General features: G+C 33.0%; 44 protein-coding genes and 1 tRNA gene. 27 read left to right on the top strand and 18 right to left on the bottom strand.

The features are described 5' to 3' along the window. Nucleotides 1-360: 360 nt before the first annotated feature. Nucleotides 361-1,803: a P1 family peptidase gene (locus tag AC15TD_RS09710; RefSeq protein WP_484451947.1), complete on the bottom strand. Its 1,443-nt coding sequence runs from the start codon at nucleotides 1,801-1,803 to the stop codon at nucleotides 361-363. Nucleotides 1,804-2,323: 520 nt separating this feature from the next. On the opposite strand from AC15TD_RS09710, the gene AC15TD_RS09705 reads away from it, so the two are divergent. Then, on the top strand, nucleotides 2,324-3,685 hold the full coding sequence (locus tag AC15TD_RS09705) for a hypothetical protein (RefSeq protein WP_484451946.1): 1,362 nt from the start codon (nucleotides 2,324-2,326) through the stop codon (nucleotides 3,683-3,685). Continuing rightward, a complete protein-coding gene (locus AC15TD_RS09700; protein WP_484451945.1) occupies nucleotides 3,678-4,313 on the top strand; it encodes a lysostaphin resistance A-like protein in 636 nt (211 codons plus the stop codon). Before AC15TD_RS09705 ends, AC15TD_RS09700 begins: the two co-directional genes overlap by 8 nt. Before the next feature lie 231 nt (nucleotides 4,314-4,544). Here AC15TD_RS09700 and AC15TD_RS09695 read toward each other — a convergent pair whose 3' ends face one another. The 7 genes from AC15TD_RS09695 to purH form a co-directional block, all read right to left on the bottom strand. Beyond that, entirely contained in the window at nucleotides 4,545-4,739 is a 195-nt protein-coding gene (locus AC15TD_RS09695; protein ID WP_484451944.1) for a hypothetical protein, read from the bottom strand. Next, entirely contained in the window at nucleotides 4,729-6,006 is a 1,278-nt protein-coding gene (rodA, locus tag AC15TD_RS09690) for a rod shape-determining protein RodA (protein WP_484451943.1), read from the bottom strand. The genes AC15TD_RS09695 and rodA overlap by 11 nt, the downstream gene beginning before the upstream one ends. Further along, on the bottom strand, nucleotides 6,000-7,934 hold the full coding sequence (gene mrdA, locus AC15TD_RS09685; protein WP_484451942.1) for a penicillin-binding protein 2: 1,935 nt from the start codon (nucleotides 7,932-7,934) through the stop codon (nucleotides 6,000-6,002). Before mrdA ends, rodA begins: the two co-directional genes overlap by 7 nt. Further along, nucleotides 7,931-8,437: a rod shape-determining protein MreD gene (locus tag AC15TD_RS09680; RefSeq protein ID WP_484451941.1), complete on the bottom strand. Its 507-nt coding sequence runs from the start codon at nucleotides 8,435-8,437 to the stop codon at nucleotides 7,931-7,933. Before AC15TD_RS09680 ends, mrdA begins: the two co-directional genes overlap by 4 nt. A 2-nt stretch (nucleotides 8,438-8,439) precedes the next feature. Then, on the bottom strand, nucleotides 8,440-9,255 hold the full coding sequence (mreC, locus tag AC15TD_RS09675) for a rod shape-determining protein MreC (protein WP_484451940.1): 816 nt from the start codon (nucleotides 9,253-9,255) through the stop codon (nucleotides 8,440-8,442). Between the two features lie 15 nt (nucleotides 9,256-9,270). Continuing rightward, on the bottom strand, nucleotides 9,271-10,299 hold the full coding sequence (locus AC15TD_RS09670; RefSeq protein ID WP_484451939.1) for a rod shape-determining protein: 1,029 nt from the start codon (nucleotides 10,297-10,299) through the stop codon (nucleotides 9,271-9,273). Between the two features lie 95 nt (nucleotides 10,300-10,394). Beyond that, entirely contained in the window at nucleotides 10,395-11,927 is a 1,533-nt protein-coding gene (gene purH / locus AC15TD_RS09665; protein WP_484451938.1) for a bifunctional phosphoribosylaminoimidazolecarboxamide formyltransferase/IMP cyclohydrolase, read from the bottom strand. A 218-nt stretch (nucleotides 11,928-12,145) separates the two neighbouring features. On the opposite strand from purH, the gene AC15TD_RS09660 reads away from it, so the two are divergent. Continuing rightward, complete coding sequence (locus AC15TD_RS09660) at nucleotides 12,146-13,396, top strand: ABC transporter permease (protein ID WP_484451937.1); 1,251 nt, start codon at nucleotides 12,146-12,148, stop codon at nucleotides 13,394-13,396. 83 nt (nucleotides 13,397-13,479) lie between these two features. Here the strand turns inward: AC15TD_RS09660 and AC15TD_RS09655 are convergent, their stop codons facing one another. After that, entirely contained in the window at nucleotides 13,480-13,938 is a 459-nt protein-coding gene (locus tag AC15TD_RS09655; RefSeq protein ID WP_484451953.1) for a GAF domain-containing protein, read from the bottom strand. Nucleotides 13,939-14,029: 91 nt separating this feature from the next. Between AC15TD_RS09655 and xrtF the strand changes: the two genes are divergently transcribed. The 9 genes from xrtF to AC15TD_RS09610 all read left to right on the top strand — a co-directional run bounded on the left by xrtF (nucleotide 14,030) and on the right by AC15TD_RS09610 (nucleotide 27,442). Continuing rightward, nucleotides 14,030-14,584 (top strand): exosortase family protein XrtF, encoded by a 555-nt coding sequence (xrtF, locus tag AC15TD_RS09650; protein WP_484451936.1) that lies wholly within the window; start codon nucleotides 14,030-14,032, stop codon nucleotides 14,582-14,584. Continuing rightward, on the top strand, nucleotides 14,574-15,002 hold the full coding sequence (locus AC15TD_RS09645; protein ID WP_484451935.1) for an exosortase F system-associated membrane protein: 429 nt from the start codon (nucleotides 14,574-14,576) through the stop codon (nucleotides 15,000-15,002). The genes xrtF and AC15TD_RS09645 overlap by 11 nt, the downstream gene beginning before the upstream one ends. A gap of 60 nt (nucleotides 15,003-15,062) precedes the next feature. Beyond that, nucleotides 15,063-15,479, top strand: coding sequence for an HYC_CC_PP family protein (locus tag AC15TD_RS09640; protein WP_484451934.1), 417 nt, complete (start codon nucleotides 15,063-15,065; stop codon nucleotides 15,477-15,479). A 101-nt stretch (nucleotides 15,480-15,580) separates the two neighbouring features. Next, the gene (locus AC15TD_RS09635) at nucleotides 15,581-19,282 is read left to right on the top strand and encodes an efflux RND transporter permease subunit (RefSeq protein WP_484451933.1); all 3,702 of its coding nucleotides are present in this window, start codon (nucleotides 15,581-15,583) and stop codon (nucleotides 19,280-19,282) included. Nucleotides 19,283-19,314: 32 nt separating this feature from the next. Then, nucleotides 19,315-20,493, top strand: coding sequence for a TolC family protein (locus AC15TD_RS09630; protein ID WP_484451952.1), 1,179 nt, complete (start codon nucleotides 19,315-19,317; stop codon nucleotides 20,491-20,493). Between the two features lie 6 nt (nucleotides 20,494-20,499). Further along, on the top strand, nucleotides 20,500-22,215 hold the full coding sequence (locus AC15TD_RS09625) for an efflux RND transporter periplasmic adaptor subunit (RefSeq protein WP_484451932.1): 1,716 nt from the start codon (nucleotides 20,500-20,502) through the stop codon (nucleotides 22,213-22,215). 32 nt (nucleotides 22,216-22,247) lie between these two features. Further along, nucleotides 22,248-22,655 carry a heavy-metal-associated domain-containing protein gene (locus tag AC15TD_RS09620; RefSeq protein ID WP_484451931.1) on the top strand — a complete coding sequence of 136 codons (408 nt, stop codon included), beginning with the start codon at nucleotides 22,248-22,250 and terminating at the stop codon, nucleotides 22,653-22,655. 17 nt (nucleotides 22,656-22,672) lie between these two features. After that, a complete protein-coding gene (locus AC15TD_RS09615; RefSeq protein WP_484451930.1) occupies nucleotides 22,673-25,078 on the top strand; it encodes a heavy metal translocating P-type ATPase in 2,406 nt (801 codons plus the stop codon). A gap of 138 nt (nucleotides 25,079-25,216) precedes the next feature. After that, a complete protein-coding gene (locus AC15TD_RS09610; RefSeq protein ID WP_484451929.1) occupies nucleotides 25,217-27,442 on the top strand; it encodes a S9 family peptidase in 2,226 nt (741 codons plus the stop codon). Between the two features lie 160 nt (nucleotides 27,443-27,602). On the opposite strand, the gene AC15TD_RS09605 is transcribed toward AC15TD_RS09610, so the two are convergent. The 8 genes from AC15TD_RS09605 to miaB all read right to left on the bottom strand — a co-directional run bounded on the left by AC15TD_RS09605 (nucleotide 27,603) and on the right by miaB (nucleotide 37,003). Then, nucleotides 27,603-29,963 carry a hypothetical protein gene (locus AC15TD_RS09605; protein ID WP_484451928.1) on the bottom strand — a complete coding sequence of 787 codons (2,361 nt, stop codon included), beginning with the start codon at nucleotides 29,961-29,963 and terminating at the stop codon, nucleotides 27,603-27,605. 122 nt (nucleotides 29,964-30,085) lie between these two features. After that, entirely contained in the window at nucleotides 30,086-31,717 is a 1,632-nt protein-coding gene (gene groL, locus AC15TD_RS09600; RefSeq protein WP_484451927.1) for a chaperonin GroEL, read from the bottom strand. A 147-nt stretch (nucleotides 31,718-31,864) separates the two neighbouring features. After that, nucleotides 31,865-32,140: a co-chaperone GroES gene (locus AC15TD_RS09595; RefSeq protein ID WP_445954785.1), complete on the bottom strand. Its 276-nt coding sequence runs from the start codon at nucleotides 32,138-32,140 to the stop codon at nucleotides 31,865-31,867. 148 nt (nucleotides 32,141-32,288) lie between these two features. Further along, nucleotides 32,289-32,642 carry a preprotein translocase subunit SecG gene (gene secG / locus AC15TD_RS09590; protein ID WP_484451926.1) on the bottom strand — a complete coding sequence of 118 codons (354 nt, stop codon included), beginning with the start codon at nucleotides 32,640-32,642 and terminating at the stop codon, nucleotides 32,289-32,291. Next, nucleotides 32,642-33,583, bottom strand: a complete 942-nt coding sequence (locus AC15TD_RS09585) for a hypothetical protein (protein ID WP_484451925.1) — start codon at nucleotides 33,581-33,583, stop codon at nucleotides 32,642-32,644. The genes secG and AC15TD_RS09585 overlap by 1 nt, the downstream gene beginning before the upstream one ends. 52 nt (nucleotides 33,584-33,635) lie before the next feature. Continuing rightward, nucleotides 33,636-34,142 carry an LptE family protein gene (locus AC15TD_RS09580; RefSeq protein ID WP_484451924.1) on the bottom strand — a complete coding sequence of 169 codons (507 nt, stop codon included), beginning with the start codon at nucleotides 34,140-34,142 and terminating at the stop codon, nucleotides 33,636-33,638. A gap of 35 nt (nucleotides 34,143-34,177) precedes the next feature. Then, complete coding sequence (locus AC15TD_RS09575; protein WP_484451923.1) at nucleotides 34,178-35,443, bottom strand: sigma-54 interaction domain-containing protein; 1,266 nt, start codon at nucleotides 35,441-35,443, stop codon at nucleotides 34,178-34,180. 114 nt (nucleotides 35,444-35,557) lie between these two features. Further along, complete coding sequence (gene miaB, locus AC15TD_RS09570; protein WP_484451922.1) at nucleotides 35,558-37,003, bottom strand: tRNA (N6-isopentenyl adenosine(37)-C2)-methylthiotransferase MiaB; 1,446 nt, start codon at nucleotides 37,001-37,003, stop codon at nucleotides 35,558-35,560. Between the two features lie 222 nt (nucleotides 37,004-37,225). On the opposite strand from miaB, the gene AC15TD_RS09565 reads away from it, so the two are divergent. The 8 genes from AC15TD_RS09565 (at nucleotide 37,226) to AC15TD_RS09530 (ending at nucleotide 47,893) form a co-directional block, all read left to right on the top strand. Then, the gene (locus tag AC15TD_RS09565; RefSeq protein WP_484451921.1) at nucleotides 37,226-38,008 is read left to right on the top strand and encodes a hypothetical protein; all 783 of its coding nucleotides are present in this window, start codon (nucleotides 37,226-37,228) and stop codon (nucleotides 38,006-38,008) included. A gap of 139 nt (nucleotides 38,009-38,147) precedes the next feature. Continuing rightward, complete coding sequence (gene topA, locus AC15TD_RS09560; RefSeq protein ID WP_484451920.1) at nucleotides 38,148-40,652, top strand: type I DNA topoisomerase; 2,505 nt, start codon at nucleotides 38,148-38,150, stop codon at nucleotides 40,650-40,652. Nucleotides 40,653-40,741: 89 nt separating this feature from the next. Then, the gene (locus tag AC15TD_RS09555; RefSeq protein ID WP_484451919.1) at nucleotides 40,742-41,908 is read left to right on the top strand and encodes a formimidoylglutamase; all 1,167 of its coding nucleotides are present in this window, start codon (nucleotides 40,742-40,744) and stop codon (nucleotides 41,906-41,908) included. 162 nt (nucleotides 41,909-42,070) lie between these two features. Further along, nucleotides 42,071-43,438, top strand: a complete 1,368-nt coding sequence (gene porK, locus AC15TD_RS09550; protein ID WP_484451918.1) for a T9SS ring complex lipoprotein PorK/GldK — start codon at nucleotides 42,071-42,073, stop codon at nucleotides 43,436-43,438. 65 nt (nucleotides 43,439-43,503) lie between these two features. Next, a complete protein-coding gene (gene porL, locus AC15TD_RS09545) occupies nucleotides 43,504-44,145 on the top strand; it encodes a type IX secretion system motor protein PorL/GldL (protein ID WP_484451917.1) in 642 nt (213 codons plus the stop codon). Nucleotides 44,146-44,194: 49 nt separating this feature from the next. After that, complete coding sequence (porM, locus tag AC15TD_RS09540; protein WP_484451916.1) at nucleotides 44,195-45,754, top strand: type IX secretion system motor protein PorM/GldM; 1,560 nt, start codon at nucleotides 44,195-44,197, stop codon at nucleotides 45,752-45,754. A gap of 111 nt (nucleotides 45,755-45,865) precedes the next feature. Then, nucleotides 45,866-46,756: a type IX secretion system ring subunit PorN/GldN gene (porN, locus tag AC15TD_RS09535; protein ID WP_484451915.1), complete on the top strand. Its 891-nt coding sequence runs from the start codon at nucleotides 45,866-45,868 to the stop codon at nucleotides 46,754-46,756. Nucleotides 46,757-46,852: 96 nt separating this feature from the next. After that, a complete protein-coding gene (locus AC15TD_RS09530; protein WP_484451914.1) occupies nucleotides 46,853-47,893 on the top strand; it encodes an NAD(P)/FAD-dependent oxidoreductase in 1,041 nt (346 codons plus the stop codon). On the opposite strand, the gene AC15TD_RS09525 is transcribed toward AC15TD_RS09530, so the two are convergent. Next, nucleotides 47,894-48,277: a DUF983 domain-containing protein gene (locus tag AC15TD_RS09525; protein ID WP_484451913.1), complete on the bottom strand. Its 384-nt coding sequence runs from the start codon at nucleotides 48,275-48,277 to the stop codon at nucleotides 47,894-47,896. Between the two features lie 86 nt (nucleotides 48,278-48,363). Here AC15TD_RS09525 and AC15TD_RS09520 point away from each other — a divergent pair, with 86 nt between their 5' ends. The 7 genes from AC15TD_RS09520 to AC15TD_RS09490 all read left to right on the top strand — a co-directional run bounded on the left by AC15TD_RS09520 (nucleotide 48,364) and on the right by AC15TD_RS09490 (nucleotide 57,458). Further along, nucleotides 48,364-50,271, top strand: a complete 1,908-nt coding sequence (locus AC15TD_RS09520; protein ID WP_484451912.1) for an ABC-F family ATP-binding cassette domain-containing protein — start codon at nucleotides 48,364-48,366, stop codon at nucleotides 50,269-50,271. A gap of 75 nt (nucleotides 50,272-50,346) precedes the next feature. Further along, nucleotides 50,347-51,501: an efflux RND transporter periplasmic adaptor subunit gene (locus AC15TD_RS09515; protein WP_484451911.1), complete on the top strand. Its 1,155-nt coding sequence runs from the start codon at nucleotides 50,347-50,349 to the stop codon at nucleotides 51,499-51,501. A gap of 1 nt (nucleotide 51,502) precedes the next feature. After that, the gene (locus AC15TD_RS09510; RefSeq protein ID WP_484451910.1) at nucleotides 51,503-54,697 is read left to right on the top strand and encodes an efflux RND transporter permease subunit; all 3,195 of its coding nucleotides are present in this window, start codon (nucleotides 51,503-51,505) and stop codon (nucleotides 54,695-54,697) included. Next, complete coding sequence (locus AC15TD_RS09505) at nucleotides 54,687-56,003, top strand: TolC family protein (protein WP_484451909.1); 1,317 nt, start codon at nucleotides 54,687-54,689, stop codon at nucleotides 56,001-56,003. The genes AC15TD_RS09510 and AC15TD_RS09505 overlap by 11 nt, the downstream gene beginning before the upstream one ends. Before the next feature lie 174 nt (nucleotides 56,004-56,177). Continuing rightward, entirely contained in the window at nucleotides 56,178-57,002 is an 825-nt protein-coding gene (locus AC15TD_RS09500) for a Two component regulator three Y domain protein (RefSeq protein WP_484451908.1), read from the top strand. 83 nt (nucleotides 57,003-57,085) lie between these two features. Beyond that, nucleotides 57,086-57,268: a CPXCG motif-containing cysteine-rich protein gene (locus AC15TD_RS09495; RefSeq protein WP_484451907.1), complete on the top strand. Its 183-nt coding sequence runs from the start codon at nucleotides 57,086-57,088 to the stop codon at nucleotides 57,266-57,268. Nucleotides 57,269-57,385: 117 nt separating this feature from the next. Further along, a tRNA-Met gene (locus AC15TD_RS09490) sits at nucleotides 57,386-57,458 on the top strand. Nucleotides 57,459-57,671 lie beyond the last annotated feature (213 nt).

Here is a 57,671-nt window from a genome sequence, read left to right as displayed (position 1 = left end):
GAAATAAAGTACTAAGCAGAATGTTATTGCGTTGGATCCCTTTTTTATGTGTGATTAGAAAGAGGCCAACAAATAGAAGCTGGAAGGTGATAAGAAAAGAAAGAAAAGAAATTAAACTTAGATTCATCCTTTAAAATTAGTTGGTTCAACTATAATGGCAAAATAATTAAAAGCTAAGATAAAGAAATATAAGTGTGGGAAATAGGTTTTTCTGTATGCACTATAACGGTCTTCAAGTTAATGCCTTATTACACTTACGTGTATGTTTAGTTGCGTGGTTTAGTACTTAACTTTACAAGTATATACCAAACTGAAAATCTGCGAGAACAAGCAATTACTTATACCCTTTGTTATGTCTCTTTATTCGATTTTTTTAACTTTTCTATCACCATTTGCTAAAATTGTAAGTTCTGAAATATTTTGATTCTCATCTAAATTAAAAACAATCCGGATACCAAAATCAAATGCATCAAATGTATTCTGATTAATAGGTGTTAATTCTACTTTATTTTGATTAGTAACCTGAGCAAATATTTTTTTACCTTCCTTAAAAATGGTTAAATAGAATTCCGGTCCAAGTTCATACTTACCAAGGTATTTTTCAAGTAAGGTAGTATCCATAATTACTTTAGGTTGAAATCGATTGTATTTTTTAAGAACTTCAATAGTAGCATCATGGGGTAAACGATAGCTGGTATTCCCATTAATGCCTTCCATTGTTTCGGCAGCAACCATAGCATTGATTATTGCTTCTTCAACTCCTTGAACTGTGGCTTCAAATAATGGGTTAATCATATCATTAGCAAGACTAACTATAGATGAATTTTCTTTACGATTAAACGCATTTTCATTTGCCGTAGAAAAGGCAATAAAAATATCGCCAGAACCATTGGTTCCTCGCCCACCAACATTTCCTATTCCCAAAGGGATTCGTTGCGCTATGCGCTTTAATTGATGTGGTAATAAAGGAGCGTCTGTGGCTACTATTACAATAATGGAACCATCACCTTCTTTTCTGTTAGATAGTGGAGCACCTTTTAAGATTTCACCTTTTACATTCAAGAGCTCCATGCCAATAGGTACGCCAGCAATTGTTAGATTCTTTTTTGCACCAAAATTAGACTGGACAAGAACCCCAACGGTGTAAGTAGAATCATTAATATGTATAACTCTTGAAGAAGTTCCAGTTCCGCCTTTAAAACCTAAACACATCATTCCTGTTCCGCCACCAACATTGCCTTCAGCAATAGCTCCGCTTGATGAATTTTCTATTGCTTCAAGAACATGTTTTTCCTTGACGTGAAAGCCATAAATGTCATTTAAAAATCCATCATAAGTTTCTGCAACAACTGGGTATGTGTACCACCATTCTTCCCCATTATACCAATCTGTATTTACATAATATTTTAATACAGCCTGTCTTACAGCACCAACACTATTTGTATTGGTAATCATAATGGGAGTTTCTAGAAAACCAGACTCCGTAACCCATGTTGTACCAGTCATTTCTCCATTTCCGTTTAGGCTGTACCAATTGGCATATACAGGACTGAATTTTTTCGCCTTTCCTCTTGGAAATATTGCTGTGACTCCTGTTCTAATCGGACCTTCTCCTATAATGTTCTTTCCATTTCCTTCAATAATTGTACTATAGCCAACTTCAACACCTTTTACATCTGTAATAGCATTAAACTCACCAGTTATACCTACAAAAGGAATTCCTAAATCTCTTGCTCTAGGATTTTGGCCGTAGGATTGGAGACAAATAAGCATTACTATAAAAACTTTAAGTGTTCTTTTCATATTGATTGGTTTTTAATGAGGCACAACGTGTTCTTGTATGGTTTCGTTGCGTAAAAATCCGCGAGGATTTTCCGCCGTAAACCGAAGATAGTAAAAATGCGAGGAATTTCCGATAGGAAATTCAGAAGCATGAACTATACATAGTGTTGTACGTAGGCTTTCTTTTCTTTAAGAAATGTATCTAAATGCTTAGGAATTAATGAGGAAAAATTTTATTTACAAATTATTTTGGAAATAAACAGGGTAAGAGTCGATTTTGATCTCAACTTCTACTACTAATTTTACCTATTCAAAAGATTTGGTTAGGCAATAGTAACCTTAACTTTAAAAACAACATGTCAAATCAACTTATCTCTATAAGACGATCCACATGCAGCTAGTTCTGTTAATAGGGTCTTTCATGTTTCCAACAAGCACAAGGATGTAATATAGGATGCAAATTATTTATTCATTAAATTAAGTAAACGCTTTATTTTGTATCTTTAAGAAGACTTAAGGAAAAAATTCCTGAAAATACTTTATGTTAAGTAGGAAAAACATCAGTTCGTTTATTTTTTTCATTATCATACTCTTGCTGTGGCAATGTAAAGGCAATGAGGAAGAAGATATCCGGTTGATTACTTTTCAAGGATCAAGCGTTGCACGTTTTTTAGATTTTAGCACTGGTTTTTCTGCATTGGACAGCCTTGGATACGGTAGCCTTTTGACGCGTAAGGGAGACTTGCTTGCCATCGACAAGTTTGTTATCTCTGTCAGTAGGGATTTGGCAGACACGTTGAGTGTTCACCAGTTAGATTCATTATTGTTTATCAATGGGAATTTAACCGGGATTTCCATCGCTAAGAATAGTCCGCCACTATCCTTTTTTAATCAACTTTCAGAAGAAGAAATTTCCCATTTAAAAACCATCCAATTTGACGAGCCTATTTGGGATTCCATGAGGCCATATTTGAAAAAAATAGCGCTTCTAAATCCTGATGTCGACATAGTTTATTTTTCTGAAATGGACTCAGTAGCCCATTTAAATAGGGATTTGCTTTGGGTTTCCCAAAACTTTAACCCGAGGGCTTTATTAATTGAGAATGAAACAGATTCAATTTCCTTTTCCAGTCTTGCAAAATTTCCGTCTTTAGAAACCCTCTTTATTTCCCTTCCATTAAAAGGAGATGGCTATTTTCCTCACCTTCCTCATTTAAAAGAGATAATTCTTATTAATGAAGAAGACAGTACTTCGATTAGTTCCGATTTTTTTAAAGAAAACCCTGATTTAGAGAGTTTAACAATTATTGATTATGAAGGAGGAAATATTGACTGGACGTCTTTAAATAAGTTGAAAAAACTACAGAATCTTTATATTCAATCAGATAGCATAAATTTAAATGATATTTATAAAAATCATCCCCACCTGAAGTCTTTACATTTGGGACTCTATAAGGAGGGGATTTCTTCAGATATCTTCAAAAAAAACAAACTTAAATGGCTTTCTCTTAATCCGAATGATGATCCCTTTATGGGGCAAAATCTCAAAGTGTTTCAGGATTCATTTCCTGAATTGGAATATCTTGAATTTGAAAATAAGGATAGCTTATTGGATTACCGTAATTTCAAAAACTTTAAAAGCTTAAAATATCTTACTGTTATCGGTGAAGTGGGGTTGGATACAACGCTTCATCATTTGGATCAGCTTCGTTACCTTTCTCTTTCTGATGATTTTTTAAAGGATTCTCTGAATGTAGTCAAATTACAGAAGGAATTGCCAAACACTATCATTACTCCAAATTCGGGAGCTTGCTTGGGTTCAGGTTGGTTGTTGCTTATCATTCCCTTGACAGGTATCTGGTTTTATTTTTTAAAGCCCAAAACAAGCAGGGTCAATGATTGAAAAATCTAAAAGAATTCCATTTAAATCGCTTGCTCTTACTGGTGCTTTATGGTTTTTTTCTTTGTTTATCAATTTTGATTTTCCTATAAAAGCAGTAGCCTTAGTTGCTTTGATAATGGCAGGTTTTTGGATGAGTTCTATTCATAGAAATAACCCAGAATCCGTTTTTTCGCCCTATTTGTGGCGTTTTGAGAAGTCCCTTAACTGGATTTTGGTTGCATTCATTTTATCCTTGGCACTTGCCATTTATTCACGAATAGAAGATGGCTTACCGGTGATACCATCAAAAATCGGTGGATTTGTAATAGTTGCCGTCCTTATAGGTTTTGTTGAGGAAGTGGTCTTCAGGGGATTTGTACAGGGAGGAGCGCAGCAATGGAACCAAATAGGAGCCATCGTATTGGCGTCAGTTTCTCATGCAGGCTACAAAGCCCTGTTGTTTGTTTTTTCCTTACAGCACCTTAACAACAGCTCTTTAGAATTATTTGGATATACATTTTTGGCGGGATTAGTTTTGGGTTATTCCCGTCATATCACAGGATCTTTATGGCCTGCGATTTTGGCACATTGTTTTTTTGATTTTTGGTTATACATGGAGCAATCTTCTGCCCCTTGGTGGGTGTGGTGAATTTATTAGAATATTTGGTATTGCACTTCCTTCTGGACTATCGAGTTTTTATTCTATAGCTTTTATTCAAATTTAATCTTCAGCTTGCGCACAACATGTTTGTGCATGGTTAGTTGCGTTGGCTAGAACTAAGTTAAAAAAGCAAACTAGCAAGACGAAAATCGGCTAGGATTTTCCGAGTACATACAGAATTAGCAATTGATTATACAAGTTGTTGTGCTTTCGTTATTTTTACAATCTTGATTTCAATTCCGCATTAATCATCTCAATGGTTTTATTGACTTCTGCCTTTACTTGTAGGGCTGTTAGGATATCTATAACACCAGATAGACCTCTAACTAATTTATGATGATACATAAATGAAAATTCATTTTTAAGGTCATCTAAATTTTTAAACAAAAACTTTTTACCAGGATTACCATTCATTAATTCTATTAGAATCTAATTTAATAAAAATAAAAAGCAAAATAGTAAACCCCCAAAGTCCGGAGCCACCATAGCTAAATAAGGGCAACGGAATACCAATGGTTGGTATTAAGCCCATAACCATCCCTATATTTATCATAAAGTGCATAAATATTATACTGCCAACCCCATAGCCATAAATACGACTAAATTGTGACTTTTGTAACTCGGCTAAATGAAGAATACGAATTAATAATAATACAAAAAGAATTACTACCATAATGCTTCCGGTAAAGCCCCATTCTTCGCCAACGGTACTAAAAATATAATCGGTATGTTGTTCTGGAACGAACTTACCTGTGGTTCTTGTGCCTTCTAAAAATCCTTTTCCGGTTAAACCACCCGAGCTAATGGCTTTTTCAGATTCATTAAGGTTATAGGCAAATGTTTTTTTCATTTGTTCAAGCTTCACTGGGTCTTTTTCCAGTCTCAACCAAAGGCTTATACGGTCTTGTTGATGTGGTTGTAATACGCTTTGATAAAAGAATTTAACACCCATAGATAAAATAATACAGCTTATTACAATAAATAATGGTTTAAGTATGGGTGGTTTTTTCTTAGTAAAAAAATGATTTCCAAAAATGACAACTCCCGCAATAACAGATGTAATAATAGAACCAAATTTTAAAGAGAAGATGGAAACGAGTATAAGGGTTATTCCAATACTTAAATATATTTTAGGTAATCCTTCTCTGTATAATACAAAAAAGAATGCGCCATAAACAATGGTACTTCCGGCATCATTTTGTAGTAACACTAAAATTGCGGGTATGCCTATAAGAAAAAAGCTTTGTAGTTGATCTTTAAACTTTTTAATATCTGTATTTAAATCACTTAGATGCTTCGCGACGGCCAGTGCTGTCGCCATTTTAGCAAATTCACTAGGTTGTATGGTCATGCCACCAATAGCGTACCATGATGTTGCCCCATTTACATTTTTTCCAAACACAAAAAGGCCAACTAAAGAGAGCATAGAAATGAGGTAAATAACACTTGAGAAGCGTTCGTAAAACTTTGCGTCTATAGATAAGATAACAACGATTAACCCAAAAGTTAAAAAGATAAATATGAGTTGTTTACCATAAGGTTCAGAAAAATTAAGATAATCTATAGTTTCTCCGGTGTGTGATGCCGATAAAATATTTAGCCACCCAAAACCAACTAATAAAAAAAATATAATAATAGTAATCCAGTCGAATTTAAAATGTCTGTTAGTTTCCCTTACCATTGGCTCTGTAATTGTTCTAAGTGTTTTTTAAGTTTATTATATTCTGAGCCCTCTACCAATTGCAAGGTTGTTTCGCCGTTTATTCTAAATGGTATTCCTGAATAAGGCTTGGCATATTCATTTTCTAAACTATGCCTTAAAAGATATTCTTCTAAGTCTTTTCTGGTAATTTTTCCTTTAATATGTTTTTCTATAAGTAAGCTGGCTACTTTTCCTGCAAATCTACTTCCCCAATATCCGTTTTCAACAAAAACAGCTATGGCTATTTTTGGATTATCCTTTGGAGCAAATGCCACAAATATAGAATGGTCTGTTAATTGCGTTTTTACACTGTCAATAACCACAAAATTTTCAACAGTCCCTGTTTTGCCACAAATATCAATATCTTTTATCTGTAAAGACGCAGCAGTTCCCTGTTTATAAACCTGAAACATGCCTTCGATCACCGGATTAAAGTTATCTTTATCAATCGTAGTATATTTTGGTTCTTTGAATTGATCAGGAATTTCTTCGTCTTCGATTGATTTGAGAATATGTGGGGTATAATAATAACCTCTATTAGCAATCGCGGCAATCATGTTAGCTAATTGTATTGGAGTGGTGGCAACTTCTCCTTGTCCAATCGCATTAGAAATCGTATAGGTTGAATAAAACGTTTTTGGATAAATAGCTTTGTAATAGTCTCTATCTGGTATTCTTCCTTTTTGACCAACGTATAAATCGTTGTTTAAAAAGTTACCTAAACCAAAGCTTTTAGCGTGATTACTCCAGGCATCTATACCCTCTGAAGCATTACCGGTTTTATCTAAAATTTTTCTGTATAGTGTTGCAAAATAAGTATTACAAGATCTTTGAATTCCAGTAATCATATTGTTTCTCGTACCATAGTTACAATGGCATTTCATTATGCGATTTCCGTACCTGTAGCCAGTGTAACAAGTCACTGATTCGTCTGGTGTGATAACATTTTCTTGCAATGCAATTAAGGCATTCATTAATTTAAAAGGAGAACCAGGCTCATATACACCTTGTAAGCTTCTGTTAAAAAGAGGCTTTGCTATGGAATCATTATATAGTTTTGTAAAGTTTTTAGATCGATTTCTTCCTACCAATATATTTGGATCGTAAGTGGGCGCCGCTATCATAGCTAATATTTCTCCAGACGAAGGCTCTATAGCTATAACGCCACCACGTTTGTTTTTCATGAGTAATTCGCCATACTCCTGTAATTTGGAGTCTATCGTTATGGTGATGTCTTTTCCTGGTTCAGGCAAGGTGTCATAAACACCTTCTTTGTAAGGGCCAATATCTCTATTAAAACGGTCTTTTTGAATAAATTTCACCCCTTTAACACCGCGTAATATATCTTCGTAGGAAGCTTCAACGCCCTGTTTACCAATTAAATCTCCCATTTTGTAATAAGGCCTTCTTCTAATAATAGCATTATTAACCTCGCCAATATCTCCTAAAACGTTAGCGCCAATACTTGTTTCATAGAGTCTTAAAGATCTTTTTTGAATATAAAACCCTTCAAATTTTCTCATTTTTTCTTGTAGAACAGCGTAGTCTTCTTTTGAAAGATGAGGTATAAAAACAGAAGGAAGCCATGGGGAATAGCGATTGGCCTTATCATAAATTTCTTTAAATTGTTCTTTGCTAATTTTTAATAGTGAACAGAATTCTAAGGTATCTAAAGGTTTTACTTCTCTTGGAATAAACATCACATCGTAAGATGGTTGGTTTGCTACCAAAAGATTTTGATTTCTATCATAAACAAATCCGCGTTTAGGATAATCATATACTTTTCTTATAGCATTATCTTCAAATAAATCTAGATCACCTGATTTGTAAATTTGAAGATAAAAAAGCCTAAAGATGAATATAAATCCAACGGTGATAATTAACAAAAAAAGTAAAAATTTTCTCATTTAGTTTTTCTACTAAAAATAATGGTTATTAAAACACATAGAATAATAGTAAATATTGTTGAGAATAACGTTTTTTGAATTGTTAAAATTATATAAGATATGTTAAAGATTTCTAATGAAAAAATAATAAAATGATGAATTACGGATATTATAGCAATATAAATTAGCATCGCTGCAAAATCGACCGTATCAAATTTAATCGTTTGGTATTCGTATATAGTTCCAAAACAAAACTTTAAAATAACGGGTCTTATATAGGCAATACTTACACAAGCCGCTGCATGAATGCCCCCAGAATCAGAAAAAATATCGATGGTTAAACCCAATAAAAAGCTTAATAAAAGAAACATCAATCTGTTATTTTTTATAGGAAATAATAAAATAAATAAAATATAAACATAAGGATTGATGTATCCCAAAAAGTTGATATGGTTTAAAACCAACACCTGTAAAATAACAAGCAATATGAAGCGTGTGATATTTGTATATAATACGCTGTTCATTATTATTGGTTTTTTAAGATGTTATTTATTTCTTGAAGGTCTGTATTTTCAATAACATAAACATGGTAAACGTTGGTCATATCATTAAATAACTTGAGGTTAATTTCATAATAATTTTCAGCAACATCAAGTTCAAAATTATTAATAACGCCAATAGGAATTCCTTTAGGAAAAATAGAAGACCGTCCGGATGTTACAATAGTATCTCCAATTTTAACAGGAGCTATTTTTGGAATATCAACTAATTGTGAATAATAAGGCGATTTTCCATTCCAGGTTAACGTTCCGAAATGATTCGTTTTTTTAAGTTGTGCACTTATTTTAGTTGTTGTGTTTAGTATAGATAATACTGTGGCATAATGTTTACTAGTATTGTCAATAATACCTATAATACCTTTCGACGAAATAACTCCAAAATCTTGCTTTATGCTGTCTGAAGTTCCTTTATTGATGAGTAAAACGTTTTTTGACGAGCTATAACTATTCTTCGAAATACTTGCAGATACAAACTTATATGTTTGTTTAAAAGAAAGGCTATCTAAAAAGGTGGAATCTTTTAAACCATATGTATTGTATAAAATTGATTTTAATTTGTTGTTTTCTTCTGTTAAAAGCTCGTTTTGTGATTTTAGACTAAAATATCTGTTAATATTACTTACCGAGTTGTAAACGCCACCGGTTAGAAAATTAGCAGAATTAATAAACTTACTCTTATGGTAAGAATGCGTTTGAATAGTAAATGTTAGCGATATTGAAAAAAGCAACAAGAACAACAAAAACGTTTTGTTCCGTATTATAAAATTTATAATTTGTTGCATACTAAAGGGATATCTCTATTTGATCAATACACTTTTGTATTTAATTAAGTTTTTAAGAGTAATACCTGTTCCTCTTACTACCGCTCGTAATGGGTCTTCAGCAATATAAACAGGTAAATCGGTTTTTTGAGACAAACGTTTGTCTAATCCACGAAGCATAGAGCCACCACCAGCTAAATATATTCCTGTGTTGTAAATATCAGCTGCTAGTTCTGGAGGTGTTTGAGATAAAGTTTCCATAACGGCATCTTCAATACGTAAAATAGATTTATCTAAGGCTTTTGCAATTTCTCTAAATGAAATCTGAACCTGTTTAGGTTTTCCTGTTAATAAATCACGACCTTGAACACTCATGTCTTCTGGAGGTAATTCTAAATCTTCTGTGGCTGCACCAATTTGAATTTTTATTTTTTCGGCTGTGCGCTCACCAACGTATAAGTTGTGTTGCGTTCTCATGTAATAAACAATGTCATTTGTAAAGACATCACCCGCAATTTTTACCGATTTATCACAAACAATACCACCTAAAGCAATAACCGCAATTTCAGTAGTTCCACCACCTATGTCAACAATCATATTTCCTTTTGGCTGCATAATATCAACACCAATACCAATAGCTGCTGCCATAGGTTCATGAATTAAATAGACTTCTTTGCCATTAACACGTTCTGCACTTTCTTTTACGGCACGCATTTCAACTTCTGTAATACCTGAGGGGATACAAATAACCATTCTTAATGCAGGGGTAAAAAACTTCTTCTTTAATGCAGGAATGTTTTTAATAAACATACTTATCATTTGTTCAGAAGCATCAAAATCTGCAATTACACCATCTTTTAATGGCCTAATAGTTTTAATATTTTCATGAGTTTTACCTTGCATTAAACTAGCTTCTTGACCAACATGGGTGATTTTACCAGTTATTCTGTCTCTTGCAACAATAGATGGAGCATCAACCACAACTTTATCATTGTGGATAATCAGCGTATTTGCAGTACCTAAATCTATTGCTATTTCTTCGGTTAGGAAGTCAAAAAAGCCCATGTGCTATATGATGTTTAAAGGTTTGTAAACTAATCGTGTAAATGTACTAAAAGTTAAGGTATATAAAATAAATAATATTTTAGATATTTTTTTAATTAATGTTTAAAATGGCGTGTCCCAGTCATTACCATTGAGACGTTATTATCGTTACAATAATCGATGCTTAATTGGTCTTTTATCGATCCGCCTGGTTGAATAACGGCCGTTATACCTGCGTTTTTAGCAATCTCAACACAATCTGGAAACGGGAAAAAAGCATCACTTGCCATAACGGCACCGTTTAAATCAAACTTAAATGTTTGCGCTTTATGTATCGCCTGCTCTAACGCGTCAACGCGACTTGTTTGTCCTGTTCCCGCAGCAAGGAGTTGATTATTTTTAGTTAACACAATAGTATTAGATTTGGTATGCTTACAAATTTTTGATGCAAATATTAAATCGTTTAATTCTGTTTGAGATGGGGAATTATTAGTGATATACGTTAATCCTTCAATGCTGTCTGTAATCGAATTTCTGTCTTGTAATAAGATACCGTTTAAACAACTTCTAACATTCATCTTTGGCATTTCGATATCATGAAGTGTTAAAAGAATTCGATTCTTTTTGCCTTTTAGAATCTCTAAGGCATCAGCAGCATAAGAAGGTGCGATAACAACTTCACAAAATAATCCGTGAATTTCTTCGGCTGTTGCTTTATCAATTTCTTTATTACTTATTAGAACACCGCCAAAAGCAGAGACTGGATCCCCGGCTAGCGCATCTACATATGCTTGGTGTAAGGTGTCTCTTTGTGCTAAACCACAAGCGTTGTTATGCTTTAAAATAGCAAATGTAGGCGCCTCGTTTTTAAATTCTAATATTAAATTTACAGCAGCATCAACATCTAACAGGTTGTTGTAACTTAGCTCCTTACCGTGAAGTTTTGTGAAAATTTCATCGAAATTTCCAAAGAAAAATCCTCTTTGGTGCGGGTTCTCACCATAGCGCAATACCTTTCCTTCTGTTTCGCTAATTTTTAAAGCAGCCTCATCATGGTTTTTGTTAAAGTAGTTAAAAATAGCAGTATCATAATGTGAAGACACATTAAAAGCCTTTCCTGCAAAACGTTTTCTGTTTTCTTCAGAAATACTACCGTTATTTTCAGAGATAAGTTCTAAAAATTCTGCGTAATCATCAACAGAAGCTACACAAACAACGTCGGCATAATTTTTTGCAGCGGCGCGAATTAAAGAAATACCGCCTATATCTATTTTTTCAATAATATCTTGCTCACTAGCTTCAGAAGCAACTGTTTTTTCAAAAGGGTATAAATCTACAATCACAACATCAATCTGAGGGATATTAAATTCTGCTAATTCTGCAACATCGGTATCGTTATTTTGACGATTTAAAATACCACCAAATACTTTTGGATGTAACGTTTTTACGCGGCCACCAAGAATTGATGGATATGAGGTTATGTCCTCAACAGGAATAACGTCAATACCTAAGTCGTTAATAAATTTTTGTGTTCCTCCGGTTGAATAAATAGTCACGCCTTGCTCATTTAGTTTCTTTACAATGGGTTCTAATCCATCTTTGCTAAATACCGAGATTAGTGCAGATTTAATGGTTTTTTGGTTACTCATTTTTGTTGTGTTGTTTATGTTTCAGTGTAATGATAAAGCAATTTTTTAAATGTACGCTCTTTTAATTATTGAAGGGTAGCATCTTAAAAGATGCAAAAGTAATTATTTAAAGCAAAAATATTAACTAGAATTGTGTTTTGTTTTCATTTTTTTGTAACGAATATTTTAATAAAACGTCATACCTTTATATCTATAAGATAATTTAGAATATTCTATCTATGTTGCTTTATTTACGTCTATTTAAAGAAAGCTTTCTCTTTGCTAATAATGAGCTGAGAAACAATAAACTGCGTACTTTTTTGTCATTAATAGGCGTTACCGTTGGAATTTTTTCAATAATAGCTGTATTAGCGGCGGTTGATTCGTTAGACCAAAGTATTAAGGGTCAATTATCGGGTATAGATAAAAATACCATGTATATCACACGTTTTCCTTTTGGGCCTACTGAGGTTCCTCGATGGCAACGCGAAAATTTTCCACAAACAGGATATGATGATTTTGAATTTATAAGACGGAATGTTCCAGATATTCAAGCCGTTGCATTTGCCCTTATGGGGAGTAATCAAACTATTAGATATCAAGATAGAACACTTGAGAATATTAACACGACTCCAGTTTCAAATGAAATATATGAAATCGATAATTTAAAACTTTCAAAAGGACGGTTTTATAATGAAACTGAATCTAGTACAGGTGCTTCAGTTATTGTGATGGGGTATGATCTTGCTGAAAATTTGTTTGAAAATGAAGAGCCCATTGGTAAAGTTGTTAGAGTTTACGGTAGAAAATTAACCGTTATAGGTGTGTTAGAAAAATTTGGAGGTCTTAATATGGATTCGCCTGATGATAGGGCTTTTGTGCCAGCTAATTTTGCGAGACATTTTATGAATACCAATAAGAATGGTAGTTTAACCATGATTATCCTTAAGCCTAAAAAAGGGATTGACATCAATGGTTTTGAAGAGGTTTTAAAACAAAAATACAGACGATATAGAGGATTGAAACCTGATGAAATAGATAATTTTTTTGTTAATAAACTATCTAGTTTTACAGATTTGATTGATGGAATAATTTCAACGATGAATATGATAGGTTGGATTATTAGTGGCTTTTCACTGTTGGTGGGTGGCTTTGGAGTTGCCAACATTATGTTTGTAAGTGTAAAAGAACGTACCAACCTTATAGGAATACAAAAAGCAATGGGCGCTAAGAAGCGATTTATTTTATTCCAATTTTTATTTGAAGCCGTTATTTTAGCTGTTATCGGTGGTTTTGTAGGACTACTTTTAGTTTGGGTAGGAACCCTAATAGGGTCTTCAATGGCAGATGATTTTGAATTTGTTTTGTCTTTTAAAAATATATTATTGGGCTTTTCGGTTTCTACGGTTATCGGATTAATAGCTGGGATTTTACCAGCAAGTTCGGCAGCTAAACTCGATCCTGTGGAAGCTATAAGAACAGGATTCTAGGGTTAAAAAATTATATTAATCTTTAAAAAAAAATAAACTCCAGAAGTTTTTAGTTGATATTTATTTTGTCTAAATATTTGAATTTATACAAGAAGCATGGCTGCTTTTGAGCTTACAAATTCTAAAAAACGTTCGTCATCTTCAGTAAACGGATTTGGTGTATTTGAATCAATGTCAATCTGACCAATATTTTCTCCATTAACAAAAATAGGAACTACAATTTCAGCTTTTACAGAAATACTGCAGGCAATATAATTATCTTGGGCAGAGACATCAGGAACCACAAAGTTTTTGTTACTTACTGCTACTTGTCCGCAAATACCTTTTCCAAAGGGTATTACAGTATGATCTGTTGGAGCACCAACATAAGGACCTAAAATTAATTCCTCTTTATTACCATTTTTAAAATAAAAGCCAACCCAATTGTAATAGACTATATTTTTTTCTAGCAATTTACAAATATTTAAAAGACGTTCATTTACAGAGAGGTCTCTGTTAGAAACCAATTGCTCTACTTGGGGTTTTAAAGTTTCAAAAAGCATCATTCAAAAGTTTTGGTAAAAGTATTTAAAAAGATGTAACTTCGATATTCAAATTTAGGATTAATTATTATTTCAATATGCTCATTATTTTTTGAAAGCACTTCTTATAAAATACAAGTCAGTTTTAAAGTTTATACTTACGTTTATTGTGGTGTATATTTCGCTGTCTGTTTCCTATAAACTGTATTTAGATTACTCAAAAGACTCCATATATTATCCAGATTATGTAACCAATTTAGTGGCTCGACAATGTGAAGAATTAATTGATTTTATGAGCTATCGTGCAGAAGTCATACCGCATCCAGATGAGCCATCAATGAAATTGGTTATAAATGACACCTATTTAGCTAGAGTTATTGAAGGTTGTAATTCAGTAAGTGTCATTATTCTTTTTGTGTCTTTTATTGCGGCATTTTCGGGGAATCCAAAAGTGACTTTTATGTATATGCTGTCGGGAAGTGTATTAATTTATTCGGTTAATTTAATGCGTATTGTTTTGCTTTCTATAGCTTTATATCATTATCCATGGCGGAGTGAGATTTTACATACTGTTGTTTTTCCAGCAATTATTTATGGTTTGATCTTTTTTTTATGGATAGTATGGGTCAACAGGTTTTCAAATATGATTAGGAAAAATGAAAAATAGTACGACGTACATATGGCTATTGATACTGTTTGGATTATTAGTTTTAATCCGATTTTTTGAAAATGAGTTGTTTTATGATCCGTATTTAACCTTTTTTCAAAAAGATTATTTATACATCGATAACCCTAGGCGAGAAGTTTTTAAATTAACGGTTTTCACGGCCTTCAGGTACGCTTTAAACAGTGTTATTTCATTAGTTATTGTATATGTGGTTTTTAAAGATAAAAGTATGGTCAAATTTTCTGCTCTTATTTACATAGTTTCATTTTTTGTGCTCATTGTTATTTATCTTTATTTTGTGGTAAACCCAAAACAAGAACACTATTATTTATTTTTCAATATGAGACGATTTTTAATCCAACCTATCATTTTATTACTCTTGCTGCCAGCATTTTATTACTATAAATTAAAGCACTAAATGTTAATGTCTTGAAAAGAATTAAGTTAGCTTAGTAATTTTTTTGTATTTTTGTGTCTTATGAAAAAAGTTTTTCAAAAAATAATGGCGTTGTTAATGTCTTTGGTAGTGTTATTCTCTACCATGTCGTTTACTATTGATATGCATTATTGTGGAGATACTTTAGTTGAAACGGCTATTTTTCATAAGGTAGAAGGTTGTGGCATGGAAATGGGAAGCCCCATAACAAACTCAGGGTGTTCTATTGAAAAAAAGGGCTGTTGTGCAGAGAAACAGATTAACGTTCAAGGGCAAGATGAGTTACAGTTAACTTTTGATAAACTCACGTTTGAAAAACAACTTTTCATTTCATCATTGGTATATACCTATATTTCACTTTTTGAAACTGTTAAAAGAGAAACTAATTCACTTTTAGAATATCCACCACCACGTATTGTCAAGACTATTTATAAGCTTGACGAAACTTACCTCATTTGATTTTTAAACAATAGACGCACATCCTTAAATTCTAATTTAATGGATTCTTTGCTGTATTCGGTATTTTCTCATACTCATGTCTAACTGTTTAATAATTAACCATGCTAAATAAAAGCATCAAATTTTTAATAGAAAACAAACTCGTAGCAGTTTTAATGCTCGTCCTATTTATTGGATGGGGAACTGTGAATGCTCCTTTTAATTGGGATATGGGCTTTTTACCAAGTCACCCTGTGGCAGTAGATGCCATTCCAGATATTGGTGAAAATCAACAAATAGTTTTCACAAAATGGAACGGCCAATCACCACAAGATATTGAAGATCAGATAACCTATCCTTTAACAACGGCGTTATTAGGTATTCCAGGGGTCAAAACTATTCGCAGTTCGTCAATGTTTGGGTTTTCCAGTATTTATATCATTTTTGAAGAAGGTATTGAGTTCTATTGGAGTCGTAGTCGTATTCTTGAAAAACTCAATTCGTTACCTAATGGCTTATTACCAGATGGTGTTAAACCTGCTTTAGGTCCAGATGCCACGGGTTTGGGGCAAATTTTTTGGTACACACTTGAAGGACGCGATGAAAACGGAAACGTTACTGGTGGTTGGGATTTACAAGAGGTAAGGAGTATTCAAGACTACTATGTAAAATATGCGTTATCCTCTGCGAGTGGTGTATCTGAAGTGGCTTCTATTGGTGGTTATGTTCAGGAATATCAGGTAGATGTCAATCCGGAATTAATGCGTCAATATCAAATAGAATTGCAGCAGGTTGTACAAGCTGTAAAAGAGAGTAATAAAGATATTGGAGCGCAAACATTAGAGATTAATAAGGCTGAATACCTAGTAAGAGGTTTAGGATATATAAAATCTATTGAAGATATTGAAAATGCCGTTGTTACCTCTAATAATTTTATTCCTATAAAAATTAGTGATATCGGAAAGGTGTCTATAGGACCAGAAGCAAGACGCGGTATTCTGGATAAGGAAGGTGCTGAAGTCGTTGGTGGTGTTGTGGTTGCAAGATATGGAGCCAATCCTTTAGAGGTTATTAACAATGTTAAAGAAAAAATTAACGAATTAAGTGGCGGATTACCTTCAAAGGTTCTTAGTGACGGAAGAACCTCACAATTAACAGTAGTTCCATTTTACGATAGAACCGATTTAATACACGAAACTTTAGGTACTTTAAACGAAGCCTTAACTTTAGAAATATTGATTACCATTTTGGTAATCATTATCATGATTTATAATCTAAGAGCTTCTATTCTTATATCGGGTTTATTACCTGTAGCCGTATTAATGGTGTTTATTGCTATGAAATTTTTTGGTGTAGATGCTAATATTGTCGCATTATCAGGGATTGCCATTGCAATTGGAACTATGGTAGATGTTGGTGTAATCCTTTCAGAAAACATTATTAGGCATTTAGATGAAAACGATAATAAACTTCCAATCAATACGGTTGTTTATAATGCCACAGCCGAAGTTTCAGGAGCCATTGTAACAGCAGTAATGACTACCATTATTAGTTTTATTCCTGTATTTACTATGATTGGGGCCGAGGGAAAATTATTTAGACCTCTGGCATTTACAAAAACCTTTGCTTTAACTGCTTCCATCATCGTTGCATTGTTTTTAATTCCACCTTTTGCAGCGTTTCTTTTCAGAAAAAAAACAATTAAAAAATCAGCATCCTATGTTTTTAATGGCATTTTGTTGTTGATAGGAATTACCGTTTTAGCATATGGCTATTGGTTAGGGTTTGTTGTTATCGCTTTTGCTATAACATCTGTTTTAAAATTTCAAGAGCGACTTTCAGGAAAACAAGCGAACCTTACGAATATCATTATCTCAGTATTTACCATTGTCTATTTGCTAGCAGAATTTTGGAGACCTTTAGGAGTTGATAAAAGCATCTTTTGGAATCTCATTTTTGTCGGCATTATTTGCTTTAGTTTATTGGGTGTATTCACCTTATTCAGAAGGTATTATACGCGAATTTTACGTTGGGCTTTAAATCATAAGCTTTTGTTTTTGTCCCTTCCAACGCTTATTGTCATTGCAGGAGTCTTAATTATGAAAAATACAGGGAAAGAATTTATGCCATCATTAAATGAAGGGACCTTTCTTCTAATGCCTACCTCTATGGCACACGCTGGTGTTGAAGAAAATAAACGCGTATTGCAGCAGTTAGATATGGCTGTGGCGAGTATCCCTGAAATTGAGACGGTTGTGGGTAAAGCCGGCCGAACAGAATCGGCCTTAGATCCAGCACCTTTATCTATGTATGAAAATATTATTCAATACAAACCAGAGTATATGCTGAATGCTGACGGTGAGCGTCAACGTTATCAAGTCAATGATCAAGGTGAGTTCGTGTTGAAAAACGGAATGATATTGCGAACAGACCAACCTGAAGCACGACAGTCTTTTAATATGAAAGAACAACTGATTCCAGATGATGATGGTGAGTTTTATCGTAATTGGAGACCAGAAATACAATCACCAGATGATATTTGGAACGAAATAGTGAAAGTTACCAAATTACCAGGTGTAACGTCAGCTCCTAAATTACAACCTATTGAAACACGTTTAGTCATGTTGCAAACAGGCATGAGAGCACCTATGGGAATTAAGGTAAAAGGACAAGATTTAAAGCAAATTGAAGCGTTTGGAATTCAATTAGAAAATATACTCAAACAAGCGGAAGGTGTAAAAAAAGAAGCCGTTTTTGCCGATAGAATTGTCGGTAAACCGTATTTGCTAATTGATATTGATAGAGAGAAAATTGCACGGTATGGTATTTCTGTAGAAGATGTGCAAAATGTTTTAAGTGTAGCCGTTGGAGGTAAGGTCTTAACTACAACAGTTGAAGGTCGCGAACGTTATGGTATTCGTGTGCGCTACCCAAGAGAACTTAGAGCAAATCCTTCGGATTTAAAAAATATTTATGTTCCAGTTGAAAAAGGAAACCCCGTGCTTTTAAGTGAATTGGCTACAATTCGTTATGAGAAAGGTCCTCAAGTTATAAAAAGTGAAGATACCTTTTTAGTGGGTTATGTGTTATTTGATAAATTGGATGGTTTTGCAGAAGTTGATGTCGTTGAAAACGCGCAAGCACTTATTCAAGGAAAAATTAATTCTGGTGCGTTAATAGTTCCTAAAGGAATCAATTATCAATTTACAGGAACCTATGAAAATCAATTACGAGCTGAAAAAACCTTGTCTGTGGTGGTGCCGCTAGCATTACTTATTATTTTCTTAATTCTTTACTTCCAATTCCGATCAGTTGCTACCTCATTTATGGTGTTTACAGGAATTGCAGTAGCCTTTTCAGGAGGTTTTATTATGATTTGGTTATATGGGCAAGACTGGTTTTTAAACTTTAGTTTCTTTGGTGAAAACCTTCGCTCATTATTTCAAATGCATACTATTAATCTGAGTGTGGCTGTTTGGGTTGGGTTTATTGCTTTATTCGGAATTGCGACTGATGATGGTGTGGTAATGGCAACTTATTTAACCCAAACATTCAATAAAAACTCACCAGAAACGAAAAAAGAAATTCGAACATCCATTGTTGAAGCAGGAGAAAAACGGATTAGACCCTGTTTAATGACAACAGCTACAACCATACTGGCATTGCTACCGGTATTAACATCAACGGGAAGAGGAAGTGATATTATGATTCCTATGGCAATACCAAGTTTTGGCGGTATGCTTATTGCCTTAATAACCTTGTTTGTTGTACCTGTATTATACAGTTGGAAAGCGGAGTTGAACCTTAAAAAGTTAGTCAAATGAAACATCTAATAACATTAATAATTTGTTTTTTAATGGGTTCGGTAGTTAAATCACAAGATATGGGATCCTTAGTGAGTGAGGCATTAAGCAACAATCCGGAAATTCAAAAGTTTGAATTGCAATATGCCATAGCTTCGGAAAAAATTAATGAGGTAAACACCATTTCAAACACCGAATTTGGGGTTGGTTATTTTGTAAGCGAACCAGAGACAAGAACTGGAGCGCAGCGTTTCAAGTTGTCAGTAAAACAAATGCTGCCTTGGTTTGGATCTATTACAGCGAGAGAACATTATATAAGTTCATTAGCCGATGCTAAATATGAAGATATTGTTATAGCAAAACGAAAACTCATAGCATCGGTTTCTCAATCATATTATCAATTGTATGCTTTAAAAGCAAAGCAAAACGTTTTAGCTGAGAATATTGCCTTATTAAAAACCTATGAAACTCTGGCTTTAAATTCAGTTGAAGTTAATAAAGCTTCAGCAGTTGATGTCTTAAAATTACAGATGCGTCAAAATGAACTAGAGCAGTTAAAAGAGGTTTTAGAACAAGATTTTTTAGCAGAACAAACGCTGTTTAACAAGCTCTTAAATAGAGATGCTTCTATCGAAATTAAAATGATTCAGGATTTAATGATGCCTTCAAAAACACCTGAATTGAATTTTGATTTAGAGTTGCATCCTGAGTTAACTAAATATGATAAACTGTATGAATCTGTTGTGCAATCAGAGTTGCTTAATCAAAAAGAAAGCAGTCCAATGTTTGGTTTTGGCTTAGATTATATTAATGTATCAGAACGGCCAGATATGACATTTAGTGATAATGGAAAAGATGTTTGGATGCCCATGGTGTCTTTGTCAATTCCAATTTTCAACAAAAAATACAAGTCTCAAACTAGACAAAATGAGTTGCAACAGCAAGAAATTAATATGCAAAAACAAGACCGATTGAATACTTTAGAAACCATATTGGAAAAGGCATTAAGGAATCGAAATTCAGCGATAATTAGTTTTAATACTCAGGAGAAAAACATGAAACAGGTAATAAATGCCGAAAATATCCTTTTGAAAAATTATGAAACAGGAACGATTGATTTTAATGATATTTTAGATATTCAAGAGTTACAACTTAAATTTCAAATGAATCAAATTGATGCTGTTAAAAACTATTATATGCAAACGACTATCATTAATTATTTAAGTGAATAAAAACCCATGAAAAAATATATAATTTATATAGGAATATTAGTAGCTGGCCTCGTTTTAGGGAAGCTGTTTTTTGGTGTATCAACATCTCAAGACACAGAACATAACCATAACCAATCGGATGTTAAATCGCAAATGTGGACATGTTCTATGCACCCACAAATTATGTTGCCAGAACCGGGTGATTGCCCAATTTGCGGTATGGAATTAATTCCGACGGACGGAGGATCAGAAGCGCTTGGTAATAACGAGTTTAAACTTTCTGAAAATGCTATGGCATTGGCAAACATTCAAACGATGAAGGTTGGAACCTCAAAATCTGTAAATAACACCATCAAACTGTCTGGAAAAATTGTAGTTAACGAAGAAGCTAATACGGTTCAGGTGAGCTATTTTACAGGAAGAATAGAAACCTTAAATGTTAATTTTACTGGAGAAGAAATTAAAAAAGGACAATTATTAGCAACCATTTATTCACCAGAATTAATTGCAGCACAGCAAGAGTTAATTACGGCGTCTTCATTAAAGGAATCACAACCAGAACTGTATAAAGCAGTACGTAATAAATTAACATTTTGGAAACTTTCAAACAATCAGATTAATCAAATCGAAAGCTCTAAAACAGTTCAAGATAATTTTCCTGTTTATGCCACAGTTTCAGGAACGGTTGCAGAGAAATTGGTTGCACAGGGAGAAGCGGTTAATCAAGGGCAACCCCTATTTAAGATTGCTAACTTAAATTCAGTTTGGGCGGAGTTCGATGTATATGAAAGTAATATTTCAACCTTTAAAATAGGTCAGGATATCGTCATTACAACAAAATCAAATCCGCAAAAAGAATACAACGCTAAAGTTGCTTTTATAGATCCGGTTTTAAATTCAAATACAAGAACAGTAAAACTAAGAGTAGTCTTGAAAAACAACACAGGAGAATTTAAACCAGGTATGTTTGTGGAGGGCAACGTTTTTGTTGGTAATTCTAAAAAAGAAGAAAGGTTTGTCATTCCGTCAACCGCTGTGTTATGGACAGGTGAACGTTCGTTGGTATATGTAAAAACAAAAGCTAATCAATCTGTTTTTGAAATGAGAGAAATTACCATTGGCGATAATTTTGATACTCAGATAGAAGTTTTGGAGGGATTAAAGAATGGCGAAGAAATTGTAGTTAATGGCACCTTTACGGTTGATGCTGCAGCACAGTTAAGAGGAAAACAATCTATGATGAATGCTGTAGAATCTGAAGTTATTGACACCCTTTCTTTAAAAAGAATAAAGGTGCCTTTAGCCTTTCAGGAGCAGTTAAAAGATGTATTTAATCACTATTTAAAATTAAAAGATGGACTGGTTAAAGATGACTTTAAAACAGCAAAACAATCCTCAAAAGATCTTGTTGAAAATTTAAAGAAAGTTGATATGGAGTTAATTTCTGATAAAAATACTCATATGAAATGGATGGTTTTAGAGAATAAAATTAAATTGGAAGCAAATAATATTTTTAAGGCAAAGACCATTGAAAAACAAAGAGCATATTTTAAGCAGTTGTCATTGTATGTTACAAATGCAATTCAAATATTTGGAGTGAATCAAACCGTATATAGGCAATTTTGCCCAATGGTTAACGATAACCAGGGCGCCTATTGGTTAAGTTTAACTAAGGATATTTATAACCCTTATTTCGGTGATGCCATGTTAACGTGCGGCAGCACCAAACAAATCATAGAATAATTAAAAATCAAATAACTATTAAATTAAAAATCATGAAAAGAGTAATTTTAAATACAGCAGTAATTATAACATTAGTATTATTTAGCTGTAAGAATGAAACTAAACAAGAAAGTAATTCAGCAGTCAATAACCCAGAATTTAACGAGATGGCGATGAACAATATTAGTTTTGGTGTTCGAGGCAATTGCGGAATGTGTAAAAAGACCATCGAAAATGCGGTAAACAGTTTAGAGGGTATTTCCCAAACAACTTGGGATGTCGATAAAAAGAAAATAGAAGTTTCTTTTAATGCGTCAAAAACGAATGAAAAGGCAATTCATGAGGCGATTGCAGCATCAGGTTATGATACAGAAAAGGTTTCTGGCAATTTAGATGCCTATAATAACTTGCCAGGTTGTTGCCATTATGATCATGAGATGGCTATGAATCAAATGAAATAAATAACTAAAAAATTAAAATGAAACATACGTATTCCATTTCGGGCATGAGTTGTAATGGCTGTCGTTCTCACGTCGAGAAAACGTTAAGCACTGTTGATGGTGTTGAGGAAGTACAGGTCGATTTGCAAAAAGCAGAAGCTACTATTACCATGGGTTCTCATATATCAATAGATATTTTTAAGGGAGCCCTTGAAAAGGATAGTGATGGACGCTATGGTATTTCAGTAATAGGAGAACATAATCACAAAGTGGAACATCAACATAAATCTAAAAAGCCTCAAGGCAAAGGAACAGGAGTTTTTTATTGTCCTATGCACTGCGAAGGAGATGAAACCTATGATAAGCCAGGTGATTGTCCTGTTTGTGGCATGGATTTAGTTGAAGAAGTGTCGTCGCATACAGAAGGTTCTTCCGAAGATAAAACGTATGAAAAACTGGTACAGAAGTTCTGGTTGAGTGTAGCATTTACCTTGCCGATTTTTATAATAGCCATGTCTGAAATGATTCCGGATAATCCGATATACGAGGTTTTGCGATTAAAACATTGGAACTGGGTTCAGTTTGGATTGTCAATTCCGGTGGTGTTTTATACCACATGGGTGTTTTTTGTTCGTGCCTACCGTTCCGTAAAAACATCGCGTTTAAACATGTTTACATTAATAGGAATAGGAGCTGGCGTTGCTTGGGTTTTTAGTGTATTTGCCATGTTATTTCCGAATTTTTTTCCACCGCAATTTAAAACAGAGCTAGGAACGGTTCACGTGTATTTTGAAGCGGCCACAGTTATTTTAACACTTGTTCTTATGGGACAGGTCCTAGAAGCAAGAGCTCATAACAAAACGAATAGTGCTGTAAAGGAATTGTTGAAATTGGCACCTAATAAAGCGATTCGCATTGTTGATGGAAAAGAAGAAGAGATTAGCATTGATGACATTAATATTAATGATGTTTTACGCGTGAAACCTGGAGAAAAAATTCCTGTAGATGGTTCTGTTTTTGAAGGAGAAAGTACCATTGATGAATCTATGATAACGGGTGAGCCTGTTCCTGTTCATAAAATTTCAAACGATAAAGTAAGCGCAGGAACTATTAATGGTAATCAGTCTTTTACTATAAAGGCCGAAAAAATTGGAGCAGATACGTTACTTTCTCAAATTATTGAGATGGTTAATAATGCCAGTAGAACTCAAGCTCCTATTCAAAAAGTAGCGGATAAAATCTCTGCGTATTTTGTACCAATAGTAGTCCTTATTTCTGTTATTACTTTTATTTTGTGGGCTGTTTTTGGTCCAGAACCTAAGTATGTATTTGCTCTTGTTAATGCCATTGCCGTACTTATTATTGCTTGTCCGTGTGCATTAGGTTTGGCAACACCCATGTCGGTCATGGTTGGTGTAGGTAAAGGCGCTAAATCTGGTGTGCTAATTAAAAACGCAGAAGCTCTAGAACGATTAAATACTATTGATATTTTGGTAATTGATAAAACAGGGACCATTACAGAAGGAAAACCTTCGGTTGAAAAGATAGATTTTCAGTCGACTAAATATAATCAAAACGATGTACTTCAATTTATTATATCTCTCAATCAATTAAGTGAACATCCGTTGGCAGAAGCCACGATTAAGTTTGGTAAGGCGAAAGGGGTTGAGCCTTTGAAAGTTTCAAATTTTGAATCTATTACCGGAAGAGGCGTTATAGGGTCAGTTGAAGGCAAAAAATTAGCTTTAGGAAACGAAAAATTGATGCAAGATAATGAGGTTGTTATACCAGAAGAACTTTTAGGTGATGCTAACAAAGAGCAAAAACTGGGTAAAACAATTTCTTTTCTTTCAATTGATAATGTCGCTATTGGCTATGTCGTGATTACCGATAAGATTAAGGAAACAAGTAAAAACGCCATTTCAGAATTGCAATCTAAAGGTATTGAAATTTTGATGCTTACCGGTGATAATGAATATACTGCGAGGGCCGTTTCAGATGAGGTCGGATTAAATGATTTCCAATCAGACATGCTTCCTCAAGATAAAATGGAAGTTGTGAAACAACTTCAGGAATCAGGAAAAAGAGTTGCGGTTGCCGGCGATGGCATTAATGATGCTCCTGCATTAGCAAAAGCGGATGTTGGAATTGCTATGGGAACGGGTTCAGATGTTGCTATTGAAAGCGCTTCTATTACCTTAGTAAAAGGTGATTTACGAGGTATTGTAAAAGCACATAATTTAAGTAATAAGGTGATGCGTAATATAAAACAAAATTTATTTTTCGCCTTGATTTACAATAGCATCGGAGTCCCTATTGCTGCGGGGGTGTTGTTCCCGTTTTTTGGAATATTGTTATCTCCAATGTTGGCGGCATTGGCCATGAGTTTTAGTTCTGTTTCTGTGATTACAAATGCCTTAAGATTGAGACATTCAAACATTTAAAAAGTAATAGTATGATTTTGTATTTAGTTAGATCCTAAAAACGTAAAACCTAATTTTTAGACAAACAAAATCGAATAAAACAGTACCTTTAATGCGTTTTATTAAACTCCTGATTTTTAATACTAAAATAGTATGCTTATGTACACGTTCAAATCGTTTTTCAAGTTTAATTTTAAGCTTGAGCTCATAATACTTTATGCTTTTGTTTTTTTTGGCTCCTTTCATTCAATTGCTCAGCGTGGCGATTTCAAATGGTCAAGTGATGGCAATTCGTATTACCGAATACAAAATAATAACATTATGCAATATACATTGCCTAACAATGTGTCTAGCGTATTGATAAGCAAAGAACAGCTCACTCCAAAAAACAGTAACATACCATTAAGCGTTAGTTATTTTGTGTTGTCTGAGAATGAACAGAAGATTTTAATTTTTACTAATACAAAGCGTGTTTGGCGCATCAATACAAAAGGCGATTATTGGGTTTTAGATATCGCTAAAGGCACATTAATTCAACTTGGAGCTAGCTTGCCGGAATCGTCCTTAATGTTTGCTAAATTCTCTCCTAACGGAAAATATGTAGCTTATGTAAGTAATAATAATATTTATGTTGAAGATTTAAGTACTTTAAAAATTAAAGAATTGACATCAGACGGTTCAATAACGTTGATTAACGGGACTTTTGATTGGGCTTACGAAGAAGAGTTTGCTTGTAGAGATGGTTTTCGCTGGAGTCCAGATAGTAAGTCAATAGCCTATTGGCAGATCGATGCACGAGATATTAAGAAATTTTACATGATTAATAATACAGATGCTATTTATTCTAAACCTATTCCATTAGAGTATCCTAAGGTAGGAGAAACACCATCATCTTGTAAAGTTGGAGTGGTAAGTATTGATGATGCTGAGACCGTATGGATGGATATTCCTGGTGATTCACGTCAACATTATTTAGTACGCATGGAGTATATTCCTGCTACAGCAAAATTATTGGTACAGCAATTAAACAGAAAACAAAAAAATAGTAAGCTTTATATTGCTGAGCCAGATTCAGGAAAATCAAAAGTGATTTATGAAGAATCTGATGATGCTTGGGTCGATGTGTATGATGAAGGATTTAAGTATGATATTTATTTTACTAATAATTATAATTGGTTAAATAATGGAAGAAATGTGCTATGGGCTACAGAAAAGGATGGATGGCGTCATTTATATAACATTTCATTAGAAGGAAAAAACGAAAAGCTTATTACCAATGGGGATTATGATTTTATTGATTTAAGTTTTGTTGATACCAAAAAAGGCTATGTGTATTTTATGGCATCCCCAGAAAACGCCACACAAAGCTACCTTTATAAAACCAAATTAAATGGAAATGGGAAATTACAGTTGGTAAGCCCTAAATCTTTACAAGGAACTCATGGTTATAATGTCTCACCAACAGGTAAATATGCCATTCATACGTTTTCAAATCATAATAAGCGTCCGGCCACCGAGTACATTTGGTTTTCAAATCATAAACCAGTAAACCCAAGTGAAAGTATTGAAGCCAATTTAACTAACCTGCAAGAAGAATCAAACGTAGAATTTTTTAAAATCACTACGATTGATGGCGTAGACATGGACGGATGGATGGTAAAACCGACTAATTTTGATGCTTCAAAAAAATATCCAGTAGTGTTTTATGTGTATTCAGAACCAGCAAGAGCAACGGTAACTGATAGTTACGGTGTTGGATGGAATAGAAATTACAATGGCAGTATGGCTAATGATGGGTATATATATATATCACTTGATAATAGAGGAACACCAGTGCCAAAAGGACGCGCTTGGCGTAAAAGTATTTATAGAAAGATGGGTCAAATTAATATAAAAGATCAAGCTATGGCTGCCAAAGAAATTTTAAAATGGGATTTTGTCGATTCAGGTCGTGTAGCCGTTTGGGGCTGGAGTGGAGGTGGTTCTGCTACGTTAAACTTAATGTTTCAATATCCAGACATTTACAAAACAGGGATAGCCGTAGCAGCAGTGGCCAATCAGCTTACCTATAATAATATTTATCAAGAACGTTATATGGGTTTGCCACAAGAAAATTTAGAAGATTTTGCACATGGTTCACCAATAACGTATGCTAAAAATTTAGAAGGTAATTTATTGTATATACACGGTACAGGAGATGATAATGTGCATTATCAAAATGCTGAAATGTTAATTAATGAGTTGGTAAAATACAACAAACAGTTTCAGTTTATGCCTTACCCAAACCGCACACACGGTATTAATGAAGGTGAGGGTACCACCAAACATTTAAAAACGATGTTTACTAATTATTTAAAAACCTATTGCCCGCCAGGAGGAAAGTAATTGGTTTAAAACATACATATAAAATCAGAAGTTTTTGCTTCAGATTATTTAGATTAGTATAAAAAAGGCAATTGCTGACTTTTATTAAAGACAGTAATTTTTACGGGACACCTAAACCATGAGACTAAATAAAGAGTTTGCTCTATATTTATAAACAAAACTAATTAATTGATATGGTTTCAATTTTTGAAAATAAATATCCGTCGTTACTCATGCCTTCAATGTAAAGATTTATAGAATCGTAAAAGTAATTAGGAATTTTGAAAACAAACGTTCCATTTTCATTTTGTGTTAAATTAGGCAACCAGTTTAAAACTCCTAAGTTATTGAAACTTTCATTTTCAAATTTATTATATAAAGGGCTATAGTATTTTTTGGCGACCGAGAAACCAAAATTCATTTCAGAGCTGTTATATTTTGAGCCATAAGACCAACTGCTACTGCCGGTTTTAGTAAATATGTGAATTACCCCGGCAGCAGATACGTAAATATTTGAATTCCTGGAAGAAATAAACATTTCTTCAACATCTGCAACCACTAAGTTACTAATAATATGTAAACTATTACTGATATCAACATTGTCTAAAAACACCATTGGAGAAGAACTTCCCCTTAAATTAAATACTCTTCTTGAAGCAATCTTAACATTAGTCCCAGTGTTTACTACATCAAAACCATAGTTTCTGATTTGCTGAGTTATTAATGAGTTAAAATTTATTTCGTCCTTAAAGCTAATATGTCTAGAATTAGAAACACCGTAAGGTGTATTTTTGGGTTTAGGCTTTTTTATTGTATTTGTATTAATCTCCACACTATCTAATATTGTTGTTGCTTCATCAAAGATAAATTCTATATTATTATAGTTCTTTACATTTTTAATTTGATCATGGTTATTATTTTTTTCTACAGTTATTGAATCCTTTTTGTAATTGGGATAAATATTATAATAAATACTTGGCTTTGATAATTTTCCGTTTTTATTTTTTAAAGTAAAGTTTAATGATGATTCATTTTTTAAATACAATTCATCAAACTGGAAGAAATTGTTTTCGTCTAAATTATATTCTTCCTGAATGCCATTTATTTTTGATTGCAAAAGAAGTATGTCACCATTTTTATATTGGTAATTGTTTATTTTTCCTTTTATTAAAAAACCAGTTTCAAAATTATGAGTTATTGTAGGTGGATTATTGAAAATATTTTTCCACGAGTATTTACTCCATCCTTGCGTTAATAGCAATAAATCTAAATCGTATAGTTTTTTTCTGTCAGTTTTATCAAAATAATACCAAGGGTTTTCTATATTTCCCTTTAAGTAAGGATTAAATAAAAATTTTGAAATAATATTATGGTCTGCCGTATTTGCTATTGTGGAACTTGGTAATACAGATATACTTAAATTAGCTTCTTTTAAATTAGGATTCGTTTTTAATACAATAACAGTTGAGTCTTTTTCCTTTGTTATTTCAGAAACTTCAAGATCTTTAATTAGAGAATCTTTAAAATTAAAAATTATTCTTTCGCACAAAGGTTGGAATTTATCGTTAAATAGAGTGATAATATTAATGCCTTTGTTAAGAATATTTCGTTTAATTTTGTATAAATAGGTTAGTTTGTTTTCAGTAAAATTTACATCAATTTTCGATGCTATTCCATCTCGATGGGTTACTAAATAGTATTGTTTGTCTTTAATATTATTAAGAGTCGTGTTGTTTGTGTTTAAGCGTATAATTACATTATCTTCTCTAGTATTTTCAACATTTAAGTTTAAACCCCTATTTTCAACATTTAGAATAGGCTGAGCTAAGGCTTCGTCATTTTCTAATAAGATTTCATAAAAATAAGATTTTCCTTTTTCAGGTTTAAAAATAAATTTACCATGTCCAAAACTATTACTTTTAAACGTTACTATAATATTTTTTTCAGAATCAATAATTTTTCCTGAATCTATTTTTACTGATTTACCCATACCATTGGTAATTTTAAAACCAATAGTATTTATTACACTTTCAATGATATGACCACCTTCGGGTAGTAATTGAAAATCATAGGATTTTGTAGTGGAAATGCTGTTGTCTTTTGCATAATCACCAATTATTTCAAATTTTTGAATGTTTGAAAGATCGTCATGAAAGTTTTGCATCCAATTTGTGGTCGTTTTTAAATAGTAAATACCGGGAGCATATGTTGAATCTATTTTTATATTACCAAAGGTCATCCCAGATTCGGCTAAATACATCTTTTTATTGATTAATTCACCATTTTCATTATATACACTGTGGTATATATTAGTTGAACTGATATAAGGTAAACTCTTTTTTATATCGTATATATAGGTTTTAAACCATAATTCTTCACCCTCGAAATATTTCGTTTTATTAGTGTGGGTAAAAATGGTTTCATAATTTAAAGAGAAGTAATCTTTTACTTTTTTATCAAATTCTTCAATGGTTTTAATTTGGCTAAATGAGGTTAAAAAAAACAGAAAGAAGACAATTGAAATTAAATTGGTTTTTGTCATGGTATAAAAGAGGTTGGTATGTATGGTGTGTTAGTAACAAATATAATGCCAAAAAACAATGGAGTTGTTTTTTCATATTATGAAAAAACAACTCCATATAAATTATCCTAACCTAAAATGACTTACATCATTCCTGGCATACCACCACCCATACCAGCTGGCATAGCTGGAGCATCTTCTTTAATATCAATCAAAGCACACTCAGTAGTTAAGATCATACCAGCTACAGAAGCGGCATTTTCTAAAGCAATACGTGTTACTTTTTTAGGGTCAATAATACCAGCTTTTAGCATATCAACATAAGTTTCACTTTTGGCATCATAACCAAATGACCCTTTGCCTTCCATTACTTTAGAAATAACAACACTTCCTTCTCCGCCCGCATTTTCCACAATGATACGTAAAGGAGCTTCGATAGCTCGCGCTATGATTTGAATTCCGGTTACCTCATCAAGGTTTTCAGCAGTTAATTTTTCTAAAACAGATTTAGCTCTTATGAAAGCAACACCTCCGCCAGCTACAATACCTTCTTCTACAGCAGCTCTGGTTGCATGTAAGGCATCATCAACACGGTCTTTTTTCTCTTTCATCTCCACTTCACTAGCAGCACCTACATAAAGAACTGCTACACCACCAGCTAATTTAGCTAAACGTTCTTGCAATTTTTCTTTATCGTAGTCACTAGTTGTAGTTTCAATCTGTGCTTTTATTTGATTAACTCTGGCTTTAATGTCTGCTGCTTTTCCAGCACCGTTAACAATCGTTGTGTTGTCTTTATCAACGGTTACGGTTTCTGCTGTACCGAGCATACTTAAGTCTGCATTTTCTAATGTGAACCCTCTTTCTTCTGAAATCACAGTTCCACCAGTTAAAATAGCGATATCTTCAAGCATTGCTTTTCGTCTGTCACCAAAACCAGGCGCTTTTACAGCGGCAATTTTTAACCCACCACGCAATTTATTAACTACCAACGTAGCTAAAGCTTGTCCGTCAACATCTTCAGCAATAATTAATAAAGGTCTTCCAGATTGCGCTACTGGCTCTAATATTGGAAGGATTTCTTGCAAGTTTGAAATCTTCTTATCAAATAATAAAATGTATGGATTTTCTAAATCAGCAATCATTTTATCTGAATCGGTCACAAAGTAAGGAGATAAATAACCTCGGTCAAACTGCATACCTTCAACAACATCTACATAGGTCTCCATCCCTTTGGCCTCCTCAACAGTAATCACACCTTCTTTACCAACTTTGCCAAAAGCTTTAGCAATTAAGTCACCAATAGTGTCGTCGTTGTTCGCTGATATAGCAGCAACTTGTTTAATCATTTCAGAAGAGTTACCAACTTTTTTTGCTTGTTTTTCAAGGTCTTTAGTAATAGCTTCAACAGCTTTATCTATACCGCGTTTTAAATCCATAGGATTAGCACCAGCAGCCACATTTTTTAAGCCTTCTTTTACAATAGCTTGTGCCAAAACGGTTGCCGTGGTTGTACCATCTCCTGCTAAATCATTCGTTTTAGAGGCTACTTCTTTTACCATTTGAGCTCCCATGTTTTCATGAGCATCTTCTAACTCAATTTCTTTTGCTACAGTCACACCATCTTTGGTTACTTGTGGTGCTCCAAATGATTTGCTAATAATAACGTTTCTTCCTTTTGGTCCTAAAGTTACTTTTACCGCATTGGCTAATGCATCTACACCGCGTTTTAAACCATCACGTGCTTCAATATCAAATTTTATATCTTTTGCCATTTTATTATAATTTTATTAAAATTTTAAACTGTGTCGTCATTGCAAGATTTTTTTAAGTCCCAGCAATATTTTAATTTTTATTAAAAAGATTACTTTGCTTACGCCTCTTAATGACATATTGTTTTTTGTTTTTTTTAGAATTTGCAATTAAATTATAGCAAGAATATCACTTTCACGCATAATTAAATAATCTTTACCTTCTAATTTAAGTTCTGTGCCAGCATATTTACCATACAAAACAGTATCGCCAACTTTCACTGTAATAGGTTCGTCTTTTGTGCCTTTACCTGCAGCAATAACTTTTCCTCTTTGTGGTTTTTCTTTAGCGTTATCTGGAATGATAATTCCTGATGCTGTTTTTGTTTCAGCTTCAGCAGGTTCAATAAGAACTCGGTCTGCTAATGGTTTAATGTTTAAGCTCATTTGTTATGTGATTTTTTAATTAATTAAATTATGTTTAATGCAGATGTATCTTTCTAAAATTATGCCAATAGTATATTACTGACAAACTTACAGTAACAAAAAATGCCAACTTTAAAAGTTGGCATTTTTTGTTCTTATTTTCGGATATTTACTGTACCGAATCTTTTATTGTTGTAGTAGCCGAATCAGGGGCTGTATTTGCTGGCACTGGTAACGATGTCGTAGTTTCATCTGCATCTATTGCTTTTGAATCTACATCACCTGTACCTCGGTTAATAGCAACATTTGATAATAAAATTAAAATCAATAATAGGGTTGCTAATGTCCACGTACTTTTATCTAAAAAGTCAGTTGTTTTTTTAACGCCACCTAATTGTTGTGTTCCACCACCGCCAAAAGAAGATGATAATCCACCACCTTTAGGATTTTGTACCATAATTACTACTACTAATAAAAATGCTACTGCAACAATTAATACTAAAAATATTGTAAACGTACTCATTATTCTTTATTGTTTTGTTCTTGTAATTGTTCTACTGCTTTAATTTGGATTGCAAAGAAACTACTTTTTTCCGGATATTTCAAACTTAATATCTTATAAGATTGAATTGCTTTTTTGTAGTTTTTTTGTTCTAAATAAATACGAGCTAAAGTCTCTGTCATTAACTCTTCGGGTTGAATTAACTGTGCCTTCGATAGATTGTGAGTTGATGTTGAGGATTTCGCAGGATTTATTTTAGGTTTGTTTGCTATAAATTGATCAATAAGCTCAAATTTTTGGTGTCGCTCTATTTCCGTTTGGTCTTCTGGCTTTGATTCGATTATTTCTGATTTCTCCTTACGCTTAATTGTTTTAAAACTTGCTAGTTTTAACCATTCGTTAAATGAGTGATTTTCTTTTTTATCAAATTGTAAAGGCTTTCCTAAATGTAAAATATCTTCGGCTGTAGCATCTTGTGTTTTCGTTTTGGGCGTTACATTTTCTATGGCTTCAGATTCATCTAAGGCAAAACCAACAAGTTTTTTACGCTCAAATTTTGGTTGAAATAATGACGGGTCTAAAACATCTAAACCACTTTTAATATCTTGTTGCGAGGTTTCCTGAATTACTACTTTTTTGTTTATAGAAATATCTTCAACGGTCACATTTATTTCATGCAAATACTCACTATTTATTTTTATAAAATGAGATATTTCGTTTTGGTTAAAAACCTCGGATGTTATAAAATCAAATAAGATACTTCTGTCTGTGGTATAAGCAGCTGTTGTTTTTAGTTCTTGATTGTATTTAAAGCTTTCTTGGGTTTTTAAACCTTTAAGATAGATAGCTCGAGCAGATTGAAAATAAGGGAATAGATTAATAATAGATTTTACACCATCAGTTTGTTTCGAGGTAATTGCTTCTGGGTTTTGAAGTAAATATGTAAAATCTTTATTGTTCATTGGCTAAGCCAGATTTATAAAATTTTATTCCTATAAGGTATCATCTTGATAATTACCATTTAGCTAATGATGCATTAAATATGTCTTGAGTAATACGTTCAAAGATCTCTTCAACGGCTGCATCTTTAACGCCGCCAACAAGTTGAGCGCTACCAGCATAATCATAAAAAAACGAAAAGGATTGATCAAATTCTGCTTCTTCATCGTACTTATCGAAAAAATGAACTTTTACACCAATAGTAAGTCTATTTTGTGCCGCAGTATTTGATGAAGTCGCCGTGGTTGGCGAAATTCTATATTGTGTAATTTCTCCTTCGTATACTAGGTCGCCATTCGATTTTACAAGACTTAAATTCGTTTGATTTAGCAATAAATCAATTAGTGCATTGGTAAATTGTAAATCGAGACCTGGTTCTACTAAAATAGCATTGTTTTGAAAATAATTTACTTGAAAAGTTTTGGTATTAGGACCTACCGAAGCTCCAGTAAATGAATAAGCACCACAACCTAAGACAAGTATTGAGGTTATAAAAAGAACAATATAATGGGGTGTTTTCATTTGTGATAAATTAAATACTTTTATAAAACTACAATTTACAAATCATATTGTTTAATCTTTCTGTATAAGGTGCGTTCACTTATGCCAAGTTCTTCGGCAGCTAATTTACGCTTTCCACTGTGACGCTCAAGTGATTTTTTAATTAATTCTAATTCTTTGTCATGCAATGAGAGTGTTTCTTCTTCTTCAATCTCTTCAGCAAAATGATATTTGTCTTGACTACTTTTTACTTCTTGAGTGGTGTCGCTATGTTCTGGAATAGATAAAACTTCTGGTTCATCTATAGATTCTTCATAATCAGTTTCTTCATCATCAGAGCCATAAATTTTTTGAATTAAACCAGAATGTTCTTTTTCAACATCTTTAGTGTCTCCCTTTTTCATGAGTTCCATAGTGAGTTTTTTCAAATCGTTTAAATCACTTTTCATATCGAACAAAACTTTGTAAAGTATTTCTCGTTCACTACTAAAATCAGTGTCAGATTTTGTGTGTTTTACAACCGCAGGTAAATTACTTCCCGAAGTTGGTAAATACCCTCTTAAGGTATCTGCTGAAATCGTTCTGTTTTGTTCCAATACAGATGTTTGTTCGGCTACATTTCGTAACTGACGAATGTTTCCACTCCATCGGTGTTTTAAAAGGACTTGAATGGCATCGTCGGTTAATTTAATGGTTGGCATTTTATATTTTAAAGCAAAATCGCTCGCAAATTTTCTAAATAATAAATGGATATCTTCTTGTCGTTCTCTTAATGGTGGCAAATGGATATCAACGGTACTTAATCTGTAATATAAGTCTTCTCTAAATCGTTCTTTTTTAATGGCCTCGAACATATTAGCATTTGTAGCCGCTACAATACGAACATCTGTTTTTTGTACTTTACTGGAACCAACTTTTATGAACTCTCCGTTTTCTAAGACACGCAGCAAGCGCACTTGAGTTGTTAATGGTAATTCTCCAACTTCGTCCAAAAATATGGTACCACCATCAGCTACTTCAAAATATCCCTCCCGGGTTTGTGTAGCACCTGTAAATGAGCCTTTTTCGTGACCGAACAATTCACTATCAATAGTTCCTTCGGGAATGGCACCGCAGTTTACTGCGATGTATTTGTTATGCTTACGATGTGATAATTGATGAATAATCTTTGGAATACTTTCTTTTCCAACACCACTTTCTCCGGTTACTAAAACAGAAATATCTGTAGGAGCTACTTGAATCGCTTTTTCAATAGCACGATTAAGGGTAGGTGTATTGCCTATAATTCCAAAACGTTGTTTTATAACTTGAACAGATTCCATTTTTTATTTTATTTGATATAAGAGTCGAAACCATAGAGTTAGGACTAACTATTTTTTATTTCAAGATTTTAAAATACCTAATTATCCATTTTGTAATCTTGATTCTTTATTGTTTTAGTTGTTTTTTGAGTAACCAACAGCTTCTCCAATAAGGGTTGCACTGGTACAATCATTCACTTTTACATTAACAAAATCTCCAATTTTATAATGTGCTTTCGGAAAGACCACAACGGTACTTTGTGGATTTCTTCCAGACCAATGCATATCAGATTTTTTAGAAGTTTTTTCAATTAGAACTTCTACGGTCTTGCCTAAAAACTGTTCGGTTCTGTATTGGCTATGCTTTTGCTGTAAAGCCACGATTTCGGCAAGTCTTCTTTTCTTAGTTTCATGCGGTACATCGTCTTCCATTTTGCGTTCTGCCAATGTTCCTGGTCGTTCAGAATAAGCAAACATATAACCAAAGTGATATTTTACATGCTCCATTAAACTCATCGTATCTTGATGGTCTTGTTCTGTTTCTGTAGGAAATCCAACAATCATATCTTGACTAATCCCGCAATCTGGAATTATTTTTTTGATATTATCTATCAATGTAAAATACTCCTCAATAGTATGTTGCCTGTTCATTTCTTTTAAAATACGGTTGCTTCCACTTTGAACAGGTAAATGAATGTAATTACAGATATTTTCATATTTAGCCATAGTTTCAACTACATCAATCGTCATATCTTGAGGATTGGATGTTGAAAATCGAATGCGCATTTTGGGTTGTGCTTTAGCACATAATTCTAGTAAGTTTGAAAAGCTAACTGCTGTTGCTTTTTCAAGATCGGTAGCTTTTTCAAAATCTTTTTTTAAGCCGCCTCCATACCAAAGGTAACTGTCTACATTTTGACCAAGAAGTGTAATTTCTTTAAATCCTTTTTTCCATAAATCATTTACTTCTTCTAAAATACTTTGAGGGTCTCTACTGCGCTCGCGCCCTCTGGTAAAAGGAACAACACAGAAGGTACACATATTATCACAACCTCTAGTGATAGACACAAAAGCTGTTACACCATTAGTATTAAGCCTTACTGGTGAAATATCACCATATGTTTCTTCTTTTGAAAGGATGACATTAATAGCATCTCTGCCTTCATCAACATCCTTTAAAAGATTAGGTAAATCTTTATAAGCATCGGGTCCAACTACTAAATCAACAATTTTTTCTTCTTCTAAAAATTTGCTTTTTAAACGTTCGGCCATACAACCTAAAACGCCCACTTTCATTCCTGGATTAATCTTTTTTACAGCATTGTATTTTTCCAATCGCTTTCTTACGGTTTGCTCTGCTTTATCTCTAATAGAACAGGTATTAACTAAAACTAAATCGGCATCTTCTAAATGTTGAGTAGTATTATAGCCTTCATTGGTTAAAATAGAAGCAACTATTTCACTATCACTAAAGTTCATGGCGCAGCCATAACTTTCAATAAAAAGCTTTTTCGTGTTTTCTTTTTTTTGTTCTAAAACAAGGGATTCTCCTTGTTTATTTTCGTCGATTATCTTTTCCATAAAAAGTATTGATGCAACTGTAGTCAATAAGTGTGCAAAGGTACAATAAATTTATATTTTATGACAAAGTGGCAGATTGTATTTTATTTTTATTTTAAACTTATTTGCAGCTTCTTGTTTAATTAGTAGTGAAACACAAAATATCAAATCCTGCAACTTGCAGGAATTTTTTTTGCATAAAATGGTTACCTTTATATTTTAACGAATAATCAAACCTTGAAAATGAATACAATTGAACATGTTTTAGAAAAAATAAGTAATGCAAAACCACTAGATTTTGGTACTATTTTTAATGACTCAATTGAGTTATTTAAAAAAACGTGGATTCATGGCTTTTTACTTCAATTGTTTACGTTCATTATTATGTTGCCATTAATCATTGTTATTTATATGCCATTAATAGGAATCATGATTGCGCAATCTGAAAATGGTTTTAATAATCCAGATATTTTTTCCGATTTTTTAGCTGGTTTGTCGGTGGTTTATATTCTTTTTATAATCGTGGCAATTTTTGCCCTTAGTGCTATATCGTTCGCACTGAATGCGGGGTTTTTCAGGATTATGAAGAAACTTGATTTTAATGAACAGGTAACGACTTCAGATTTTTTTTATTTTTTTAAGACTCAATATTTCAATAAAACGTTTATGCTTGTGCTGGCAACTCTTGGCATTATAATTCTTGCAATTTTGTTATGCTACTTACCCATTTTTTATGTAATGATTCCATTATCTTTCTTGAATTTTATGTTTGCGTTTAATCCAGATTTAAGTACTAGTGACTTAGTAAATGCTAGTTTTAAACTAGGCCATAAAAAATGGCTTCTATCTTTTGGCTTAATGATTATATCGGGTTTGCTAGCGGAGATTATTGGTCTGTTAATGTGTGGTGTAGGTATTTTATTTACAGCAGCCTTTGTGTATCATCCTTTATATTTGATATATAAGAATGTTATTGGTTTTAAAGACCAAGAAGCTATTAAGAGCGTTGAAAATTCATTGGAGTAATTTTTTATATCGGATAAAGTAAAGTCTACTTTTAACCATTAAAAACTAAACTTTTTTTTATAACGAGATAACAGATAATCCCTAAAATTAGGCAGATAAACTTTTTTTCCTATACATTTGTAGCTTCAAAAAAAGACGTATGGCGAAGAATTTAGTAATTGTAGAGTCACCAGCTAAGGCAAAAACAATAGAAAAGTTTTTAGGTAAAGATTTTAAAGTAGAATCAAGTTTTGGTCATATCTCAGACTTGCCTTCAAAGGAGTTAGGGGTTGATGTTGATGGAGATTTTACACCAAAGTATGAAGTTTCAAGAGATAAGAAAGCAGTAGTAAAAAAACTTAAAGATTTAGCTAAAAATTCAGATATGGTTTGGTTGGCAAGTGATGAGGATCGGGAGGGAGAAGCTATTGCGTGGCATTTGGCGGAAGCTTTAAAGTTGGATAAAACTAAAATAAAGCGTATTGTTTTTCATGAAATTACGAAGTCTGCTATTCAAAAGGCTATTGAAAATCCACGAGATATAGATTATCATTTAGTTGATGCGCAACAAGCTCGTAGAGTTTTGGATAGAATTGTTGGTTATGAGCTGTCCCCAGTATTATGGCGAAAAGTAAAAGGAGGTTTATCAGCGGGACGGGTGCAATCTGTTTCTGTTCGTTTAATTGTTGAAAGGGAACGTGAAATTCAGGAATTTAAACCTGTGGCGTCTTATAGAATTGATGCTGAATTTTCTAATGAATCTGGCCAGTCGTTTAAAGCTAAATTGCCAAAAACATTTTCATCAAAACAGGAAGCGTATAAATTTTTAGAATTAAATGCAAAAGCAGGGTTTAAAGTATCCGATTTAGAAAAAAAACCAGCTAAAAAATCACCGGCAGCACCATTTACAACATCTACATTACAACAGGAAGCCTCACGAAAACTATATTTTTCAGTAAGTAAAACCATGACAATGGCACAACGTCTCTATGAGTCAGGTTTAATCACCTATATGAGAACGGATAGTGTAAACTTGTCGGATGAAGCTAGAAAAGGAGCTAAAAAAGAGATAGAAAATTCATTTGGATCAAAATATAGCAAGCCACGAAACTATACAGGGAAATCAAAAGGAGCACAAGAGGCCCATGAGGCTATAAGACCTACAGATTTTTCGTTACATTCTGTAGAAATAGATCGAGATCAAGCCCGTTTATATGATTTAATCTGGAAACGCACCATTGCTTCTCAAATGAGCGAGGCAGAATTAGAACGTACTGTTGTTAAAATCAGCGCTTCAACACATAAAGATTTATTTGTTGCAAATGGCGAAGTTATTACGTTTGATGGCTTCTTAAAAGTGTATTTAGAAGGTAGTGATGATGAAGACACAGAGCAAGAGGGTATGTTGCCAGCTATGAAAACGAATGAAACACTTCATAACAATTATATTACAGCAACAGAGCGTTATACGCGGCCTCCATATAGATATACAGAAGCATCTTTGGTGAAGCAATTGGAAGAATTAGGTATTGGTCGTCCCTCAACCTATGCGCCAACCATTTCAACTATCCAAAACAGAAATTATGTTGAAAAGGGAAGTGTAGAAGGCGCAGAACGTGATTATACGCAACTAACGCTTAAAAAAGGGTTTATAAAAGATAAGGAATTAACTGAAAAAGTGGGTTCAGATAAAGGAAAACTAGTACCAACAGACATAGGTATGATTGTTACCGATTTTTTAGTGAATCATTTTGAACATATTCTAGATTATAATTTTACAGCTAAAGTTGAGGAAGATTTTGACAATATAGCCGAAGGAAAGGAAGACTGGACAAAAATGATGAAGAACTTCTACAAAGATTTTCATCCACAAGTAGAAGATGTTCAGGAAAATGCCGAAAGGGAATCTGGAGAACGTATTCTTGGTAAAGATCCTAAAACAGGAAAACAAGTAAGTGTTCGCTTAGGTAAATTTGGCCCTATGGTTCAAATAGGAACTGTTGATGATGAAGAGAAACCCCAATTTGCTAGTTTGTCTCCAGATCAGCAATTAAACACCATAACATATGAAGAGGCTATGGATTTATTTCAGCTTCCAAAAAGTTTAGGTGAATATAAAGGAGAAGAAATTGAAGTAAATAACGGGCGTTTTGGTCCTTATGTGAAATTTGGTAAAAAGTTTGTATCACTTCCAAAAGGTGTTGACGCATTAAGTGTAGAGCTTGAAGACGCAATAGCTTTAATAAAAGAAAAGGAAGCAGCCGATGCACCAATATATACTTATAAAGAATTACCTGTTCAAAAAGGGAAAGGTAGATTTGGGCCTTTCATTAAATGGAACAACATGTTTATTAATGTAAATAATAAATATGATTGGGATAATTTGTCAGAGAATAATATTATTGAACTTATTGAAACAAAAATTCAAAAAGATATTGATAAGGTTGTACATAATTGGGAAGAAGAAGGCGTTCGCGTAGAAAAAGCGCGTTGGGGAAGACATAATATCATTAAAGGAAAAATAAAGATTGAATTAGATAAAACTGTTGATGTTTCTAAAATAACATTAGAAAAAGCATTAGCGCTTATCGAACAAAAGTCACCCAAGAAAAAGTCACCCAAGAAAAAGTCAGCAAAGCAAAAAGCACCTGTAAAAAAGAAATAGGTTTTGAAATAGGTTATTCGGGAGTTTAAGTATATAGATAATGTAAACGAATAGCATTTGAAAAACAAAAAAATAACAAGGATTACCGTATGAATTTTAATTTTCTGACTCCCGTATCAGATTTGGTATTAGCTCATAATGAGCTGCTTTCACAGCAAGCATTGGGCAGAAAATTACGTGTTCATTCAAAACATAATGGTGTTCCAGATTTAGAAGGCGTTAATGTCGCACTAATAGGTGTTTTAGAAAACAGAAATGATTACAATTTTATAGGAGAAGAGTTTCAATTAAACGAAGTTAGAAAAGCATTTTATTCACTTTTTCCAGGAAGTTGGAATACCGTTATTGCTGATTTAGGTGATATTAATAAAGGTGAAACGGTTGAAGATACTTATTTTGCAATAAAAACCACGATTTCTATTTTAATTCAAAAACAAATTATACCCATCATTATAGGTGGAACACAAGATTTAACTTATGCCAATTATAGGGCTTATGATGCGTTAATTCCAATGGTTAATATTGTTAATATAGATAGTAAGTTTGATTTAGGTGACTCAACGAGACCCATTAAAAATAATAGCTTTGTTGGAAAAATTATATTAGATAAACCTTATAACTTATTTAATTACGCGACTATAGGGTATCAAACCTATTTTAATTCGCAAGAGGAAATAGATTTAATGGATAAACTTTATTTTGAATCCTATCGTTTGGGTCAGGTTTCAAAAGATATTACCCTTGTAGAACCTGTTTTTAGAGATGCTAATATTGTAAGTATCGATTTGAATTCTGTAAAAAGTGCAGAGGTAAGTCTGAATCAAAAATATTCCCCTAACGGATTTGATGGAAAAGAGATTTGTGCCATTGCACGTTATGCAGGAATAAGTAATAAGGTGTCTTCGTTTGGCGTTTATGAATACAAACCATCAAAGGATGATGAGATCACCAGTATGTTGATGTCACAAATTATTTGGTATTTTATTGAAGGTGTTAATTACAGGGTTAAAGATGATAGTTTTACAGATGAAAATAATTATCAGAAATATATTACCTTGGTCGAGGATCAGGAGTTAATCTTTTATAAGAGTAATAGAACAGGACGATGGTGGATTGAAATACCTTTTTTGACTGAAGTCAATACTAAATTAAAGAGACATACGTTATTACCTTGCATGCATGCAGATTATTTAGATGCTTGTAACAATAAGGTCCCAGACCGTTGGTATAAGGCATTTCAAAAAAACTGTATATAGATGTAAATACTGACTAAAAGATGGATTTCATCGGTAAAATGTATTTTTTTTACGATGAAATGTAATTTTTTTTGATAAATAGTTGTTTTTTTAAAAATATATAAATATGTTTACGCTCTCAATTAAGAAGCAATAATAATTAACCTCGAGTTTTCTATGGATATGAAGAAGTTTTTTTTATTAACCGTATTATTAACACTACTTGTAAGTTGTAGCTCTAGCGATAGAGGTGAACTAGTAGGTGTTAAAGGAAAAAAATGGCATCCAGAAAAGCCATATGGAATGGAACTTGTTCCTGGTGGAGCTTTTATAATGGGTAAAGCAGATGATGATTTAGCAGGTGTACATGATGCACCAGCCAAAACAGTTACTGTGAGAGCCTTTTATATGGATGAAACCGAAATCACTAACAGTGAGTATCGCCAATTTGTAAATTGGGTTCGAGATTCAATTGTTAGAACTAAGCTAGCTATTTTAGCAGATGAAATTGGTAAAATTCCTGATGATGGAGGTATTGGCGAATTTGCATTTAAAGATGCAGATACTGCAAATATGTCTGTTTACGAAAAGTATATGTTTGAAAACTATACGGGTTTAGGACCAACAGGATACGAAGGAAGAAAATTAAATAAAGATGTTGATTTAATTTTTGATACTGATGATTACCCAGATGAGTGGTATGCAGAAGTTATGGATACTATGTATCTACCTATAGAAGAGTCCTATAATGGGCAACGTACATGGGATGTTAAGAAATTTCAATTCCAATATACCTATATGGACGTTCAAAAAGCAGCCAAAAACAGAAATTTAAAGCGTAAAGACGTTATTATTAAGGAAGAAATTGAAATTTATCCAGATACAACAACGTGGATAAGAGATTTTGCTTATTCTTATAATGAACCAATGCATAATGATTATTTTTGGCATGATGCCTACAGTGATTATCCAGTGGTTGGAGTAACATGGCAACAAGCTAAGGCCTTTTGTCAATGGAGAACCTTGTATAAAAATTCATATCAAAAATCCAGAAAAGGAGCGGCTTTTGTAAATTCTTTCAGATTACCATCTGAAGCAGAATGGGAATATGCTGCAAGAGGTGGCCTGCAAGCTGCTACATATCCTTGGGGAAATTATTACACTAAAAGTGATAGAGGTTGCTTTATGGCAAACTTTAAGCCGGTACGAGGTGATTATGCAGCAGATCAAGCATTGTATACTGTTGAAGCAAAATCATATGAGCCGAATGATTATAACCTATATAATATGGCAGGAAATGTGTCAGAATGGGTAAATGCTTCATATGATCCATCATCTTACGAATACATATCAACTGTAAACCCAAATCTAAATGATACAGATAATCAACGTAAAGTGGTTCGCGGAGGGTCATGGAAAGACGTTGCATACTTTTTGCAAGTTAGTTCAAGAGATTATGAATATGCAGATTCAGCAAGATGCTACATAGGATTTAGAACAGTACAAGATTACATGGGGACACAAGTAACAAAAAACGCAAAGAACAAGTAATCAACAAATAATAACTATTAAATTAACCTACTTAAGTATTTTACTTAAATTAAAAACCGAAAATTATGGCACAGTCAAGAGCAAGTAAAAAGTTTATGAATTTAGCTTATGGATTAGGCGCATCAATTGTAATTGTTGGAGCACTATTTAAAATTATCCATTTTGAAATAGGACCTTTAACAGGAAACGTTATGTTAACTATTGGTCTAGTAACGGAAGCAATTATTTTTGCATTATCTGCATTTGAACCAGTTGATAACGAATTAGATTGGTCACGCGTATATCCAGAATTAGCTGGAGGAGAATCTACCAATAGCAAAAAGGAGGCAAAAGAAGCCCAAGGTCTGCTATCAAAAAAATTAGACGAATTATTGAAAGACGCTAAAATTGATGGCGAGTTAATGGCAAGTTTAGGCGACAGCATTAAAAACTTTGAGGGTGCTGCTAAAAACATGTCACCAACAGTAGATTCAATACAAGCTACTAAAAAATATGGTGAGGAGTTGTCATTAGCTGCTGCACAAATGGAATCTTTAAACAGTTTATATAAAGTACAGTTAGAAAGTATTAACCGTCAAGCTGTTATTAATGAAGAATCTGTTGAAAATGCATCTAAAGTGAAAGAACAAATGCAATCGTTAGCATCAAACTTATCATCACTTAATGGTGTGTACGGTGGAATGCTTTCTGCAATGAACAAAAACTAATTATGGTTTTAACCCAAATTTTAACAATTAACCAAAAACCTAATTAGAAATGGCAGGAGGAAATTTATCACCACGACAGAAAATGATTAACTTGATGTATTTGATATTTATAGCGATGCTAGCATTAAATATGTCAAAAGAAGTGCTTTCAGCATTTGGATTAATGAACGAAAAACTAACCGAGTCTAATGAAGCAGCTACAGATCGTAATGCCGCTTTTATGGCCGGATTAGAACAAAAAGCTAGTGATCAACCAGCTAAATATGAACCTTTAAAGGCTCAAGCTGGTCAAATAAGTCAATTGGCTTCAAACTTTAACACCTATTTAGAGGACTTAAAGAGCAAAATGACGGCTAAAATTGATGATCCTACAGATTATGAAATTATGGACAAAGGTGATTACCTTGATGAACATTTTTTCAAAGGAGATATTATCAAGCCAGATGGTAAAGAATTTTTAAGCCAAATAGCAACCTTTAGAGACGGAGTTACCGATGTATTAAAAGGTCAAGATGGTATGGATGCCGTTATTAAAGATGTTCAGGCAAAATTTGCTACAGATGCTGTAAAACGTGGAGCTGGACAAGTTAATTGGTTAGACCATAACTTTAAAGGATTTCCATTAGTTGCGTCTTTAACAAAAATGACACAACTTCAAGCTGATATTAAAACAACAGAATCTGAAGTCATGTCGACCATGTTAAAAGGAACACTTACGAGTGAAGTCTCTATGACAAATTATACAACCTTGTTAGAAACTACTAAGTCTGCCTACTTTAATGGTGAGCAATTTGATGGACAAATTGTATTAGGTAGAAAGGATAATTCAACAAGACCAGAAAGAGTAGAATTGACTTTAGATGGAAGAAAACTTTCAGAAAAGGAATATACTATAGAAGATGGTAAAGTGAAATTAAAAGTCAATGCAGGATCTGCAGGTGAACATAAAATTGGTGGCCAATTAATTTTCTTAGAAAATGGTGAAGAAAAACCAGTGAAAGTAGAACAATCTTTTGCTACTGTGCCAAAACCAAATGCAGCTACTATTTCTGCGGATAAAATGAACGTAGTATATCGTGGTGTTAAAAACCCAATGACTATATCATTTGCAGGAGTTTCAGATAATAAAGTGGTTGCAAGCGGACAAGGATTAAGTAGAACTTCTGGAAGTAAATACGTGATGGATGCGACTACCATTAAAGGACGAGAAGTAACTATTAATGTTACTGGTACGCTGCCTGATGGTCAAAAAGTATCTGACAATGCCATGTTTAGAATTAAAGATTTGCCAAAACCAACTGGTACAGTTAGGGGTGAAGATGGATCTTTAAACATGCAACGTAACAGTCTTCAAATATCAACTATTGGAGCTAAGTTCGATGACTTCGATTTTGAATTACCATTGAGTGTTACAGGATTTAAATTTAAAGTTCCTGGACAACCAACAATAGATGTAAATGGCAACAAATTAGATGCAAGAGCAAAACAAGCGTTAAGCAAAGCGAAGCGTGGTAGTGGTGTTCAAATATTTGATATTGAAGCAAAAGCAAAAGGTGTTAGCGTTATACTTAAAAAAGTATCGCCAGTATTTATTGAGCTTACAAATTAGGACTTAAGTAATCTTAAGGTTCTAAAAATTAAAATGTATAACATATGAAACATCCATAATTTAAATTATGGATGTAACATATGGCAATTGAATAACAATAAAAACATACAGATGAAATTGAAAAGTTTTTTATTAACCGTTACAACCCTTTTTGCTGTATCAGGCGTGTTTGCTCAAGCAAATATTCTTAATGCAAAAAGCCCTGAGGAAATTGGTGTTAGAACCGAGGCACAAAAGACTATCGATAACGATAAACCTTTAGAATATGGTTATGTTGACGATAGAGATATTCTTTTTGCTAAAATGACATGGGAAAAAGTTGTTCTTGATGAGCGTGCTAACTTTCCTTTATATTATCCTATTGATACAAATAACATAGGAAGTAACAGACGTTCATTGTATGATATTCTTATTAAGAACATTAAAAATGGTAACATAAAAAACATTTATGATGATTCTTATTTTACCGGAAAACGTACATTGAAGGACATTCAATCTGCATTGGTTAAAATTGATACCACAGAATTAGGTATCGAGCAAATTAATGCTGGAGAAGAATTATCTGCTCAATACATAGATAAAAGAGAAATTACGGCTGCAGATATTAAAGAGTACAGAATAAAGGGCTTATGGTATTTTGATAAGCGTCAAGCTGAGATGAAGTACAGACTTTTAGGAATTGCTCCTGTAGCTCCAGATGTTCAAACGATAGATCAAGAAATACCAGATTTAGTTCCTTTATTTTGGGTGTTTTTCCCAGATGCGAGAAATATTTTGCATGAAGCTAAATCATTTAATAATGAGAACAGCACGATGCCATTTTCATTTGATCATATTTTAAATGCTAGACGTTTTAATGGCTATATATATAAAGAAGAAAATGTACAAGGAGATAGAGCTATTACAGAATATGTATCTCAAAATTCCTTAATGCAGCTATTAGAATCTGATAGAATTAAAGATAAGATTAGAGATTTTGAACTTGATATGTGGACGTATTAATCACATATATAATAACATAATTTTAAACCGCTCAAAAACAATGAGCGGTTTTTTTATGACTATCAATTTAATAATCTCTGTATCTTTGTTTTAATAATGAAAGTTGATTTTATAGTAATAGGTAACGGTCTTTCCGGTATTAGTTTTTGTGAAGAACTTAGAGCTAATAACAAATCATTTATAGTTTTTGACGATGGTTCTCAACAATCTTCAACAGTTGCTGGCGGGTTGTATAATCCAGTAGTTTTAAAGCGATTTACTTCCGTATGGAAAAGTAAAGAACAATTGCAAGTAGCATTGCAAATGTATAACCGTCTGGAGAAGGAGTTTAATATTAAAATCGATTATAAACTTTCTGTACTCAGGAAATTTTCATCTTTTGAAGAACAAAATGATTGGTTTACAGCATCCGATAAGCCTAAACTAGCAGAATATCTTTCAACAACATTAATAAAAAACACAAATCCACATATTAATGCTGCTTTTGACTTTGGAGAAGTATTGAAAACGGGTAGAATTGATGTTAAGACTTTAATAGATGCATATCGAAATTTCTTATTAAAAGAACTTATGTTTTTTGAAGATGAATTTCGGTATCAAGATTTAGAGATATTGACAGATGGTTTTAGGTATAAAGATATTAATGCCAAACATATTGTGTTTTCAGAAGGGTATGGCGTTTGTAAAAACCCTTTTTTTAAAGATTTACCTATTATAGGAACTAAAGGTGAATTATTAATTATAAATGCACCAGATTTAAAAATTAATTATGTCTTAAAAAGTTCCGTTTTCTTAATCCCGATAGGTCCTGATGATTATATAGTTGGCGCTACATATAATTGGGACGATATGAGTAACAATGCGACACATGAGGCCCAAGAAGCGTTATTAGCAAAGTTGAATACCTTAATTACCTGTCCTTTTAAAATAGTAAACCAAGTAGCAGGAATTAGACCTACGGTAAAAGACAGACGTCCTTTAGTAGGTGAGCATAAGGTTCATAAAAACATGTATGTTCTTAATGGTTTAGGAACCAGAGGTGTTATGATTGGTCCTTATGTGGCAAAGCAACTTTTTAACTTTATTGAATTTGGAGTGCCTTTAGAAAAAGAAATTGATATTATAAGATATCAATAATTATTTATTTATCGCAGATTTATCATAATTGATAAAAAGGTTAATCCATATATTTCTTGAAAGACGCATGATAATGGGCATAAATACAATTAGAGTGACCACAATAGCAATAAAAGTAATTTCTAAACTTGCTTCAAACAAAAGATATGTAATCACAGAAGCAGCCACCGCAAATGCAATACCAACGGCATAACTAACGTACATAGCTCCGTAAAAAAATGAAGGTTCTAAGCGGTATTTGGTATTACATTTAGAACATCGTTCATTAATTTTTAAAGTACTATTTAAATTATAAGGATTTGTAAATGTGTACATAGATTCTTCTTGGCACTTGGGACAATTTCCTGTTAAAATGCTATATAATGATGTTCCTTTTTTAAACATATAATTTAGTGTATTTTTGCAAATTCAATTTACAGAACAAATGTAACTTTTAAAAAATAACGTTCTGTAATTTTAGTTACATTTCTATGATGAACATTCACAATTTATCAATTTCATTTCAAGGAGAATATCTTTTTCAAGACATTACTTTCAAGCTAGATAATGGAGATAGCGTCGGTTTAATTGGTAAAAATGGCGCAGGTAAATCTACTATGCTAAAAATTTTGGCAAAGGAAATTGAACCAGATTCGGGGCAAATTGCGACTGATAAAACCTTGAAAATTGGGTTTTTAAAGCAAGATATTGATTTTGATTTTGGTAGAACTGTTCTTGAAGAAGCTTATGAAGCTTTTTCTGAAATAAAACTTATTGAAGCCAAAGTAGACGATATAAATCATCAACTGGCAGAAAGAACGGATTATGAAAGTGAAGCCTATCATCAATTAATGGTCGATGTGAATGAATACCATCACCAATATGAAATTTTAGGAGGTTATAACTATCAAGGAGAAACCGAAAAAATCCTGCAAGGATTAGGTTTTGAGCGACATGATTTTGAAAAGTTGACTGATACATTTTCGGGTGGTTGGCGTATGCGTATTGAGTTAGCAAAACTTCTTTTGCAAAATAATGATATTTTATTGCTTGATGAGCCTACAAACCATTTAGATATTGAATCTATTATCTGGCTAGAAGGATTTTTAAAAAATTATTCGGGAGCTGTAGTTATTGTTTCGCATGATAAAATGTTTTTAGATAATGTAACCAATAGAACGATAGAAATTTCATTGGGTAGAATTTATGATTATCCAAAACCGTATTCAAAGTATTTAGTGCTTCGTCAAGAGTTGAAAGTACAACAATTAGCTTCACAAAAAAATCAACAAAAGCAGATAGAGCAAACAGAGAAGCTTATAGAAAAGTTTCGAGCCAAAGCTTCAAAAGCTACCATGGCACAGTCACTTATTAAAAAACTTGATAGAATTGACCGAATTGAAGTTGATGAAGACGATAATAGTGTGATGACTCTTAAATTCCCTATATCTGTTACACCTGGTAAAGTAGTTGTAGAAGCTTATAATATTTCAAAAAACTATGGAAATAATCAGGTTTTAAAAGATATAGACATCGTTATTGAACGTGATAGTAAAACGGCTTTTGTTGGTCAGAACGGACAAGGTAAATCTACACTAGCCAAAATAATTGTTGGGGATATTAAGTTTGATGGTAATTTAAAGTTGGGGCACAATGTGCAAATTGGATATTTTGCTCAAAATCAAGCGGAATATTTAGATGGTAGTAAAACGGTTTTAGATACTATGATTGACGCCGCCAATGAAACAAATAGAAGTAAAGTAAGAGATATTTTAGGGTCATTTTTGTTTAGAGGCGATGAGGTCGACAAGTATGTGCGTGTGTTGTCTGGTGGAGAGCGTAACCGCTTGGCGCTTGCAAAATTATTGTTACAACCTTTAAATGTGCTTATCATGGATGAGCCTACCAATCACTTAGATATTAAATCTAAAAACGTTTTAAAAGAAGCTTTAATAAAATTTGAAGGGACTTTAATTTTGGTATCGCACGATAGAGATTTTCTTCAGGGTTTAACTAATAAAGTTTATGAGTTTAAAGATCATAAGATTAAAGAGTATTTAGGTGACATCGATTTTTATTTAGAACAGCGAAATGTTCTAAATCTTAGAGAGGTTGAAAAGAGAAATGTAGTTAAAGAAAGCCCCAAGGAAAAGAAACAACAATCTTATGAAGACCAAAAGAAATTGAAGTCTTTAAATAATAAATTGAGCAATGTAGAGGCTAAAATCAGTCAATTAGAAAAAGAGATTAAAGATATTGATTTCTCACTTGAAGTAAACTATGCTGAAATAACCTCTAAACCGAATTTTTTTGACGGATACCAAAAAAAGAAAACAACACTGCAAGAATTGATGCAAAAATGGGAAGATATTCAAATGGAGATTGAAACTTTAGAGTAATTTTTTTAAGTTTTTTTAACTATTTGAACTTACTTATTAGGTAATTTTGTGTCCTCGACCATCAAAATTATAAAAATGCGAAAAATATTACTTGTTGGTATTGGTATTGTAATTTTAGGGGCATCTTCACTAGGAGCCTACCTTATTATAAAAAGCAATAATAAAGTAAAGCCCAAAGTTGAAAAGGTTGTAAAAACTGTTTTTACAGAAACCGTAAAAAATACTACTGTTCCTATAATAATTCCATCAAATGGTAATTTGGTAGCAAAAAATCGATTTGAATTATATTCAGAGGTCCAGGGCATATTCGAAAATACGGCTCATGACTTTAAAGCGGGTCAATACTACAATAAAGGAGAAACTTTAATTAGAATTAACTCTGATGAATATTTTGCATCCGTCCAAGTTGCTAAGAGTAATCTATACAATTTAATTGCTTCAATTATTCCAGATTTGAGATTAGATTTTCCTGCGCATTATAAAGTTTGGGATAACTATTTAAGGAGCATTGATATGAATAAAACCATAGCACCTCTGCCTAAAATAGAAGATGAAAAGTTGAATTATTTTATAACAGGACGTGGTATCGTATCGTCATTTTATAATGTAAAAAATTTAGAACAACGATTGTCTAAATATAAACTTGTTGCACCTTTTAGCGGGGTTCTTACTGAAGCCATAGTTACAAAAGGAACTTTAATAAGATCTGGACAGAAATTGGGAGAGTTTATAGATCCTACTATTTATGAATTGGAGCTTGCCATTGGAAAATCTTATAGCGATTTGTTAAAAATTGGAGAATCTGTTGAATTAAAAACACTCTTAGGAAAGAAACCTTATATAGGTAAAGTGACTCGGATAAATGGGCGAATAGACCAATCTACCCAAACAATAAAAGTTTTTGTTGAAGTTAAGGCAGATGATTTAAAAGAAGGCATGTACCTTGAAGCACAATTGGAAGCCTCGGATGAGCCTAATGCTATTAAAATTTCTAGAAAATTATTAGTTAATAACTCAGAAATATTTATTCTAAAAGATACTATTTTAGATATATTAAAAGTTAATCCAGTTTATTTTTCTCCAAACGAGGTGGTTATTAAAGGAGTTCCTGATGGAACTAAAATACTTTCAAAACCTTTGGCTGGCGCATTCGCAGGTATGTTAGTTAAACCCGCTAATGAAGACGATATAAAGGGTGTCCAAAGTCAGTCTGAAACTATTAATAATTAATATGAGACGTATAATTTCATATTTTATTAAATATAGTGTTGCAGTTAATGTTGTGCTTATTGGGTTTTTGTTGTTTGGTGTATTTGGAATATTTCAATTAAAATCATCTTATTTACCCCTCCAAGATGCCAAAAACATAAGTATCAATATAACCTATCCGGGAGCGGCTCCCCAAGAAATCGAGGAAGGTATCATATTAAAAATCGAAGACAATTTAAAAGGATTAAAGGGGATTGATAGAACGACGTCTACCGCGAGAGAAAATGGGGGGAGTATTGCTGTCGAAATTGAAACAGGAGAAGATATTGATGCGATGTTGGCAGAGATTAAAAATGCTGTAGACAGAGTACCTAATTATCCCACAGGCATGGAACCTTTGGTTGTTGCAAAACAAGAGAGTTTCAGGCAAACCATAGTTTTTGCAATAAACGGAGATCATGTAGACTTAAAATCTTTAAAGGTTATAGGGCGTAATGTTGAGAATGATTTACGCGCTATGGAAGGTATTTCTCAGATAATCGTTTCTGGTTATCCTGAAGAAGAAATTGAGATTGCTGTGAGAGAGAATGACCTTTTGGCTTACAATCTTACCTTCTCGGAAGTTGCGACTGCTGTATCGCAAGCCAATATATTATCAACTGGAGGTAATATTAAAACCGAATCAGAGGATTATTTAATTAGGGCAAACAATCGTTCATACTATGGTGTTGAATTAAATAATCTAACCGTTAGAGCTCAACAAGACGGCAGCATTGTTCGTTTACAAGATGTCGCAACTATTAGGGATCGATTTTCGGAAACGCCAAATGCGTCTTATTTTAATGGGAATCCTTCGGTAAATATTGAGATTACGAATACCAATAATGAAGATTTACTTGATTCAGCTGCGAAAGTCAATAATTATATAGAAGAATTTAATCAAAAAAACACGGGAGTAAGAATTGATGTGGTTAGGGATAATTCAATCAATTTGCGGGATAGAACACGTTTGCTATTAGAAAATGGTGCTATGGGGATTCTTTTGGTTTTAATTTTTCTATCATTATTCCTAAATACGCGTTTGGCATTTTGGGTAGCCTTGGGTTTGCCGGTTTCATTTTTAGGGATGTTTATTTTCGCGGTATATTTTGGTATCACCATAAATTTAGTATCCTTATTTGGGATGATTATTGTAGTTGGAATTTTGGTAGATGATGGTATTGTTATATCAGAGAATATATATCAACATTTTGAAGAAGGAAAACCTAGAGTTCAGGCTGCTATAGATGGCACCATTGAAGTATTACCGCCTATTGTCTCAGCTATTCTAACAACTGTTTTGGCATTCTCAACGTTTCTTTTTTTAGAAGGTAGAATGGGAGATACTTTTAGTGAGGTATCTCTAATTGTTATTTTAACACTTGTAGTTTCCTTGTTTGAAGCTTTAGTTATTTTACCTGCTCACATTGCACATTCTAAGGCGTTAAAAATAATAACAATTAAAGAGCAAAAAAAGCAACGTGGTATTGATAGAATCTTTTTGAAGCTTAGAAAGTTTAACGGCTACGGAGATCGCTTCATGAAATATTTAAGAGATCAACTTTATAGTCCTATTTTAAAATTTGCCCTAAGGCAACGCTTTATAACATTTTCTATGTTACTAGGAATAATGATATTAACAATAGGGGCCTACCAAGGTGGGATAATAAAAAGTACCTTTTTCCCAACCTTAGACAGTGATAGTGTAAGCATAAACTTATTAATGCCAGAGGGGACAAATCCAAAGATAACAGATTCCATTATCTCTATGGTTGAAAATGCCTCATGGGTAATTAATAATAGTTTTACTGAGCGTCAAACGGATAATAAACAAGTTGTACAAAATATTGTTAAAAACGTTGGGCCAGGTAACAACAAAGCAGATTTAACTGTTAACTTACTTCGAGGTGAAGAGCGTGACTTTTCAGCCCAAGAGTTAACAAATGCGATACGTAAAGAGGTTGGGGAAGTGTATGGAGTAGAGCTTCTTACTTTTGGTTCTGGTCGAAATTTTGGTGGAAAACCTGTTTCGGTTTCCCTTTTAGGTTATAATACTGCTGAATTAAAAGCTGCTACTAGCGAACTAAGAGCAAAACTGGAAAGCAACTCATTATTAGCAGATATAACCGATACAGATCCTGAAGGGATTAAAGAAATTAATATTGAATTAAAGGAGTCCGCCTATGCATTAGGTTTAAATCTAAGAGATGTTATGTTCCAAATACGTTCAGGTTTTTTTGGTTTACAAGCACAACGTTTTCAGCGTGGACAAGATGAAATTAGAGTTTGGGTACGATATGATCGTTCAAACAGAGAATCCATAAATGATTTGGATGACATGAGAATTATTACGCCCAATGGTGAACGTGTTCCTTTTAGTGAAATTGCAACGTATAACATTAAAAGAGGAGAAGAGAGTATTAGACATTTAGAAGGCATGAGAGAAATTCAGGTGAATGCGGATCTTGCTGACCCCAAGGGAAGCCCTACAGAGATTGTCACAGATATTCAAGATAATGTTATACCAGATATTCTATCTAAATATCCTTCGATTTCAGTGTCCTATGAAGGACAAAATCGTGAAGCGAGTAAAGTTTCTAAGTCTGCTCAAAAAACAGTTCCGGTAGTGATATTTTTAATTTATGTTGTTATTGCTTTTACGTTTCGCAGTTATAGTCAACCGTTTCTGCTAATAATTATGATTCCGTTTAGTTTTATAGGAGTTGGATGGGGTCATTTTTTACACGATTTCCCAATAAATATATCTTCCATGTTAGGAATTATAGCTTTAATTGGTATTATGGTGAATGATGGTTTAGTTTTAATTGGTAAATTCAATTCATTTTTGGTTGAAGGCATGTCCTTTGATCAGGCCTTATATCAAGCAGGAAAAAATAGATTTAGAGCTATCTTTTTAACCTCATTAACAACTATTGCGGGAATAGCACCTTTGCTTTTAGAAAAAAGTAGAGCAGCGCAGTTTTTGCAGCCAATGGCTATCTCAATCGCCTATGGTATTGGCATGGCAACCATTCTAACTTTGATAGTTTTGCCAATTTTACTATCGGCTACCAATAGTGCCAAGGTGAATATTAAATGGTTAACTACCGGTAATAAAGTAGCTAAAGAAGATGTTGAACGCGCTATTAAAGAACAAATTGAAGGAAATGAAGAATAGATTAATCTTTTTAAGCGTATTTCTAGTAGTTTCTAATGTATTTGCACAGCAACAATTATTAACACCAAACAAGGCTGTTTCGCTCGCTTTAGAGAATAATTACGGAATTAAACTAGCGAGTAATCAAAAAGAGCTAGCTAAAAATAATGCAAGTATTTTAAACTCTGGATATTTACCTACTGTCAGTGGAAATGCAGGAGCAACTTACAATATTGATAATACCGAAGCAGTATTTTCAAATGGAAATGTAACAAATCTAAATGCCGCTGAAAGTTCTCGTTACAATGCATCAGTAAATCTAAATTATACATTATTTGATGGTTTAGGACGAAGTTATAATTATAAACAACTAAAAGAACGTTACCAGTTAAGTGAACTTCAGGCGAGAGAAACTATTGAAAATACGGTATTTCAATTATTCACCATTTATTACAATGTAGCACAAATAACAGAAAACACAGCTACTTTAAAACAAACGTTAGCTATCTCAAATGATAGACTAATTAGAGCAAAGTATCAGTTTGATTATGGACAAAACACCAAACTAGATGTGCTCAATGCTGAAGTAGATATTAATAACGATAGTATTAATTTAATTAATTCTAAACAGCAGTTGAAAAATTCTAAACGTGATTTAAATGTTGTTTTTGGAAATGTTTTAACCAATGATTTTGATGTCGCTACTTCAATTGAATTTAATGTTTTTTATGATAAACAAGAACTTTTTGAAAAGGCAAGAACAAGAAATACAGCGCTTTTACAAATTGAAAAAAATATTGAGATAAGTGGTTTCGGTGTAAAATGGGGCAAGGCAGCATATTTACCAACTATTGGTTTAACAGGCACTTATGGTTGGAATAAGAATAATAATAACGCTGCTTCATTTTTGGCGGTATCAACCAATACAGGTGTTTCTGGAGGTTTAAATTTATCCTGGAACTTGTTTGACGGTGGTAACACTATTACAAGAGTAAAGAATGCAAAAATTGATTTGCAAAATCAACAATTACAGAAGGAGCAATTGCTTGTCAATCTTGAGCGCGATTTCAATAATGCTTGGGATGACTATCAAAACAAATTGAATATTTATAAAATACGAGAAGATAATATTACGACCGCTACAAACAACTTCGACCGTACCGAAGAAAAATTTAAAATTGGCCAAGTTAACTCTATTGAATTCAGGCAGGCACAATTAAATTTACTCAACTCGGAATTATCTAGAAATCAAGCTAAATATGAAGCTAAGATATCTGAATTACAAATGCTGCAGCTTTGTGGAGAACTCTTAAATGTAAATTTTTAAACATATGTTTAAATCAGTAATGCTATTCTTATTAATTCACTTATGCTAATAGCGTGAGTGCTGCATTTCATCGACTCATAAATGTTAAAGAAAGATGTATTTTATCGAATAAAATAGTTTTTAATCTTGTTTTGGGTTACTTTCGTTTTAGAATTAATCCCAAATTTATTCGACATGAAAACTATAAACTACCTAATCATTCTATTTTTTGTATCAGTATTTTCATTTGCTAACATTTCTCCAAAAGAAAAAGAAGCCCTAATAGCACTTTATAATTCAACAAACGGACAAGAGTGGAATTCTAAGTGGGATTTAAATGCATCCGAAAAAACTTGGCATGGTGTAAAAATAAAAGATAATCAAATTGTAGAATTAAATCTTCAGTTTAATAATCTTCAAGGTACACTTCCAGTAGAGATTGGAAATTTAACAGGGTTAAGAAAAATAAATTTTGGCTTTAATCAGCTAATAGGAAAAATACCGGCGTCTTTAAGTAATCTACAAGAGCTTAGATCTTTAGAATTATTTATGAATAGATTTGAAGGAGAAATCCCTTCTGAATTAGGTAAATTAAAAAAATTAGAACACTTAGTGCTTTATAGTAATAAATTTGAAGGTGAAATTCCTGCGGCTTTAATGGGTTTAACCAATTTAAAAGAACTTTTATTAGGAAGCAACTATTTAACAGGTACCATCCCGTCAGAAATTTATGCATTATCTCAATTACAAAAGTTAAGTTTAATGGATAATAAATTAGAAGGAGAAATTCCTGTTGCCATTGCCCAATTAAAAGATTTAGAAGAGTTAATATTATCAAGTAATCAGTTAACAGGAGATTTACCATTAGCCTTTATGAATTTAACTAAATTAAATACCATAATGGTTAGTGATAATAAGTTAAATCAAGATTATGTGAGTATTTCAGGTAATAATCCACCAAGCTTGATGCAATTACAAGTACAAAGTGCAACGGCTACAATGGACATTGAAAAAGAATAATTATTTATAAAGTTAGAGTTTATAATTACATTTGAATAGGTAACACTAATTTGTTACCTATTTTTTTATTTAAAATAAACGGTGTGATAGAGCATTATTTTACATGTCCGTATTGTTGGGAAACCATTTCTATGTTACTAGATAATTCTATCCGTAATCAGAATTATATTGAGGATTGTGAAGTTTGTTGCAATCCGATTCAGGTTAACATTAATTTTTTTGATTCTGAATTAAAAGATTTTCAGGCTGATAGCATAGAACAATAATATTTTCTATTTTATTCTTGTGTAAATTAAAAAGGATTGTATATTTGCAATCCGAAATGATTTGGTCGGCATTATGAACCGAGAGTTAAAAGCTAAGTAAATTATTTTATTTGATATCGCGGGATAGAGCAGTAGGTAGCTCGTCGGGCTCATAACCCGAAGGTCACTGGTTCGAGTCCAGTTCCCGCTACAAAGTACAACGTATTGAAAAAAAGCAGTTTAGTTTTCCTAAACTGCTTTTTTTATGCTTACAATTAAACGATTTCTTACATTTGCATACGATAATGAATACGAAAGTGCATACGATTTGACTCAAAAACGAACTTTTTCGAACCCAAAAATCTACACAGCCAATGGTGATTTGAAAAAACGTTGGTACGTTTATTTTTCGTATCGTGACCCT

Source organism: Yeosuana sp. (genome assembly GCF_057126245.1).
Note: the sequence above shows the minus strand (reverse complement) of the source record. Positions and strands in the feature narration are given on the sequence as shown.

Excerpts from the sequence above, each read along its gene's own strand:
- AC15TD_RS09710 (WP_484451947.1), bottom strand. The coding sequence starts at position 1,803 with ATGAAAAGAACACTTAAAGTTTTTATAGTAATGCTTATTTGTCTCCAA.
- AC15TD_RS09705 (WP_484451946.1), top strand. The coding sequence starts at position 2,324 with ATGTTAAGTAGGAAAAACATCAGTTCGTTTATTTTTTTCATTATCATA.
- AC15TD_RS09700 (WP_484451945.1), top strand. The coding sequence starts at position 3,678 with ATGATTGAAAAATCTAAAAGAATTCCATTTAAATCGCTTGCTCTTACT.
- AC15TD_RS09695 (WP_484451944.1), bottom strand. The coding sequence starts at position 4,739 with ATGAATGGTAATCCTGGTAAAAAGTTTTTGTTTAAAAATTTAGATGAC.
- rodA (WP_484451943.1), bottom strand. The coding sequence starts at position 6,006 with ATGGTAAGGGAAACTAACAGACATTTTAAATTCGACTGGATTACTATT.
- mrdA (WP_484451942.1), bottom strand. The coding sequence starts at position 7,934 with ATGAGAAAATTTTTACTTTTTTTGTTAATTATCACCGTTGGATTTATA.
- AC15TD_RS09680 (WP_484451941.1), bottom strand. The coding sequence starts at position 8,437 with ATGAACAGCGTATTATATACAAATATCACACGCTTCATATTGCTTGTT.
- mreC (WP_484451940.1), bottom strand. The coding sequence starts at position 9,255 with ATGCAACAAATTATAAATTTTATAATACGGAACAAAACGTTTTTGTTG.
- AC15TD_RS09670 (WP_484451939.1), bottom strand. The coding sequence starts at position 10,299 with ATGGGCTTTTTTGACTTCCTAACCGAAGAAATAGCAATAGATTTAGGT.
- purH (WP_484451938.1), bottom strand. The coding sequence starts at position 11,927 with ATGAGTAACCAAAAAACCATTAAATCTGCACTAATCTCGGTATTTAGC.
- AC15TD_RS09660 (WP_484451937.1), top strand. The coding sequence starts at position 12,146 with ATGTTGCTTTATTTACGTCTATTTAAAGAAAGCTTTCTCTTTGCTAAT.
- AC15TD_RS09655 (WP_484451953.1), bottom strand. The coding sequence starts at position 13,938 with ATGCTTTTTGAAACTTTAAAACCCCAAGTAGAGCAATTGGTTTCTAAC.
- AC15TD_RS09645 (WP_484451935.1), top strand. The coding sequence starts at position 14,574 with ATGAAAAATAGTACGACGTACATATGGCTATTGATACTGTTTGGATTA.
- AC15TD_RS09640 (WP_484451934.1), top strand. The coding sequence starts at position 15,063 with ATGAAAAAAGTTTTTCAAAAAATAATGGCGTTGTTAATGTCTTTGGTA.
- AC15TD_RS09635 (WP_484451933.1), top strand. The coding sequence starts at position 15,581 with ATGCTAAATAAAAGCATCAAATTTTTAATAGAAAACAAACTCGTAGCA.
- AC15TD_RS09630 (WP_484451952.1), top strand. The coding sequence starts at position 19,315 with ATGGGTTCGGTAGTTAAATCACAAGATATGGGATCCTTAGTGAGTGAG.
- AC15TD_RS09625 (WP_484451932.1), top strand. The coding sequence starts at position 20,500 with ATGAAAAAATATATAATTTATATAGGAATATTAGTAGCTGGCCTCGTT.
- AC15TD_RS09620 (WP_484451931.1), top strand. The coding sequence starts at position 22,248 with ATGAAAAGAGTAATTTTAAATACAGCAGTAATTATAACATTAGTATTA.
- AC15TD_RS09615 (WP_484451930.1), top strand. The coding sequence starts at position 22,673 with ATGAAACATACGTATTCCATTTCGGGCATGAGTTGTAATGGCTGTCGT.
- AC15TD_RS09610 (WP_484451929.1), top strand. The coding sequence starts at position 25,217 with ATGTACACGTTCAAATCGTTTTTCAAGTTTAATTTTAAGCTTGAGCTC.
- AC15TD_RS09605 (WP_484451928.1), bottom strand. The coding sequence starts at position 29,963 with ATGACAAAAACCAATTTAATTTCAATTGTCTTCTTTCTGTTTTTTTTA.
- groL (WP_484451927.1), bottom strand. The coding sequence starts at position 31,717 with ATGGCAAAAGATATAAAATTTGATATTGAAGCACGTGATGGTTTAAAA.
- AC15TD_RS09595 (WP_445954785.1), bottom strand. The coding sequence starts at position 32,140 with ATGAGCTTAAACATTAAACCATTAGCAGACCGAGTTCTTATTGAACCT.
- secG (WP_484451926.1), bottom strand. The coding sequence starts at position 32,642 with ATGAGTACGTTTACAATATTTTTAGTATTAATTGTTGCAGTAGCATTT.
- AC15TD_RS09585 (WP_484451925.1), bottom strand. The coding sequence starts at position 33,583 with ATGAACAATAAAGATTTTACATATTTACTTCAAAACCCAGAAGCAATT.
- AC15TD_RS09580 (WP_484451924.1), bottom strand. The coding sequence starts at position 34,142 with ATGAAAACACCCCATTATATTGTTCTTTTTATAACCTCAATACTTGTC.
- AC15TD_RS09575 (WP_484451923.1), bottom strand. The coding sequence starts at position 35,443 with ATGGAATCTGTTCAAGTTATAAAACAACGTTTTGGAATTATAGGCAAT.
- miaB (WP_484451922.1), bottom strand. The coding sequence starts at position 37,003 with ATGGAAAAGATAATCGACGAAAATAAACAAGGAGAATCCCTTGTTTTA.
- AC15TD_RS09565 (WP_484451921.1), top strand. The coding sequence starts at position 37,226 with ATGAATACAATTGAACATGTTTTAGAAAAAATAAGTAATGCAAAACCA.
- topA (WP_484451920.1), top strand. The coding sequence starts at position 38,148 with ATGGCGAAGAATTTAGTAATTGTAGAGTCACCAGCTAAGGCAAAAACA.
- AC15TD_RS09555 (WP_484451919.1), top strand. The coding sequence starts at position 40,742 with ATGAATTTTAATTTTCTGACTCCCGTATCAGATTTGGTATTAGCTCAT.
- porK (WP_484451918.1), top strand. The coding sequence starts at position 42,071 with ATGAAGAAGTTTTTTTTATTAACCGTATTATTAACACTACTTGTAAGT.
- porL (WP_484451917.1), top strand. The coding sequence starts at position 43,504 with ATGGCACAGTCAAGAGCAAGTAAAAAGTTTATGAATTTAGCTTATGGA.
- porM (WP_484451916.1), top strand. The coding sequence starts at position 44,195 with ATGGCAGGAGGAAATTTATCACCACGACAGAAAATGATTAACTTGATG.
- porN (WP_484451915.1), top strand. The coding sequence starts at position 45,866 with ATGAAATTGAAAAGTTTTTTATTAACCGTTACAACCCTTTTTGCTGTA.
- AC15TD_RS09530 (WP_484451914.1), top strand. The coding sequence starts at position 46,853 with ATGAAAGTTGATTTTATAGTAATAGGTAACGGTCTTTCCGGTATTAGT.
- AC15TD_RS09525 (WP_484451913.1), bottom strand. The coding sequence starts at position 48,277 with ATGTTTAAAAAAGGAACATCATTATATAGCATTTTAACAGGAAATTGT.
- AC15TD_RS09520 (WP_484451912.1), top strand. The coding sequence starts at position 48,364 with ATGATGAACATTCACAATTTATCAATTTCATTTCAAGGAGAATATCTT.
- AC15TD_RS09515 (WP_484451911.1), top strand. The coding sequence starts at position 50,347 with ATGCGAAAAATATTACTTGTTGGTATTGGTATTGTAATTTTAGGGGCA.
- AC15TD_RS09510 (WP_484451910.1), top strand. The coding sequence starts at position 51,503 with ATGAGACGTATAATTTCATATTTTATTAAATATAGTGTTGCAGTTAAT.
- AC15TD_RS09505 (WP_484451909.1), top strand. The coding sequence starts at position 54,687 with ATGAAGAATAGATTAATCTTTTTAAGCGTATTTCTAGTAGTTTCTAAT.
- AC15TD_RS09500 (WP_484451908.1), top strand. The coding sequence starts at position 56,178 with ATGAAAACTATAAACTACCTAATCATTCTATTTTTTGTATCAGTATTT.